Genomic DNA, 55,440 nt, shown 5'->3' on the forward strand with positions numbered 1-55,440 from the left:
TGCAGGTGAGTAAATTTTAGACACTCCTCACAATCTTTAATCTCAGCCCGCAATGGGCTGAGATATCGCGTTTATCAGTGTGCTTTTCAATTTGAGAAGATAAAAATAAGACGCGAACCTTCAGCTCCACTTAACGGTGTAATTCACCTGCGGCTTCAGGTTGGTATAGAATTTCTAATACTTTAACCTTAGTTTCAAGGCCATTAGGCAGCTTCCAACTGATTTCGTCATCAATTGCTAAACCCAGTAGCGCAGCACCCATTGGTGCCATGACTGAAAGTTCAGTGGTGCTATCTTTTAATGAAGCGGGATACACTAAAGTACGTGTACGTTCTTCATTGTTTTTTAAGTCCATAAAGCGGACTTTGCTGTTCATTGTGACAATGTTAGCAGGGATATCAGCTGGTGTAACAATGTCAGCACGATCTAATTCTTCATTCAAGGCTTCAGCAATAGGGCTATCTGCAAAGGCCGGTTGCTCTAGCAATGAATCTAAACGTTCAGCATCAAGTTCGTTGATGATAATTGTTGGCTTTGTCATACCACACTCCAATTTATTCCAATGCAAAACAACACCCCCACGGGTGAGGTGGGGGTGTTGTTAAACTCATATAAGAGATAATAGGCGGTTCTGTATAAAAAAGAAAGAGACAGTGATCACAGTCTCTTTCGGGTTATTTAGTTAAGAAATGCTAATCTATTGTTTTCTATTACGATTATTCTTCATCAAACCCTGATTCAAATAATGCGATAATAGCATCAATAGCTTCATTTTCATCACTACCTGTCACTTCTATATCAATTTGACTGCCTTGCTCTGAATCTAACATCAGCATAGCAATTACACTATCTGCTTGTGCTTCAACCCCTTCGTTGTTGCGTAAAATGACGGTTGATTGAAATGTTTTCACTAAATCAAACAATTTCATCGCCGGCCTTGCATGCATGCCGAGTCGATTTTTAATCGCAACTTGTCGATATTGGGTCATTTGCGTTTTTCTAGTGTTCTGTGTCGTGATTGTACGTTTTTCCCTCTAGAGCGGAAATAGTCGGCAAGTTGTTCTGCAACATAAACCGAACGGTGTTTACCCCCCGTACAACCAATTGCAACCGTCAAGTAGCTACGGTTATTGGTTTCTAACATCGGCAACCAGAGTTCAAGATAGCTTCTGGTTTGATAAATAAAATTATGAACTTCGGTGTGTCTATCTAAAAATGCCGCAACAGGGCGATCGAGGCCTGTCATCGGGCGCAGCTTAGGGTCCCAATGTGGGTTTGGTAAGAAACGCACATCAAAAACATAATCTGCATCAATAGGAATACCGTGCTTAAAGCCAAAGGATTCAAAGACCATTGTCAGTTCACGTTCACGTTTACCTAATAAACGAGTCCGCAGCATTTCTGCAAGCTCATGGACTGACATCTCAGAGGTGTCAATGATGAGATCAGCACGTGATCGCAATGGCTCAAGCAGATCACTTTCGGTATCAATTGCCATTTCTAATGAAAGGTTTTTGGTCGAAAGTGGGTGCAAGCGTCGTGTATCACTATAACGACGAATTAAAGTATTTCTATCTGCGTCTAAAAATAAGAGTTGTGGAGAATATTCAGCGGGTAAACTTTCCAGCGCTTTTTCGAAGATCTCCGGCGACTCTGGCATATTTCGGACATCAATACTGACTGCGGCAGCAGAAGCATCACGTTCAGCCAGTGTTTTTGCGAGCTCAGGTAAAAGATCAACAGGCAAGTTATCAACACAATAAAATCCCATGTCTTCAAGCGCACGCAAAGCGACTGACTTACCTGAACCAGAGCGTCCGCTGACTATCATCAGCACCATGAGGTAGCTCCCCTATAATTTCCCAGTGATGAATATCATTCCACTGTATGCTATTCGCGTCCCAACAAACCCGTAGGGGTTATTCTGTGATAATCTGATAAAGCTCTTCATCACTTTGTGCGGAGCGTAGTCGGCGACATAAGTTTTTGTCTGCCAACTGTTTTGCAATCAAAGACAGTGTGTGTAAATGTTCCTTGCACTGTGTTGCAGGAACGAGTAATGCGAACAACAAATCGACAGGTTGATTATCAATAGCGTCGAAGGCAATAGGTTCGCTTAGGTGAAGAAACACACCAACTACTTTTTCTGTTTCATCACTTTCAATACGTCCATGAGGGATAGCTAAACCACCCCCAATCCCTGTTGTACCGACTTTTTCACGCGTCAGTAAGGCTTCAAATATCAGTGTTTCGGGTAAATTAAGTGCTTTTGCTGCATTTTCACTGATAATTTCTAACGCGCGCTTTTTACTCGTGCAATGTACATCATTATGTGTACATGCCAGAGAAAGTACGTCGCTAATATTCATCTTTGTATCGTTGTTCATTGTCTTATTCACTTAGACCAGCAAACCAGATGCCACAAAGTGACATCTGGTTTTTTGTTACTGATATTGATTAGGCGTTGGCTTGAACCGAGTCATAAACAACGCAGTAACTTCGCCGATTGTATCCCCATTTCGCAATGGGAAATGAATTAATGTTGTCTCAGTTTATCTTTGTGTTTGGTTAATTGACGAGCCAGTTTATCCATTAATCCATCAATTGCTGCGTACATATCTTCTGCTTCAGCAGAGGCATGTAATTCACCGCCATTAACTTGAATGGTCGCTTCAGCGATTTTATTCACTTTCTCGACTTTCAGGATAACCTGAACGTTATTAATTTTGTCAAAGAACTGAGGTAATTTCGCGCTTTTTGCTTTGACGGTATCACGCAGAGCATCAGTTAATTCAATGTTATGACCAGTGATTTGAAGTTCCATAGTGTCTTCCTTCTCAATTATGCTCAAACCAACTCTTTGCGTTGATTTGAAGGCGGGATGGATAATGACTCTCTATATTTCGCAACAGTGCGTCGAGCAACTTGTATACCAAGTTCTGCGAGCATATCAGCCAGTTTACTATCACTAAGTGGTTTCGCTGGATTTTCTGCTGCGATTAGTTTCTTCACTAAAGCCCTGATTGCTGTTGAAGAGGCTTCGCCTCCGCTATCAGTATTCACATGGCTAGAGAAAAAATACTTCAATTCGAAAATTCCTCTTGGGCAATGCAAAAATTTTTGCGTTGTCACTCGAGAAATGGTGGATTCGTGCATTTCAACCTGTTCAGCGATATCCGCTAACACGAGGGGTTTCATATGCTCTTCACCCAATTCGAAAAATGCCTGCTGTGTGTCAACAATGCAATGAGCGACTTTTAATAATGTCTCATTACGGCTTTCTAAACTTTTTATCAGCCATTTGGCTTCTTGTAAATTGTCACGAATAAATTTTCCATCGCTCTCATTTTGAGTTGACTGACCCAATGCAGCATAGGTTTCATTTATACGTAGGCGAGGAATGCTATCTGTATTTAACTCAACTTGCCAGCGTTCACCTGATTTTTTTACCAGTATATCTGGGATAACATACTCTGACTCACCTGTATCAATACTTAATCCAGGTTTAGGATCAAGTGATTGAATTATCTCAATAACCGATTTTAATGTCTCTTCACGTAACTTCGTTTGACGCATCAATTGGCGAAAGTCGCGATTACCCAATAATTCTAAATGTTGGCTAATGACCAACTGTGTTTCTTTAAGATAAGGGGTATCTGTTGAAAAAGCAGAAAGCTGGATCAAAAGACACTCCTTTAAATCACGCGCAGCAACTCCAATAGGATCAAAGCGTTGAATACGTTTTAACACGGCTTCAACTTCATCAAGCTCTATCTCATCATCGCCCATTCCAAGCAGGATGTCATCTGTTGTAACAGTTAAATATCCTGTTTCATCAACTGCATCGATAATACTTATGGCAATGGCTCTGTCTGTTTCTGTAAACGGAGTGAGATCAGCCTGCCATGTCAGATAATCTTGTAATGAAGCTGTTGTTTCACCTTGATACAGTGGGAGTTCATCATCCATATAGTCATTACTGGTACCAGAAGGTGTGCCCGCGGTGTAAATTTCTTCCCATTGAGTGTCTAATGGGAGATCGTCAGGCATCTCTTTTTGTTCTAAAGCATCCAGTGTGTCGAACTCTTCAACTTCGTTTTCAGTTGTTGTTTCTGTTGTAGAGTCAGATTGATTTTCTGTATGAGAGGCGTCATCTGAAACGGGATCTTGTTGATCGTCGTCTTGTTCGAGAAGAGGGTTGGATTCAAGCGCTTGCTGAATTTCTTGTTGTAATTCAAGCGTCGAAAGTTGCAACAAACGAATAGCCTGTTGTAGCTGTGGCGTCATTGCCAATTGCTGACTGAGACGAAGTTGCAGACTTTGTTTCATAATAATGCGATGAGTCCTTGGCTGTTGTCATCCATGACAGAGTAAAAGTGAATCTAAGATTACAGGCGGAAGCCTTCACCTAAGTAAACACGTTTAACTTGCTCATTTTCAAGAATTTCTTCTGGCGAACCATGAGCGATAAGGTGACCTTGGCTGACAATATAGGCTCGTTCACACACATCTAATGTTTCACGAACATTATGGTCAGTAATCAGTACACCTAATCCGTAATCACGTAGATGCTGGATAATTTTTTTAATATCCAATACTGAAATTGGATCAACACCAGCAAAAGGTTCATCTAATAAAATGAATTTAGGGTTTGCAGCTAACGCACGTGCAATTTCAACTCGACGGCGTTCTCCCCCTGATAATGATTGCCCTAAGCTGTTACGCAAATGGCTCACATTGAACTCTTCTAATAGCTCTTCTGCACGATCTTTTCGCTGCTCTGGTGTTAAATCATGGCGAATTTCTAAAATTCCCATAATGTTGTCATAAACGCTTAGCCGTCTAAAAATAGAGGCTTCTTGAGGTAGATAGCCTATTCCTTTACGCGCACGTTCATGTAACGGTAACAGAGTGATGTCTTCATCATCAATAGTAATACTACCTGCATCACGAGCGACAATGCCGACAACCATATAGAATGTTGTTGTTTTACCGGCACCATTAGGGCCAAGTAAGCCTACAATTTCACCTGAATTAACATTCAGGCTAACATCACCGACAACGGTGCGCCCTTTGTATGCTTTTGCTAAATTTTCAGCTTTTAACAGCGCCATAAAGTGTTACTTACCTTTGTTGTTAGCACCAGTACCTTTCTCTTGCAACTGGGAAGGCAGTAAAACAGTGGTAACTTGTTTACCTTTACCGCTAAATGCTTCCATTTGCTGAGTTGGGACGAGATAAGTGATCTTATCACCAGTGATATTACTGTCTAATTGTTCAAGATAGGCTTTACCCGTTAAGGTCATTAATTCTTTATCCATTTCATAGGTCATCTTGTCGCCACGACCTTTGATAGGTTTGCCATCATCTTGTAACTGATAAAAAGTTACGGGATTACCAAATGCTTCAATGACGATTTTTTTAGAGTCACCACCAGGGCGTGTAACAACGACTTTATCAGCACGAATATCGATAGAGCCTTGTTTAATCACAACATTTTGTGTAAATGTCGTGACATTTTTCTCTAGATCAAGCGACTGTTTTTCTGAATTGACAACGATAGGTTGTTGCGTGTCATCTTTAAGCGCCATCGCAGGTACACTTATTGCTAATAATGTACCGATAATCAGTGTATTACGGATTTTTTGATTCATTAGGGATCTCATAATAGGTGTTTACCTTTTCAATCAGCTCTGCGTGTTTCTCGCGCAGATTGCCTCGCATTTTTAAGCCGACTGATTTCAGTCCGACGCCGATAATAGTCACTTCATCATCAGAGGAAACATCCTGTGTATCCAAATTCGCGATAGCGTTATCAGTGCTTATTCTCTGTAATTGAGAATCATCATTTAAGCTATCAATCTGAACATCGCCATAAAGATAGAGCATTTTACTGTTGGTTAGCTTGGCTTTATTGGCGCGCACGGTCCATGTTGCATCCCCTGCCGGCGAATAAGTGGTTAAGACAGGGTTAGTAAACCATGTAAACTTTTGCTGAGCATAGTTTTTGACATCATCAGCAACGAGTTTATATCCAAGTATACCTGTTGGCTCATAAACAAAAGATATCGATGATTTAGATTGATAAGTTGGTTGACCATCATCAACAACTTCACCATCACCGAATTCAGTGTTGTTAGTATAGTTCCAGCCAATTAGCCCAAGGGCGATAATTGCAAGAATTAAGGTAAACCAGGATTTTAATTTATTCATTCTGTGTCGTTATACGTTAAATCGAAAGACCTTTAGCTTCTTCAAGCCGACCTTGAGCTAAAAGGATTAAATCACATAATTCTCGTACTGCACCACGCCCACCCATAATGCGAGTAACGTAGTCCGCCCGAGGTGTGAGTAATGGATGTGCATCGGCAACTGCGACGGAGAGTCCGACTTTTTCCATTACAGGTAAATCTATCAGGTCGTCACCAATATAGGCGGTTTGTTCATGTTTAAGGTTTAGTGTATCTAACAGTTGTTGATACGCCAAAAGCTTATTATGCTGACCTTGGTAAAGATATGTAATGCCAAGCGTTTTAGCACGATCTTCTAACAGCTTAGATTGACGACCTGTAATGATAGCAACCTCAATGCCTGATGTAAGCAAACAACGAATGCCATACCCATCACGGACATTAAAAGCTTTTAGTTCTTCGCCATTATTGCCCATGTAAATGAGTCCGTCCGACATAACACCATCAACGTCACAAATCAGCAATTGGATTTTTTCTGCTTTTTTGATGACTTGCTCGCTTACTGCACCATAACAAGTTTCTATCATTGTATTCATTTTTATCCTTCGAACGTTATGACTAGCTTATACAACACCGGCTTGTAATAGATCATGCATATGTAAAACACCTAATAGGATATCACTATCTTGTTCTGTTACTAACAACGAGGTGATATGTTTTGCTTGCATTAAATTTAGTGCTTCAACGGCTAAACAATCAGGGCGAATACGAATACCTCCTCTTGTCATCACATCAGAGATTTTGGCATTGTTAAGATCAATTCCTAAATCAAATATGCGACGTAAGTCACCGTCAGTAAAAATACCGTTAATCAACATACTATCATCGCAGATTACCGTCATACCTAATTTTTTACGGGTAATCTCAACAAGTGCTTCGCGTAACGTTGCGTCTTTAGTAACACGAGGGATATCAGCGTCTTTATTCATTAAGTCACTCACATGAAGGAGTAATTTACGACCTAATGCACCACCAGGATGAGAAAGGGCAAAATCTTCAGCAGTAAAGCCTCGAGCACGTAAAAGTGCGATGGCCAGTGCATCGCCCATCACTAATGTTGCTGTTGTACTTGTTGTGGGAGCAAGTCCTAAAGGGCAGGCTTCTTTAGGAACTTTGATACAAAGATGAATATCAGACGCTTTCCCCATTGTACTTTGAGGAGTGCGTGTCATACAAATCAGTGTTATCTGTTTGCGTTTCAGAACCGGAATGAGGGCGAGGATCTCACTGGCTTCACCCGAGTTTGAAATCGCTAGAACAATATCTTTTTCTGTGACCATGCCTAAATCGCCATGACTTGCTTCACCGGGATGAACAAAAAAAGAAGGTGTTCCTGTACTGGCAAATGTTGCAGCAATTTTATGCCCAATATGGCCAGATTTACCCATACCCATCACAATCACTCGACCCTGGCAGTGAAAAATCTTTTCACAGGCAAGCGTAAAATCATCGTTGATATATTGTTCTAGTTCAGCTAACCCATCACGTTCAATATGAAGGACTTTTTTGCCCGCTTGCTGAAAATCAAACTCGGTCATTTTTTTGTACCATTTATTTTAGGTTAAGAGAGAATGTGCAACGCACAACACCGTAATATAAACAATAAAGCAAACTAATAAGAATATCCCTTTTCCTCGATTAAGGCGCCGTTTCCGCCCTAAGGAAAAGATAGAGAACAATAAACTAGCCACACCAAGTACAGCAAAACTAAAATAAAATGTATTGATATTAAATGTACTTGGTGAAAGTAATGCTGGCATTCCTAACACAAATGTCAGGTTAAAAATATTAGCACCTATAATATTTCCTAAAGCTAATTCATTTTCACGTCTTAGCGCTGCAACAATGGTTGTCGCTAATTCAGGTAAGCTTGTTCCAATAGATAGCAAGGTTAAGCCAACAAAAAGGCCACTAAGATGATACTGTTGCATTAGAATAAAGACATTATCTAATATCATTTGAGTCGCAACTGGAATAATCAGTAAGGCAATAACGACCCAAAAAAGAGCAACTGAATTACGAGGATTTGTCTGTAATTCAAAACGGGTTAAGGTTTCTAAAGGTAATACATGGCGCTCTTGTGTAAGTGTTTTATGCATCGTTTTTATCATGAGAAAGATAGATGCAAAACCAATAAAAAAGAGCAAAGTACCTTCTCTCAGCCCTAGGTTTCCACTAGATAAAATAATACCCACAAGCATGATGACGATAATCATCAATGGAAGCTCTTTTTTCAGTACCGCAGATTGTATGTTCATGGGGTAGATCATCGCCCCAATGCCCGCAATAAGAAGAAGATTGGTAAGTGTAGAACCAATAGCAGTACCAATAGCAATGTCAGGTAAATTATGAACCGAGGCATCGGTAGAAACAAAAAGTTCAGGTAATGATGTGCCAGTGCCTACAATTAAAATACCGATAACGGCGGGGGGAATTTTTAACGATTGCGCAAAAACGCTCGCACCATAGACTAATCGGTCTGATGCATAAACAAGTAGCATCAATCCAAAAATTAAAAGAGACAAAGTAATCAACATGCCATCAGTTTTCCGACAATGAGCAAGTAAAGAAAGAAAAAACCAATAAGACAGGGCTGATAAAAAAACATATTGTCAAAAGGTTTTGCTAATTCACCATATTTTGACTAGCCAAGCACGAAAAGTAAAATTAACCGTGCAATAAATTGCTAAATAGTGGTGATTTCTTTGTAACATAACGAATGACCTGCCAAAATAGCGTAAAAATTTGTTTATGCAGACAGGCTTGAGGATGTTTTATTCATGAACGCACAATCTGACAATCTAATTGAAGTGCGCAATATGAACTTCACTCGTGGTAGTAGGAAGATCTTTTCTGAGATTAACCTTGTTGTACCTAGAGGAAAAGTGACTGCAATTATGGGCCCTTCTGGGATTGGTAAAACAACTTTATTACGCCTTATGGGAGGACAAATTCTTCCTGATAGCGGCGAAATTTGGTTTGATGGCGATAATATTCCGGCGCTATCACGTTCTGCGTTGTATCACGCAAGAAAGAAAATGAGTATGCTTTTTCAGTCTGGTGCCCTTTTTACCGACATGAATGTATTTGAAAATGTAGCCTTTCCACTAAGAGAGCATACAAATTTACCTGAAGCGCTTATACGTACAACGGTGATGATGAAGCTTGAAGCTGTGGGTTTACGTGGTGCTGCAAGTTTAATGCCTTCTGAGTTATCAGGTGGTATGGCTCGAAGAGCCGCATTAGCCAGAGCCATTGCGCTTGATCCCGAATTAATTATGTTTGATGAACCTTTTGTTGGGCAAGATCCTATCACTATGGGCGTACTTGTTAAGCTGATTGATGAGTTAAATCATGCACTCGGAGTGACGTGTGTTGTGGTTTCTCATGATGTGCCTGAAGTGTTGAGCATTGCCGATTACGCTTATATTGTTGCGGAGCAAAAAGTTATTGCTCAAGGTAGTGCAAAAGAATTACAGGACAACCCAGATAGGCAAGTCAGACAGTTTTTAGATGGAATTGCTGATGGCCCGGTACCTTTCCGTTTTCCTGCGGGAGATTATCAGGACGACCTATTAGGACGAGGAAATTAGTACGTGGTAAATTTATTAGCTCGTATTGGCGCTAGAGCGTTAGCGATTTTTGCAACATTCGGTAGAGCTGGCATTATGCTCTTTCGTGCATTAGTCGGTAAACCAGAATTCCGTAAACAGTGGCCTCTTTTAATGAAGCAGCTGTATAACGTTGGCGTTCAATCTTTATTAATCATCATGGTGTCTGGTCTATTTATTGGCATGGTGCTGGGATTACAAGGTTATCTTGTACTGACAACATTTAGTGCTGAAGCCAGTCTTGGCATGATGGTGGCTCTCTCTTTGTTACGAGAATTGGGCCCTGTGGTAACCGCATTATTATTTGCAGGCCGAGCAGGTTCTGCATTAACAGCGGAAATTGGTTTAATGAAAGCCACAGAACAAATTTCCAGTTTAGAAATGATGGCAGTCGATCCTTTACGGCGAGTCGTTGCACCCCGCTTTTGGGCCGGTTTAATTAGCATGCCATTGCTTTCACTTATTTTTGTTGCCATCGGTATTTGGGGTGGTGCCATTGTTGGTGTGGATTGGAAAGGGATCGATGAAGGCTTTTTCTGGGCATCTATGCAAGGTGCCGTTGAATGGCGATTAGATTTAGTGAATTGCTTTATTAAGAGTGTCGTTTTTGCCATTACCGTCACTTGGATAGCGCTCTTTAACGGGTATGACGCAATCCCAACATCAGAAGGGATTAGCAGAGCAACAACACGTACTGTTGTTCATTCATCGTTAGCCGTATTGTGTTTAGATTTTGTGCTAACAGCACTGATGTTTGGGAACTAAGTCATGCAAAGTAAAAAAATTGAAGTTTGGGTTGGTCTATTTGTTTTGATTGCGCTAGCCGCTGTGATTTTCTTATGCCTAAAAGTGGCTGATATTAAAGAAATGGGTAATCAACCAACTTATCGCGTTTATGCCAGCTTCGGTAATATTGGTGGGTTAAAAGAACGTTCCCCAGTTAAGATTGGTGGTGTGGTGATTGGTCGTGTTTCTTCTATCACTTTAAAAGAAGAAGATGAAGGGAACTATCGTCCTGAAGTCGCGCTCGATATTCTGAGTATTTATGACCACATTCCAGAAAGTAGCTCACTGTCTATTCGTACATCTGGCTTATTAGGTGAGCAGTTCCTTGCATTGAATTTAGGTTTTTATGATGAAGCATTAGATTCTACTCTACTTAAAGACGGAGGACGGATCACTAATACTAATTCAGCAATGGTACTAGAGGATCTCATCGGTCAGTTCCTTTATAAAACAGGAGATGGTGATGGTTCAGCAAAATCTGAATCTGAATCAACTGAAGAACATCCAGCATTACCTTAATCATTAATTCTTATAGGATGTATTTATACATTTAATTAAGTAAAGCATCCTATTATTAAAACTTTTTTAGGAGAGCGAAAGTATGTTTAAACGCTTATTGATGGTCGCACTGTTAGTCATTACACCTTTTGCGATGGCTGTAGATAAAACCAATCCATACACACTGATGGAAGATGCCGCACAAAAGACGTTTACTAAATTAAAAAATGAACAGCCTGAAATTCGTAAAAATCCTGAAGTTTTGCGCCAAATTGTTCAACAAGAATTATTGCCATATGTACAAATTAAATATGCAGGTGCATTAGTATTGGGGCCTCATTATCGTACTGCAACACCAGCTCAACGCGATGCATATTTTACTGCATTTGAAGCGTACCTTGCTCAAGTATATGGTCAAGCATTAGCGATGTATGAAGGACAAGAATATCGTATTGAGCCAGCAAAACCGTTCGCAGATAAAACAAACCTCACTATTCGCGTTACCATTATTGATAAAAATGGTCGCCCACCTGTTCGCCTTGATTTCCAATGGCGTAAAAACAGCAAAACAGGCGAATGGCAAGCTTATGACATGATTGCGGAAGGTGTCAGCATGATCACCACAAAACAGAATGAGTGGTCAGATATTTTAAATTCTAAAGGTGTTGATGGTTTAACAAAACAGTTAGAAATTAGTGCAAAAACACCAATCACACTGGATGAGAAAAAATAACATGTCATCCTCGTTAAATTGGGAAAAAAAGGACGATACCCTCTTTTTTCAAGGAACGTTAGATCGCGAAACGTTATTACCTGCTTGGCAGCAACGTAAAGCATTATTAACCGATATCAATATTATTGATATTTCAGCATTGAGTCATATCGATTCAACAGGATTGGCGCTTTTTGTTCACCTAAAAGCAGAGATGGAAGCACAACATCGCCAATTTATTATTCAAGGCGTAAGTGAGCGTTTTCAGACTCTTATTACTCTCTATGATCTTGATGAAATTATGAATATTGCCTAATACAGGTTTTAACTAAAAGCAATTAAAACGCCCCCTTCGTGATACTTTTATCATTAAGGGGGTTTTTGATGGTTTAAGAGTAGGGCGGATTCCATTAGGATAGACGACTGATTATTATTTTAACGTTGAGATTGAGCAATTATGGATACAAATGAAATCAAACAAGTATTAATGGACAGCCTGTCTTTAGATGAAGTCATCGTTAACGGTGACGGCAGTCATTTTCAAGTTGTCGTTGTTGGCGCTATGTTTGAGGGAATGAGCAGAGTAAAACAACAACAAACCATTTATGCCCCTTTGATGGAATATATCGCAGATAACCGTATTCACGCTTTGTCTATTAAAGCCTACACACCTGAAGAGTGGAAGAGGGATCGTAAACTTAACGGGCTTTGATTCAGTAGGTATACAGCGTACAGCAAAATAAAAAAGAGAGTTCTACAGATGGATAAATTTAGAGTACAAGGACCAACCTGTTTATCAGGTGAGGTCACTATTTCAGGCGCAAAAAACGCTGCATTACCAATCCTGTTCGCTGCGATCCTTGCCGAAGAGCCAGTAGAATTAACCAATGTTCCTAAGTTAAAAGATATTGATACAACGATTAAATTACTTAATCGCTTAGGAACTAATGTTGAACGTAACGGCTCTGTTTTTGTTGATGCTCGTAATATCAATGAATTCTGTGCACCTTACGAGTTAGTTAAAACCATGCGTGCTTCTATTTGGGCATTAGGGCCGTTAGTTGCTCGCTTTGGTCAAGGTCAGGTTTCTTTACCTGGTGGTTGTGCCATTGGCGCTCGTCCTGTTGATCTTCATATTACAGGTTTAGAGCAATTAGGCGCTGAAATCACGCTTGATGAAGGTTATGTAAAAGCTCGTGTTGATGGGCGATTAAAAGGCGCACATATTGTCATGGATAAAGTGAGCGTGGGTGCCACTATCACTATTATGACTGCAGCAGTGTTAGCCGAAGGTAAAACTATCATTGAGAATGCGGCAAGAGAGCCTGAAATTGAAGATACTGCTAATTTTCTTAATACATTAGGTGCCAAAATCAGCGGTGCAGGTACAGATAGTATTACTATTGAAGGTGTAGAACGCCTTGGTGGTGGTACTTATCAAATTCTCCCTGATCGTATTGAAACTGGTACTTTCTTAGTTGCTGCTGCTGTTTCTCGTGGCCGCGTTGTTTGTCGTAATGCAAAGCCTGATACGTTAGATGCAGTGTTGGCGAAATTACGTGAAGCGGGTGCAGATATAGAAGTTGGTGAAGATTGGATCAGCCTTGATATGCATGGTAAACGTCCTAAAGCGGTAACCTTGCGTACAGCACCGCATCCTGGGTTCCCGACTGATATGCAAGCACAGTTTAGCCTTTTAAACTTAGTTGCTGAAGGCGCAGGAATGATCACAGAAACTATTTTTGAAAATCGTTTTATGCATATTCCTGAGTTAATCCGCATGGGCGCTCATGCTGAAATCGAAAGTAATACGGTGTTATGTCATGGTGTTGAAAAACTTTCAGGCGCACAAGTGATGGCGACAGATTTACGTGCTTCTGCAAGTTTAGTCCTTGCGGGGTGTATCGCTGAAGGTACAACTATTGTGGATCGTATTTATCATATCGATCGTGGGTATGAAAATATTGAAGCTAAATTACAAGGATTAGGGGCGAAAATAGAACGTTTACGCGCTAATGACTAATTTATTTTAGCTAGCCTTTTTTAGCCATTTAAAACCATAGTACATTGTTGTGCTATGGTTTTTTATTGAGTTCAAATTAATTATAAGTTTTTAACTAAATTAACAGCATCGTTATTACTAATATTCTCACGAACATAATTTTTTATCATAACTCTATTTGATACAATAAGAGACGGCCATTTATTTTCCCATGCACGATAAGCATGCCAAGAATATCCTATGGAATAATCTTTAGTCATGTGATCCATTGAATGAGATACCGCTTTAAGATATATATCTTCTAATGGGGTGCTTTTTATTTCAATGATAGTTGCAAGATAGATTAGCCAATTTGCCAAATGAACATATTGTTCCCAAGCACTATTTTCACTCGTTAGTTTTATTTTTTCCTGTATTATTTTCTCTATCATGTTCATGGTTTTTTTATCTGTCACTTTAGCACCAAAGGCAGCTAATGATATTATTATTTCATAAAAACTATTTTCTACTCTTAAGAATTTTTCAGAAAAGCTATGATTTCCATGTAATACTTTTTTTATATTTTTTATTGAGCTTTCAACGGTTTTCTCTACTTCTATTATTTTTGAATTTAGATTTTTAAAAAAATCATGAATATTTAAATCATCAATAACTCTAATACCATAGCAATGAAAATAGTATTCTTTTAAGTAGGATTCTATTTTCTTTCTAGATACTAAAAACATAGAAGAACCAATAACGTTTTCTCGTGAGAAATTTTTGTACTCATTAATAATTGCTTTTAGGTTAGTATCTCCAAGAGAATAGCCTAATATAACAATTGTATTTTCATAAATCATAGAGCTTATTTTTTTAGAGAAATAAGAGTTGTAGTTTATAAATTTAAAATAATCATCAGAAGTAACAACCATATTACTCGGTGAATCAATAGAACCATGTACGTGATAAATTTTTATTTTTGAAGAAGATTTGGGAATTGGTAATCCAGGAGCAAGAGATTGGCAATGATCAATTGAAAGCATATGTTCAATCAATTTATCATAGTTTGTTGTTATTATTCTCAGAGAATTATTTTCCAAGAATTCTTCTATAGGTTCGTTATTTTTAGATAATTTGATATCTTTTATAATTTCTGCAATTTTCTCATGTAAATTTTTATCTCTTTTTTGGTATTCAATATAAATAACTTGAGCCGCCTCCTCTAAACTTAATGGATTTTTACCATTATTAGGGAATAAAGATTGTTTTATCTTTTCTAAACCACTCAATTCATCACAGACTTTCTCAAGTAATTCTTGCCAACTAGGTACTTTATTTTTTGTTAATGCCTTTGAAAATCCAGTACCTGTAAACAAACATAGTCGATTAGTCACTGTTGAATAGGCTATTTCATATATTTCATTCATTTTTCTTGCCCCATTTTTTGTAATATAGGTAAGTTAAATCATCTAACTTGAAATTAATAAAATCACTACTATTCATTTTTACCGGTGGTAATTCACTGAATATAAATAAGTAGAGGGGTTGTACTGGTTTAGAAAAAGCGATCTTATCTAATTCTTGACGAGATGTTCTCTTATATTCTGAACTATCGACAAGTCGCTCAGTAATAAAAAATGTTGGCTTACATTTTAAATTACCTGCTCGCATTTCATTATTAAAACGAACAAGGTAATAATTATCTATCCGTTTAATCCATGCCTTACCAAAGTACACTCGTGGCTCATCGATATACTCACTGAGATCTTTTTTATCATTAACATGAATGAAGAAGTCTCTTAAATGAATTCTTCCTTCAGCAGTATTTAGAAAGAAATTTTCTTTATTAATAAAAGCATTAACTAGCCCAGATAAACGCTTTCTTGCATGGCGTGTTTTATTTATATTTTCTTCATCAACATCCTTTCTTTTTAAGCGTCTTTTTATACTATTATCTTCTTCTAAGACAGGTACATCATGAATTTTATTTTTATAAGGAGATGAGAGATCAAGTTCAATAGTATCATCTAAAATAAAAGGGAGTGCTTCAGGATCTTCATGTGCTTTCTTTATTTTACGAAATTCACTTTCTTCACTAATTCCTATTTTGCAGGCATCACTGTGTTCAGAAACAAATTTAAAATAGGGGACCCTTTTACGTAATCGACTAGGTTTATCAAGATTGGCGCATGTTACTTGGGCGTGACAATCAGGTTCAGTACATTCAAAAAGATGTTTTGATGTTATTCTGTTTTCTGAGAATAATTTATCGGCATCTTCTGCTGTGATATCTCTATTTAACTCAAGACTTTTAGCTAATTCTATTTTCATTGAATGCCTCTTTATACTTTATTAAATAATACATATCACAGGATTTCTAAATTTTCTTCTGGTGAGTTTAGATTTGTGCTCTATACGATAATAAATAACTATTTAGGACTATTAACCTATAAGGTAGATAAGAGAAATATAATAATCATGTATTATTTCTTTCATTATAATGTGACATGTTTATTATTTTTTAATGATAATAATCAGATAATTCATAAGGCATTTCTTTCGTGGCAAGATACAGTAAGAAAAATAAACCTATTTTAGAAAAAACGCGATGAGCTGAAAGAAAGGAACAAATATGCAGGTAACAAGGAAACAAGAACGCCTTATTCGCCAAGCACTTGATAAATGGCAGCAATCTGGTGATATTTCAGAACAAGAACATCAGCAATTAGGAAGTACGTTGCAATGCATCCCCTTTGATTGGAAACGGTTGAGTCGTTACGCGTTTTGGATAGCGATTGCGTGCTTGATTATTGCTGTTGGCAGTATCTTTAGTGATAGTGCATTAGTTTATTATCTAATTGAAATTTTTAGTGTTTCTGAAATTATGCGTGTGATATCTCCGGCACTTATTGCCTGCATACTTTATTTTTGGGGATTTAAACGTCAGCGAAAAGAAACACAATGGCATTACAGTACTGAATTTATTCTGTTTTTAGGTGTGATGTTTACCGCTATTTTTCTTTGGCAACTGGGAGAATTGCTGGATACGGGAAGTGGTCATATTGCCCCTCTCTTTTTAATTGGTTGTGTGATTTATGGTGTGATTGGTTTTATCAGTCGTTCCTCGTTGGTGTGGTTATTTTTCTTACTGATGTTAGGGAATTGGTTTGGCGCTGAAACGGGTTATATGTCAGGTTGGGGCGCTTATTGGTTAGGGATGAACTATCCTATTCGTTTCGTTCTCTTTGGTGCAGTATTATTAGCGGGCTGTTATTTCTTACAAAATGTGTTGGCACACCGTCGTTTATTTACCATGACAAAAATAATGGGACTTACTTATCTCTTTATTGCGTTATGGATAATGTCTATTTTTGGTAATTATGATCCTGATACTTGGTATCGTACTTCAAGTGTGAATTTGTTACCTTGGGCACTGTTATTTGGTGTTGTTTCCGTTATTTGTATCTATATCAGTCTTAAAACCGATGATGGCATGTTAAGAGGCTTTGGCCTGACATTCTTAGGTATTAATCTTTACACTCGTTTTTTTGAATATTTCTGGGATAGTTTACACAGTGCGATTTTCTTCTTTATTTTAGCGATTTCATTGATTTTAATTGGACGGAAAGCTGAAAAAATTTGGCATGCTGTTGAACATAATTCACTCGCGAGTAAACCGAATAAAAATGAATAAAATTTCGCTTTATTCGTTGTTGTAATAGGAGATTACTTTGATAGAGAAACGCAGTTGTCACCTTCCACTCGAAGTGAGTTGTGTTGCTTGTCATTATCTTGTCTTTAAAGACAAAGATGAGGCCTTTTTTGAGATCTGTCCGGTTTGTGGCTGGCAAAATGATGGTACTAAAGAAGGCGAATATAGCGGTTGTAATCACAGCACGTTAGAGGATTATCGTAATACAGAAAGTTTTCAAGAAAGTTGCTTACAAAGTGCGACATTTTATATGAAATCTCCCTATTAGCGGGTTATAGGGAGATTATGTGTGAGTTAAGATTCTGGTTGGTATTCCGAAATAGTCACATCAACATTTAACTCATTACCCTCACGTAATAACGTAACGGGCAATACTGTGCCGGGGCGAGTCTCTGCAATATAGTCCATCATTTCCATGGCAGAAGTTGCAGGCGCATGGTTGATGCTAAGAATGATATCACCTGTTTTTATGCCAGCTTTATCTGCTGGACTGTTTGGTGAGATCCGGAAAATACGTAGCCCTTGGATTTGCTTAATATCAGTATTTGAAGAGCGAATTCTTGGTAATTCTTTAGCTGTGATACCAATAAAACCTCGAATAACACGACCATCACGAATAAGTTTATTCATGATTTTTACAGCCAATTCGGTTGGAATAGCAAAGCCTAAGCCTTCAGCACTTGGGCGATACCCATTGTAGGTTCCTGAGTCAAACGTCATGGTATTAATACCCACAAGTTCGCCCTCTGTATTAATAAGTGCTCCACCTGAGTTGCCTTCATTAATTGAGGCATCTGTTTGTAGAAAATTTTGGTAACGTGTTGGACTTAATCCCACTCGGCCTGTTGCACTAATTATCCCTTGAGTAATGGTTTGCCCAATATTAAATGGGTTACCAATAGCAAGAACAACATCCCCTACATGTGAGATCCGTTTGCTATTAATGGGGATCGTCGGAAGTTTCTCTGCATCGATTTTTAAAACGGCTAAATCAGTTAAAGGATCGGAACCAACAAGTAAGCCTTCATAAAGATCACCATTTTGTAATGCAACAATAATCTGATCAGCATTATTAATAACATGTTGATTTGTTAGAATATAACCTCGTCCATCCATAATAACGCCCGCACCTAAAGAGGTCAGTTCGCGACCTTCTTGAGAAAAGCTTCCCATGGTACTGCTATAAACATTGACGACTGCCGGGGCCGCACGACGTACCGCTGTATTGTAGCTAAACGGCGCATTGAGAAAATCACCATTAATAAGGTGTTCAATAAAAATAGGACGAATCGAAGGGACTGCAATCAAAAGAATTGCTGCTGTTAAAAGGCCAATCAGTGTCGATCGCAGTAACTTAGTTAACATAAAAATCCTGTATTTATGTCTGACCGTGAGATTATTTGCGTAGAAGTGATGAGAATAGCATAGTTTAACTTATGAAAGCATCGCTCAGTGCATAATATCCTATTTTAAGCTAATGACTCTTATCAAAAATTAACATAAAAAAAAAGCCCTATAATCAATATTACAGGGCTAAGGAAATCAATAAATTAGATAGGTGAAAGCTTACTTCTTAGCGCGGTGTATTACGTAACAGCAGGTAAATTTCATCATTACCACGCTGTATGTTTAATGCAATAACCGGGGGTTTAGCATCAATGGCTTTACGTAAATCGCCTAATGATGCTATTGGCGTATTATTGATACCAATAATCAGGTCGCCTTTCTGTAAACCAGATGCAGCCGCCGCTGAACCTTTCTCTACAGAATCCACAGCAACAGCTTTGACTTGTTTGTTTAAGTAGTTACTTAATGTGGCGCCTTGTAGTGCAGGAGAGAAATTATCTGCGCGTGTTGCATCAGCTGATTGTTTCTCTAATGTCACTTTGACATCCATTGGTTTACCTTGGCGGATTAAGCCAATCAGAATTTCTTTACCTGGAGGTGTTGTTCCAACCTTAGCTCGTAACTCTGCAAAGCTATTGATACGTTTTCCATCAACAGAAATTAAAACGTCACCCGGTTTAATACCTGCTTTTGCTGCGGATGAATCAGGTAAAACTTCGCTGACAAAAGCACCACGTTGTGCATCAATATTAAAGGATTTAGCCAGATCAGAATTCATTTCTGTGCCACGAATACCTAAGATGCCACGTTTAACTTCGCCATGAGAGATCAGTTGTTGGCTAAGATCTCGTGCCATATTACTTGGGATTGCAAAGCCGATACCGATATTGCCGCCTCCCGGTGCTAAAATAGCGGTGTTAATTCCGATTAACTCACCATTTAAGTTAACTAATGCACCACCAGAGTTACCACGGTTGATAGAGGCATCTGTTTGAATAAAGTTCTCTAAACCCTCAAGGTTTAAGCCACTACGGCCTAACGCGGAAATAATACCGGATGTTGCTGTTTGACCTAAACCAAATGGATTACCGACAGCAACAGCAAAGTCACCGACGCGCAGTTGGTCTGAGTCCGCCATTTTTATTGCTGTTAAATTTGTTGGTTTTTCAATTTGCAGTAAGGCGATATCTGTTTGTGGATCGCTACCAATTAATTTGGCGCTAAATTCACGACCATCATTAATTTGTAGTTGAATTTTATCTGCACCATCAACAACGTGGTTATTGGTTAATACATAGCCTTTTTGTGCATCAATAATGACGCCTGAACCTAAGCCTTCAAAAGGGCGAATACTTTGTTGTTGTGATGGAAAGTTAGGACCAAAGAAAAATTTAAACTCTTCAGGCACTTGTTGGCTTTGTACTCGTGTTCCTGAAACATGCACACTGACAACGGCTGGTAGCACTTTTTCTAACATAGGTGCAAGGCTTGGGAGTTGTTCTCCCGACGGCATAACTGCAGGTAATGCAGCCATACTGGTTGCTGGGATAGTTGAGAGTGAAAGTCCGACACTCATTGCTAATGCACTAAGTAATAATTTTCTTTTTTTAGTCAACATGAATTAGAGTCTCTTGATACAGTTATCAAAATAAAATTTATTGCTCAAAATGAGCACGATGTCATTAAGACCTGTACTAACAAAGGAAAGTTCATTAAGACATGATGCACTTTGCTTTCTTTTACACGGATTTACAAGACAAAAGCTATCTTTAAAACCATAGCAAATAATTGCCATTTTATGGTATTTAATAGAAAGAAAAACGCCACAATAAATGTGGCGTTTTAGTATTAATTGTCTTTTTTCTCTGTAGGTCTGAACAATCCAGATGCCCCTTCGGAATAATCGCGAGGTGGCATTTTTATTGGGGATTGATCATTTGCTGCTTCAGATTCACTTAATCGGTAATTAAATGGATTATCTTGAGCTGGCATATCTGGCATGAGCTCATTAGAGCTTTTTGCCATATGTTGGTAAAGCTGACGGTAATCTCTCGCCATGTTGTCTAATAGTTCAGCACTTCTAGCAAAGTGGCTGACAAGCTCATTGCGATAAGTATCCAGTTCTTCTTTTTTTGTATCTAACTCTGCTTTTATAGCATCTTGTTGGCGAAGGGTGCTGTTACCGTAACGCATTGCGAGTGCGCCGATAATAAGACCTACAACTAATCCAATCAGTGCATAAACCCAAACCATGGCAACTCCTTTTCATCTAATAGTGAGGACGATGGATTCTTATAACATCATAACCGCTAAAAGGCATGGGTGGAATAATATCCTTAAGCTTAATATGAAATTCCTGTGTTACGTTGATGTTAAAACAATTCTTAATGCTTATAATAGAGACATTCGACAGACACAACCTAGTATGTCAGAAAATTAAGGATAAGAGGGCATTCATGACTGTTAGTACGCCGTTATCACTTTATGAAGCCGCATTGATGCAAGGTGATTATCAACCTGACGATGTTCAGCGAAAAACTGTTCTCCATCTTCAACAGATATACCATGCATTATTAAAAGAGACTCCACCAGAAAAAAATTCGTTAACACAACGATTATTCGGGCGAATTCGCACAAAAAAACAGCTTGTTGCACCAGAACGTGGTTTATATATGTGGGGCGGAGTGGGACGAGGTAAAACATGGCTTATGGATATGTTTTATCAAAGTTTACCAACAGAGCGAAAGTTGCGACTCCACTTTCATCGTTTTATGTTACGTGTTCAAGAAGAGCTAAAAAGCTTACAAGGACAAGAAGATCCACTAGAAATTATTGCTGATGGCTTTAAAGCACAAACAGATGTACTTTGCTTTGATGAGTTTTTTGTTTCTGATATTACGGATGCCATGATTTTAGGCACGTTATTAGAAGCGTTATTTACCAGAGGGATCACTCTAGTCGCAACATCGAATATTCCTCCTGACGAGCTTTATCGCAACGGATTACAGCGTTCCCGTTTTTTACCTGCAATAGAACAAATCAAACATCATTGCGACATTTTAAATGTTGATGCAGGTATTGATTATCGTTTAAGAACGTTAACACAAGCACATCTTTTCTTATCTCCATTAAGTGATAAAAACCGCCAAGAAATGGAGAGGATTTTCTCTCACTTAGTCACCAGTGAACCACAAACCGATGTGACTTTAACCATTAATCATCGGCCGATGAAAGTCAGAAAAGTCGCTAATGGTGTACTGGCAGTTAATTTTGCAACCTTATGTGTGGAAGCGCGTAGCCAGCTTGATTACATCGAGCTTTCTAAGCATTATCATACAGTTCTATTACATGAAATGACGCAAATGAACGCGTTAAATGAAGATGTTGCTCGTCGGTTTTTAGCATTAGTTGATGAATTTTATGAACGTAGAGTGAAACTGATTATTAATGCCGATGTTGAAATGAATGCGATTTACCAAGGTGATTTTTTACAGTTTGAATATCAGCGTTGCCTTTCTCGTTTGCAAGAGATGCAAAGTGAAGAATATTTGGTGCAACCTCATCTTGCTTAATGTTTAATTCTTGAAGAAAGTCATCTTTCATTATGGTAGGATGGTGCAGGTTAAGTTGCTTGATGTTTTTTTATATGAAAATAGAAAGCATTAGGCAGCTTACAAACGCTCTGGAAAGGAACAATTCTTCTCTTCAGGTAGCAAGAATTTATCAGTCAAATCAGAAAAAAGTGCTAAATTCGATTTTTTCACTGAAATATTGAAAAAGAATTCAATTGTTTTTCAATTATGACTCGATTTTTTTTTCTGACTTCTCTATAATCTTGCGACCCCACGTTGCAGCAAGTTTTTTATTTCCCAAAAAACTCGCATTTTAGAGTCAGCAGTGCTACTCGAAGGGGTAGGTTTGCTGGACACAAGAGTCGTGTGAACCTCAATAGTATTTGAACCGAGCGTTCACCAACGTGTAACTAAACATTGGGTAATTTTCAATAATGAAAACTTTTACAGCTAAACCAGAAACCGTAAAACGCGACTGGTATGTTGTTGATGCAGACGGCAAAACTTTAGGCCGTTTAGCAACTGAAATTGCTAGCCGTTTACGCGGTAAGCACAAAGCGGAATATACTCCGCACGTTGATACTGGTGACTACATCATCGTTTTAAACGCTGAGAAAGTAGCCGTAACTGGTCACAAACGTACTGACAAAGTTTACTACCGTCATACGGGTCACGTAGGTGGTATCAAACAAGCGACTTTCGAAGAGATGATCGCCCGTAGTCCTGAGCGTGTAATCGAAATCGCGGTAAAAGGCATGCTGCCAAAAGGGCCACTGGGTCGTGCGATGTATCGTAAACTGAAAGTTTACGCAGGATCTGAGCACAACCACGCGGCACAACAACCGCAAGTTCTGGACATTTAATCGGGATAATAGGCAATGGCTGATAATCAATACTACGGCACAGGTCGCCGCAAAAGTTCTTCCGCACGTGTCTTCATTAAGCCAGGTAGCGGTAATATCGTAATCAACAAACGTAGCCTAGAAGTTTACTTCGGCCGCGAAACAGCACGTATGGTTGTTCGTCAACCGCTGGAATTAGTTGATATGCTGGGTAAATTAGATTTATACATCACTGTTAAAGGTGGTGGTATCTCTGGTCAAGCTGGCGCGATCCGTCACGGTATCACTCGTGCACTGATGGAATATGATGAGACTCTACGTTCTGATCTGCGTAAAGCTGGTTTCGTTACCCGTGATGCGCGTTCTGTTGAACGTAAGAAAGTGGGTCTGCGTAAAGCACGTCGTCGTCCACAGTTCTCTAAACGTTAATTTGTTATCTTTTAGATATCAATTTGATGTTGAAAACCCGTCTTCACAGGCGGGTTTTTTATTTTTGATTAATTTGTGTTTATTGATAATAAAAACATAATGTTGCTAATGTATTAAGACGATAGTCACGAAAACAGGTGTTATGTAAGATAACCAAACAATTAAAAAAACTCATTTTTTGGATGTTTAATCTAAATAATTTTATTTTTTAATATTATAATCTTACTTTTAAGGTAATGCGGCATATTATATTGAATTATTTGCATGAGCCCCCCTAAGTAACATGAATTCTGATAGAATAACGGACTTCGGTGTCTTTCTTTCTCTAATTTCACAATGTTGCCGATGGTGTATCAACAATAGTGTCTGTTATTCATTTTAAAGCAATACCAAAATTATTATCACAATAATGATTGTTGAATGATTATTTTGGTATTACTTGATAATGATATGTGCCGCAAAGACAGGTGAGTTTTTAACCCTGTAGAATAAGATTATCCCGCGATAACACTTTTTATACAGGTAGTTACCCAATGTAGTTAATAACTTAGAGACTTATTTAAGTTAACTGCGTTTGTGTGCTTGTCTTTTAGGAATGGGGAAATGGAAAAGGTATTGTGCCAATTCATTTCTTTAATTGATTAACTTGGAGGTTTTCATGGCTGTCGCTGCCAACAAACGTTCGGTAATGACTTTGTTTTCCGGTCCGACTGATATTTTCAGCCATCAGGTCAGAATTGTCCTAGCGGAGAAAGGTGTCAGTGTTGAAATTGAACAGGTTGAAGCTGGTAATCTTCCACAGGATCTTATCGATCTGAACCCTTACCAAAGTGTGCCGACTTTGGTCGATCGTGAGCTGACTCTGTATGATTCACGTATCATCATGGAATACCTTGATGAGCGCTTCCCTCATCCTCCTTTAATGCCAGTTTATCCAGTTGCTCGTGGTAGCAGCCGTTTAATGATGCATCGCATCGAGCATGATTGGTATTCTCTAATGAACACCATTGAGAAAGGAACAGAACAACAAGCCAATGCAGCTCGCAAACAGTTAGCTGAAGAGCTACTGGCTGTATCGCCTGTGTTTAAAGAATATCCTTACTTTATGAGTGAAGAATTCAGCTTGGTAGATTGCTATTTAGCTCCGCTTCTATGGCGTTTACCAGTATTAGGCGTGGATTTAAGTGGTGCTGGTGCTAAAGATGTACAAATTTATATGCAACGTGTTTTTGAGCGTGATTCTTTCCTCGCCTCATTAACCGAAGCAGAGCGTGAGATGCGCTTACCTTCAAGAGGGTAATAAAGTATGGAGATTATGGATATGTCTCCGCGTCGTCCGCATTTATTACGTGCGCATTATGACTGGATCATTGAAAACGAATTAACACCACATTTAGTTGTTGATGTGAATATTGATGGTGTTCAAGTTCCAATGGAATATGCGCATGACGGTCAAATTGTACTAAATATTTCATCTCGTGCTGTAGATAGCTTAGAGTTAACACCGTATCAGGTTTTATTTAGTGCAAGTTTTGGTGGCATACCTCGTAAAGTGCGAGTGCCTATGGCTGCTGTTATGGCTATTTATGCGAGAGAAAACGGTGCGGGAATGATGTTTGAGCCAGAGCCAGCTTATGAATCTGGTGCATCATTACAGTTTGCTGAAGATGAAAGTGAAGAGAATACTTTAACGCCTGTTAATGAAGGCTTATCGCTTGTCACTGATGGTACGGTAGAAACCGATACATCTTCACCAGATGATGATCCTGAGCCACCTCGTCCAACAGGCCGTCCGTCATTACGTGTTGTGAAATAAGAGAGTATCTTATTTGTATTAATGAAAAGCCCAGTTTACTTGAACTGGGCTTTTTTATGTACAAAAAAAGCACTCTATATTGCTATAGAGCGCTTTATTGAATTGTATTACTGAAAAACTATTTCAGTAGCTCTTCTAAACAGCCAGTGTAAAGATTAACAGCGGTCATTAATTGTTTTTCATCGAAATCAAAGCCTGCTTGGTGGTGACCTGCAGTTCTATCGGCACCAACAACGAAATACAGTGATTTACCACCACAGCGTTGTACACGTTTTGCTAATACAGTCGCATCTTCACTTCCCCCAAATGGGCGAGTAGCAACGGCGGTTAACTCTGCATGTTTACCAACGACTTTGGTCATGACATCAATGAGTTCTTGGTCGTTTGTGAGGTCAACGGCTTCACCCATAATTTCGCTTTCCATTTCTAACTGGAAGCTATGCGCTGCACCTTCAGCCATACGTACTGCATTGGCAGCCATAAAACTGTTGATCTCTTCATTTTCACCGCGAACTTCAATTTGCATTTCAGCATTAGCTGGAGTGACATTACGGCCTTCACCGGCTTTTAATACACCGATGTTGATACGTGACATCCCTTTACCATGGCGAGAAATACCCAGCATTTGTGTTGCTGCGTGGCAAGCGCCAGCTAATGCATTACGACCTAATTCTGGCTCTGCACCTGCGTGAGATGGCGCACCTTTAAAACGGAAGTCATATTTAGTAGTACATAAGAAATGTGTTGGGTTAATAACAATTTCACCACTGTTTGCGATAAAGCCTAAGTGCGCTCCTAAGAAGTAATCGGCATCATCTGCGATACCACTCTCAGCCATTGCACGAGCACCACGAACACCTTCTTCAGCTGGTTGGAATAAGATTTTAACTTTACCAACAACTTTATCTTTATTTTCAACTAACCAGTGAGCAACACCTAAACCGATAGAAATGTGTCCATCGTGACCACAGGCGTGCATTTCGCCAGCGTGGCAAGATGCAAAATTCTCGGCATGAGGACGATGTTTAGCTTCTGTTGCTTCGTTAACACCCACACAGTCGATATCAAAACGCAGAGCTACAGTTGGGCCTGCTTTTCCGCTATCAAAGATAGCCACACAACCTGTTAGTTCTTTCATTTCATCAAGTAGAGCTTCATCAACTTTATGCTCTCTTGCAACAGCTAGGCCTTTTTCAACAACTTGACGACGGCGGCCAAAAGCAAACTCTTGATTGATAACGTCTGGGCCAACTTTAACTTCTAAACCTAAGCTACGTAATTCTTTGACAATTTTCGCTGTGGTTAAAAATTCTGACCAACCAATTTCTGGGTATTGGTGAAACTCACGACGCCATTTTATTAATTTTTCTAGTGTAATTGCTGACATATTCATTTCTCCACTTATAACATGAATAACGCAACAGCGATGACGCCGATAATCATACCTGGTGCAGTACGTTTTGCGATTTCCATAGGGTTAACATTTGCAAGGCCAGCACAAACAATCGCTGCACCTGCCAGTGGTGACATTGTACGGCCTAATGCGCCAGATAAAGCCGCTGCCATACCCATGTCTGGGATTTCATAACCAAATTGTGCAGCATGAGGTGTCACTGTTTCGTTGAATGCGAATGCTGCTGCGTCACCAGAACCTGTGATAATACCCATTAAGAATGGCCCTAAAGTACCACCCCAACGAGCAAATTCAGGAGAGTGAGTTAAGAAGTTGATGAACGCGTCGATTAAACCAGATGCTTTCAGACCTGCTGCGAATACGGCCGCTGCAATGATGATACCTAATACATCACCATAAGCATTACCCATACCTTTAAAGAACTCTTTGGTAATTTGAGCAGGGTTAGTTAATGTGATGAACAGAGCATAGATAGAACCAATTAACATTGCTGCTGGTACTGACAGTTTAAATGTACTGAAAGTCTCAAAGAATGGCAGGATCAACAGGATTAATGGAATGAAAGGTGCCGTTGCGTATAAATAGTTCGGGCGAATAGCTTCTGGCGTTGCCTGTGCTGATGAAGAAGATGCATCACCAGTAACAGAAGCCATTTTGAACTCTTTTTTCACTAAAGCGACAACAGCAAGTGAAACTGCAGCAATACCACCAGCCATTAAGCTGTATGGGCTATGGCGAGCAATTAAGTCAACCACTTCCATATTAGCCATGTTAGCAACGAAGGCATTATGCGACATACCTGGGCTTAACATTGAACCGATAGTACCACATAACACGGCACCACCAGCGATAGCTGGGTGAATACGGGCTGCGATTAATAATGGGATTAATGTCGCCCCTACCGCAGCAGCACAACCTGCAGCTGATGGGATCGCGATATTAATGAAATAAGTGACAATAACTGTTGCTGGGATAAGGAAGAAGCCAAGACGAGTCATTACTTTTGATAATACATGCACCAGATGCATATCACATTTGGTGTATTTCATAACATAAGCAAAACCCATACTCGCACAGATTGCTTGAATTAATGATGAAGACACCATGCGCTCACTAAATGCGGTAAACGCATCTAATGGGGTTAGGCTTAAAATACAGAGTAATAAGCCCGCACCAATTAGCACCATTCGGGTTTCATATTTTTTTATTAGCAAATAGACAGTTACAATAATAACGGCTACTGCTATCAGTTGCATCACCATAGTGATCCCCTAGTTAATTATGACAATACTATTAATTGTGAAAACGAACCTAACATCAATAAATTATATTTTTCTGTAAAGTTATTAGGTGACTCCATTATGAAGTTGGTAGGTTGACAATATTTGATTGTTATCAAATTTAATAGCCGAAATAAAATCTATTTTTTTAGACTGTGATGTTATTAACAAATGCTGTAAAACAATTATCATTAAAAGATGACGGAAAAGTTAAATAAAAAGAGATAAAGTAAAAAATACGAAAACAAATTATATTTACTATAGGTTAAGAGTGTTATTTTGATACAAAAAAGAATATCTATTTTTATCAAAATATTATTCAATAATTTATATTAAATGGTAATGAGAATGATTATTTATGGGATACTTTTATGATCCTTAAATATTATTTATTTATAGTAATAAAACATTAATAAAATTATCCCACTTAAATTAAATGGGATAATTAGCAAGAGAAATTGTTATTTTAAATATCAAAAATAAATGATATTTAACAGGATAAATACTGCAAAATGCCTTCTGCTGCCTCTCTTCCTTCGGCTATTGCTGTTACTACAAGATCAGATCCTCGGACAATATCTCCCCCAGCAAATACTTTAGGATTTGTTGTTTGATTAGGTATTTCTTGGTTGTTTGAAATAATAATTCGTCCTGAAGATGTATATTCAATATTATTTTCATCTAACCATGGATAATGTGCAGGTTTAAAGCCAAATGCGAGAATAACAGCATCGGCAGGTAATTCATGTTCACTGCCTTCAATAGGAATTAATGTTCTATCATTTTTAGTTTTTATAACACGGATACCAACCACTTTATTTTGATTATCGACTTCAATATCCATAGGTTGGAGGTTAAATAAAAATTCACCGCCTTCTTCTTTGGCATTTTTCACTTCGCGTTTAGAACCCGGCATATTGCTTTCATCACGGCGATAGACACAGGTAACTTTATTTGCTCCTTGTCGAATGGCTGTGCGAACACAATCCATTGCCGTATCACCTCCACCTAATACCACAACATTTTTATCTTTAAGGTCAATATAAGGTGTTTGAGGATCTTCGTTATATCCCATTAAATAACGAGTATTACCAATTAAATAAGGCAGTGCGCTATAAACACCCTCTGCCTTTTCATTGGAAAAATGACCACTTAGACTGTGATAAGTACCTAATCCAAGAAAAACAGCGTCATATTGTGTAATAAGGGTATCTAGAGTGATATCTTTACCAACTTCAGTATTAAGACAAAATTCAATCCCCATTTCACTAAATAGCTCACGACGTCGGATCATCAGCGATTTTTCGAGCTTAAACGAAGGGATACCAAATGTAAGTAAGCCACCAATTTCAGGGTGCTTATCATAAACAACAGGTTTCACACCTTGTCGAATAAGGACATCTGCACAGGCAAGACCCGCAGGGCCTGCACCGATAATTGCAACTTTCTTATCTGTCATTGTGATGTGAGAAAGGTCGGGGCGCCATCCTTGTGCTAAAGCGGTGTCATTGATGTAACGTTCAATATTACCAATCGTCACGGCACCAAAATCATCATTGAGTGTACAGGCTCCTTCACAAAGCCTATCTTGGGGGCAAACACGACCACAAATTTCAGGCAAACTGTTTGTTTGATGGGAAAGCTCAGCAGCTTCAATAATGCGCCCTTCATTTGCAAGCTTTAACCAGTTGGGGATGTAATTATGAACAGGGCATTTCCATTCACAATATGGATTACCACAGCCTAAACAGCGATCAGCTTGCGCAGAAGCTTGTTGCGGTGAAAAAGCCTCATATATTTCAATAAACTCAATTTTGCGAATAGCTAATGGTTTTTTGGTCGGCTCAATACGATTTAAGTCGATAAACTGATACACATTCTGACTCATAATATTCTCCTATTGTGCCTGAACGCGTAATTCAGCGGATGAACGACGAGGATGACCGAGTAACGCATTGACATCACTGGATTTGGGTTTAACTAATTTAAAGTGTTGTGACCAATATTCCCACTGTGAAAGTAACATTTCACCTTGCTGTGAACTTGTTAATCTTACATGCTCTGCAATCATGCCTCGTAAATGTTCAGCGAGAATGGCAAAGGATGCTACAGGAAGCAACTCAATAGATGAGGCATTGATCCGTTGTGATAATGTTGAATCTTCATCTAACAGATAGGCAAATCCACCCGTCATTCCTGCACCAAAGTTAATACCAGTTTTGCCCAGAATGCAGACAATGCCACCTGTCATATATTCACAACCGTTATCACCGACACCTTCAACCACGGCAATTGCCCCAGAGTTTCTTACAGCAAAACGCTCACCAGCTAAACCGGATGCATAAAGCTTTCCACCTGTGGCACCATAAAGACAGGTATTACCCATAATCGTGGCGTGGTGATTTTTAAAGGCAGAGCCAACAGGGGGGGAAATAACAATACGTCCCCCCGCCATGCCTTTTCCTACATAATCATTGGCATCGCCCACTAAGGTTAATTCAATACCTTGAGCATTCCAGACACCAAAACTTTGGCCAGCTGTTCCTGTAAAATGAAGCTTAATCGGGGTTGTAGATAAGCCACTTTCGCCATATTTCTTAGCAATAATGCCAGATAATGTTGCACCAACAGAACGATCAGTATTACGAATATTAAAATAATAGGTTTGGCTTTTTTGTTGCTCAACGGCTTGAAGGGTTTGAGTAACAATGCGCTGGTTTAATTCGCCCTTATCATAAGTATTATTGTTTTCCTGACAATAAAGCGCATAACCTGATGGTGGCGTTACGGTTTCTAACAATCCACTTAAAGAAAGCTTTTGCTGTTTACTGCTAACGCCTTCTAGGCATGAAAGCAGATCAGTTCGACCAATTAAATCCGTGATTTTTCTCACACCAAGTAATGCCATTAACTCACGAGTTTCTTGCGCAATAAAACGAAAGTAGTTAATAACGCGTTCAGGCAATCCGTGATAATGGTTACGACGGAGTGTTTCATCTTGGGTTGCAACACCCATTGCGCAATTATTTAAATGACAAATGCGCAAGTATTTGCAGCCTAGTGCCACCATGGGGCCTGTACCAAACCCAAAACTCTCTGCGCCTAAGATCGCCGCTTTAATGATATCTAAACCTGTTTTTAATCCACCATCGACTTGTAAACGAATTTTATGACGTAGATTATTTGCCACTAGCGCTTGTTGTGTTTCAACCAAACCTAATTCCCACGGGCTTCCAGCATATTTGACAGAGGTTAATGGGCTTGCTCCTGTACCACCGTCATAACCTGCAATAGTGATCAAATCGGCATAAGCTTTGGCAACACCAGTAGCAATGGTGCCAACACCTGGCTCTGAAACCAATTTTACAGAAATCAGCGCTGTTGGATTTATCTGTTTTAAATCAAAAATAAGCTGGGCTAAATCTTCAATTGAGTAGATGTCGTGATGGGGTGGTGGTGATATTAGGGTCACACCAGGTACGGCATAACGCAGTTGCGCAATATAAGGTGTCACTTTATCACCAGGAAGTTGTCCGCCTTCACCTGGTTTTGCTCCTTGTGCCACTTTGATTTGTAAAACATCAGCACTCATTAAATAAGAGGGAGTCACACCAAAGCGGCCAGAAGCAATTTGTTTGATCCGTGATACTTTATTGGTGCCATAACGTATTGGATCTTCACCACCTTCTCCAGAATTCGAAAAACCACCTAAGGTATTCATTGCTTGCGCAAGGGCTTCATGCGCTTCTCGGCTTAATGCGCCAATTGACATCGCTGCAGTATCAAAACGTTTAAATAATTCGGTTTCAGGCTCGACTTCTTCAATTGAGATGGCTGTTGCCTTGTTATTAAGCACTAACATATCGCGCAATGTTGTTATTGGGCGTTGTTGCACAAGGTTTGCATAGTGTTGATAGTCGGTATATTCCCCACTATTTACAGCTTTCTGTAATGCTTGAACGACATCAGGGTTATAAGCGTGGTATTCCCCTTTATGGGCGTATTTTAATAAACCTCCGGCTTCTAAAGGATAACGAGTTAACCAAGCCCGTTTAGACAGATTAAATAAATCCTGTTCAAAATCACTAAAGTCAGCGCCATTAATCCGATTATCAACACCCGCAAAACAGAAATTAACAACGTTATCGTTTAATCCGACCGCCTCAAAAAGCTGAGAGCAACGGTAAGAGGCAACGGTTGAAATGCCCATTTTAGACATGATTTTATACAGGCCTTTATTTATACCATTACGGTAATTCAGCATCATTTGAGCATAAGAGCCTTGCAGGATTTTTTTATCAACACGTTGAGCTAAAGATTCGTAAGCAAGGTAAGGGTAGATCGCGGTAGCACCAAATCCGAGTAATACAGCGAAATGGTGTGGATCACGGGCACTGGCCGTTTCGACAATAATATTAGCATCACAGCGTAAGTTATTATCTACTAATGCTTTTTGTACTGCACCAACCGCCATAGGCGCAGGAATAGGTAGTCGCTCTTTTGCGATATTCCTATCTGATAAAATCAGTAAAACAGCACCGTTGCGAACTTCTTGTTGTGCTTTTACACATAATTGGTGTAAGGCTGTTTCTAGGTTAGATCCTATTGGTTGATACGTGGTATCAAGATGAATTGCGCGGTAATAAGGACTTTCTTGATTAATAAGTTGTTGAAAATCGCTATAGAGTAAAATAGGGGATTTAAAACTGAGTCGATGAGCTTGGCCTTCAGCTTCACAAAACACATTCATTTCACGTCCAATACATGTTGCCAAAGACATGACATGGGCTTCTCTTAATGAGTCTATTGGTGGATTAGTAACTTGCGCAAATTTCTGTCTAAAGTAGTCATAAATCAGGCGTGGACGTTGAGAAAGTACAGCAAATGGCGTGTCATCACCCATTGAACCTGTGGCTTCTTGTCCGTTTTCTGCAAGTACATGCAAAATGTTTTCTAACTCTTCTTGGCTATATGCAAATTGTTTTTGATATGTTGCTAATAATGTGTCATCAAAGGCGCGTTGGCCAGTTGCTTGTTGTTCTGGTAGTGCTTCAAATGGCGTTAAACGTTTAACGTTACGTTCAAGCCACAATTTATAAGGATGACGCCTTTTTAAATCTTCATCGGTTTCAGCTGAGTGTAAAATACGGCCATGATGAGTATCGACTACCATTAGTTCACCGGGGCCAACACGTCCTTTTTCTCGCACTTCATCAGGTTGATAATCCCAAATACCAATTTCAGAAGCACAAGTAATGATGTTATCCGTGGTGATCACATAGCGGGCTGGGCGTAAACCGTTTCTATCAAGAGTGCAAGCGGCATAACGACCGTCTGATAACACAATACCGGCAGGACCATCCCAAGGCTCCATGTGCATTGAGTTAAAATCAAAAAATGCTCGTAAATCATCATCCATTTGAGGATTGTTTTGCCACGCAGGAGGAACGAGTAACCGCATAGCACGAACAATATCCATACCTCCATTGAGAAAAAGCTCTAGCATATTGTCGAGTGAACTTGAATCTGAGCCACTTTCATTCACAAAAGGAGCTGCACTTTGTAGATCAGGGATCAGCGGGGTATGAAATTTATAGGCGCGGGCTCTGGCCCATTGGCGATTACCTGTGATGGTATTAATTTCACCATTATGTGCTAAATAACGAAAGGGTTGGGCGAGTGGCCATCTTGGTGTGGTATTAGTGGAAAAACGCTGGTGGAATAAACAAATTGAAGATTCCATGCGTAGATCAGCCAGATCAGTAAAAAAACGCGGTAAATCGATGGCCATACAAAGGCCTTTATAAACCGTCACCAAATTGGAGAGGCTACAAATATAAAAATCACTGTCAGTGATACGCTTTTCAATTCGTCTACGGGCAACAAAGAGTCGTCTTTCAATATCACTTATCCGCCAGCCTGCTGGAGCATTAACAAAGACTTGTTCGATTAAAGGAAGTGAAGAAAGAGCAATGCTGCCTAGAATATCTGTGTTGATAGGAACTTTACGCCAGCCAACAATTGAAAGTGTTTCACGTTGTAGTTCTTCTTCGACGATAAGACGGCATTGTGTGGCAATATTGGGATCTTGGCTTAAAAATAGCATTCCTACGGCGTAATTTTTTGCTAAATGCCAGCCCTTTTCTTGTGCAACTAATTGGAAAAAACGCTCTGGTTTTTGTAAGAGTAATCCGCAACCATCGCCGGTTTTACCATCAGAAAGAATAGCGCCACGATGTTGCATTCTGGCGAGACCATGTATGGCATTTCTGACAATCTTATGGCTGGCTTGCCCTTCAATATGCGCGATCAATCCAAACCCACAATTGTCTTTTTCCTGTGTCTTTTGATAGAGCATTTTTTGCTTCCTACTTAGTTTGCTGGGCACCTCAAAAAAGAGCGCAAAAGGAACGTTTTGGCTCAAAGTATGTAGGTAAATTTATGGGTACTCAGTCGGGTGATGTTGTGTTTGCCTAGCTTGGTGTGTTTTTTATATTGCTATGCAATGCCTTTTCAACTTATCGATAAATAAAAATCAGGTCAATGTGTAGGGATATTTGACTGAGATAAAATAGATAAGGAAATTTTTATTTTAAAATATTGATTAATAAATAAATTATTCTATTTTAAAATAGTAAGGGAGTGATTTTTTAATGTGAGCTATATCACTTTATTTGAGCGATTTAGCTTTATCTCATCCTTTAATGATAAAAACGGGTAGTGAGTTATTCTAATGAATATATTGATTTTGGAATTTTATTGTTTTTATACATTTTGTATAAAAAAAGACAAATTGAATTTTTTCTAATAAGGTCTATTTATCGTTGCTATCTCTGTCGTTTATGTTACTTGGTTTTGTATTATTTTTATGAATGCATATATCTTGGATAGGCACGTTGAGAGAAAATAAACAGTTAAATCAAATAAAATAATGAAAAATAGCCTCTCTTAATTAGATTTCTGAATGTTCGCCACTGCGCCAATTCATTTTTGGGTTATCATTCCATAGATTCAATATATTGGAGTTTTCAATGAAATTGCTCAAAGGGCTTGCCCAATACTACGTTGACTTAATGATGAGGCTAGGGCTTATCCGCTTCTCATTGTTGTTAGCTTCCGCATTAGTTGTTTTAGCGATGGTTGTTCAAATGGCGGTAACATTCTTGCTTGCAGGTGATGTTACCAGTATTGACCTTGTTCGCTCTATTTTCTTTGGGTTGATTATTACGCCTTGGGCTGTCTATTTTCTTTCAGTTGTCGTTGAACAACTAGAAGAATCACGACGTCGTTTATCTCGTATGGTAGATAAACTTGGTGTAATGCGACAGCGTGATTTAGAGCTTAATTCTCAATTAAAAGAGAATATTGAGCAATTAAACTTGGAAATTCAAGAGCGTGAAAAAGTTGAAAAAGCGCACCTTGAACTTTTGGAAAAACTCAAAAGTGAAATGAAGCGTCGTGAGTTGACACAAATAGAACTGGAACAACAATCTTCACTGCTACGTTCATTCCTTGATGCCTCTCCTGACTTAGTTTATTACCGAAATGAAGATAATGAATTTTCAGGATGTAACCGCGCAACAGAATTACTGACAGGTAAAAGTGAGAAGCAACTTATCGGTTTAACACCTCTTGATGTGTATGACGAAGATATTGCGATAAAAGTGATGGAAACCGATGAGAAAGTTTTCCGTCACAATGTCTCACTTACCTATGAGCAGTGGCTAGTTTACCCTGATGGGCGAAAAGCCTGTTTTGAATTACGTAAAGTGCCGTTTTATGACCGTATTGGCAAGCGTCATGGTTTAATGGGTTTTGGACGTGACATTACAGAGCGTAAGCGCTATCAAGACGCGTTAGAGAACGCTAGCCGTGATAAAACCACCTTTATCTCAACAATCAGCCATGAATTGCGTACACCGCTTAATGGCATTGTTGGGTTAAGCCGTATTTTATTGGATACCGAACTTTCACCAGAGCAACTCAATTACTTAAAAACGATCCATGTGAGTGCGATTACGTTGGGTAATATTTTCAATGACGTGATTGAAATGGATAAGATTGAACGTAGAAAAATTCAACTAGATAACCAACCAATCGATTTTACTGAATTTATTTCTGATTTAGAAAACCTTTCAGGATTGTTAGTACAGCCCAAAGGATTGAAATTTACACTCGAAGCAGAAGAAACCTTACCGCATAAGATAACTTCTGACGGAACTCGATTACGTCAGATCTTGTGGAATCTCATTGGTAATGCTGTGAAATTTACGCAAGAAGGTGAAATCAAAGTTCGTATTTGGCAAGAAGCCCCTGATAAGTTGTTCTTTGAAGTCAAAGACAGTGGCATCGGTATCCCTAAAAGTGAGCTTGAGAAGATTTTTGCCATGTACTATCAAGTCAATGATAGCCAAGGCGGACGCTCTGCAACGGGAACGGGGATTGGACTTGCTGTTTCAAAACGCCTAGCACAGCATATGGGCGGTGATATTCATGTAGAGAGTGAGTTAGGTAAGGGATCTGTCTTCACGCTCTCTATCGTTGCTCCTGCGATTGAAGAGCATCTTGATATTGAGAATGATGATGAGTTCTTATTGCCAGCGTTAAATATTCTACTTGTTGAAGATATTGAGCTTAACGTTATTGTTGCCTGTTCAGTTTTAGAGAAATTAGGTAATACCGTTGATGTGGCAATGACTGGGCAAGAAGCTTTATCGATGTTTAAGCCTGATGAATATGACTTAGTGCTATTAGACATTCAATTACCTGATATGACAGGCTTTGATATTTCAAGAAAATTACGTCAAGAATTCGACAGTAATGAACTTCCGCCATTGATTGCGTTAACTGCAAATGTTTTGAAAGATAAAAAAGAGTATTTAGATGCGGGAATGAACGACGTATTGAGTAAACCACTTTCTGTAGATGCTCTTACTGCAATTATCAACAAATTCTGGGGAGATGGTGCGGTTTCTGTGCCATGTAATGAGCCATCGGAATTGTTGAATAAAAATGAAGAGTTATTAGATATAGACATGCTGAATCAATACATCGAACTTGTCGGACCTCAATTAATCACAGATGGTTTAGATGTTTTTGAAAAGATGATGCCAAGTTATATGTCAGTCCTCGAATCTAATCTGACAGCGCGCGATCAGAAGGGCATCACTGAGGAAGGACATAAAATCAAAGGTGCAGCAGGCTCTATTGGTTTAAAACATTTACAGCAACTCGCTAAACAGATCCAATCACCGGAATTACCTGCTTGGTGGGACAATGTGCAAGAGTGGGTAGATGAATTAGGTAAGGATTGGAGAAAGGATGTAGAAAGTTTAAGAAACTGGTTGTCAGGGGCTAGAAAAAAATAACCCCAACCGAAGGTTGGGGTGCGCGAATACTGCGCCAACACCAGGGAAACTTTTCTATCCGCTTTTTTTGATTCTCATTACATAGGCGAATAGGATGAAACTATTCCATACATCATACAAGCAACAAAATAGCAAAGATAAGTTTTTTTGTTACAAGAAACATTTAAATATGTGATGGCGATTGGTGTTTACACCTATAAATGGGTAACTAGTAATCTACTACAAATGGAGAAAGATATGAAATCAATTGCGGTAATTTTAAGTGGCTGTGGTGTGTTTGATGGAAGCGAAATCCATGAATCAGTGCTAACAATGCTTGCTTTAAGCCAAAATAATGCTGAGGTTCATTATTTTTCACCTAATGATTTACAACCAACTGTAATTAATCATATTACAGGTGAAGAAAAATCAGAAAAAAGAAATATGATGGAAGAGTCTTCACGTATTTCTCGTGGGAAAATATCCCCTTTATCAGATGCAAAGGCTGAAAACTTTGATGCAGTCATTATTCCTGGTGGTTTTGGTGCTGCGAAGAATTTATGCAACTTTGCCACTAAAGGGAGTGAGTGTGAAATTAACAAAGATCTCTTAAGATTTGTCCAAGCTATGCATCAACAGAAAAAACCATTAGGGTTAATCTGTATTGCTCCCGTTATGTTACCGAAAATGTTAAATGCTCCAGTTAAATTAACAATCGGAAATGATGTTGCAACGGCCAGTGCTATTGAAAAAATGGGAGGAGTCCATATAGATTGTCCTGTTGATGACATTGTTGTTGATGAAGAATATCGAGTAGTAACCACTCCTGCATATATGCTTGCACAGTCTATTGCTCAAGCACAGATAGGTATTGAGAAATTGGTTAAGAAAGTCCTTGAAATGGCTTAATGTATAGGTGAAAACAGCAGATGACACTGGTGAGAAAGTTAAAGAAACTATTAATTATTCTAATTGCTTTATGGCTGTTAATAGTTGTGCTGTTTTCTTTTTTACCAGTGCCTTTTTCTGCTGTTATGATCCAAAGACAAATTTCTGCTTGGAGTGAGTTTGATTTCTCTTATGTGTCTCATTCCACTTGGGTTGGTGAAAAAGAGATAGCACCAGCGATGTATTTAGCGGTTATTGCTTCTGAAGATCAAAATTTCCCCAAACATTGGGGCTTTGATTTTGATGCTATTGAGAAAGTTTTCAAAAAAAATCATAACGGCGGGAAAACATTGCGGGGTGCATCGACAATTTCTCAACAAACGGTCAAAAACCTTTTTTTATGGGATGGCCGTAGTTGGATAAGAAAAGGGCTTGAAGCAGGCATGACGCCCGTTGTTGAACTCATCTGGTCAAAAAAACGTATTTTAACGGTATATCTAAATATTGTTGAGTTTGGTGATGGGATCTTTGGTGTAGAACAGGCCTCCCAACATTATTTTAGAAAGCCTGCTAAACAACTAACTCAACAAGAAGCGGCGCTATTAGCTGCAGTTTTACCTAATCCCCACATCTATCACGTCAATAAACCTTCAGCTTATGTCTTAAAACGGCAACAGTGGATCTTAAATCAAATGCGATTATTAGGTGGAATCACTTTTTTAAAGAAAAATGATTTGTCATAACATTATAACGTTTGAAATATTTTTCTATCTGGCTCTGCAATTTTTTCTGACAATTTCGTTATCGCAGAAGGATCATTAGCCTCTCGAGACTGAATTCGAAATTGTGATGGTGTGATACCGTATTTACGTTTAAAAGCATCGCAAAAATAGGCATTACTACCAAAGCCACAACGATGGCTGATTTGAAAGACAGAATAATTAGAGAATGTTAGATAATTTAAGGCAATCCCCATTCGAACATCTAATAATAATTGGCAAAATGAAACCCCTTCTTTATTTAAATGACGACGCAGTGTTGATGGGGTGGTAAATAGCGTTTTTGCCACATCTTCTAAATGCCATTTTCGTTGTGGATCTTGTGTGATTAAATGCGTAATTGCCTGATTTTTGGGTTCATCATAATTAAATCGGAAGATATTTAATATATCGATGCCTTCTTGATATACCGCCATCAAAATAAAAAACAGACACTGTTGCATAAACATGGTTTCTTGAGAGGGAGAACCATGAGGTAGCGGTAAGCACTGTTTGAGTATGCCAAAGTTGCTTTTTACCACTTCTGGTGTGGATAAATGATAAGCCGGAAGGTGGCTTGTTAGTGGAGAGCTTGATTTAATTAGAGGCTTTAATAAAGAAAAGACAGATTGAAGCTCTGTTTCGCATAAAACGAGAGTATGTAGCTCAATCGATTTATGGGTGAATTGATTAACAATATCACAGGAAACTTGGCTATATTTGGGAATAATAAGAGTTAAATGGGTTGATACATCAATAGTTTGTCCATTGATGCAAATTGTACCTTTTGCGCCACTAACCATCGCTATCATCGGGTTTTCGATGTAAAACGTTTTTAAAGACATTTGGTTAGAGGACAGAATGTGTTTGTATTCCATAATCTCCAATATACCGCAGGCAAGCTAAGCATCAATGTTGCTTAAATGTTTAATGTGAACTCATTTATTGTATAAACGAATAAGTTACATCTAGAATAAATAGAGAGATTATTCTAGTTAAGAATGAGTGCCATCATGCGAAACTGCATGACAGTCGCACAGAATATAATCCCGTTGATGAAAGATGACAATATAGATATACGCTCATTTTCTACATTTATTTTAATCAGTGTTATTTTTTCTAAATAAATTGCTATTTATTTAAAACGCATTTTTCGAAATAAGGTGTAGAATCGCGCGTCACAGACGAAAGGGATTATCCTGTTCTTAGGGTATCACAGTTTGTCTTTTTACCCACACCCTATCCAACATTCATTAGCTTATTTTCTATTTGATTTTGAATGACACAATCTTATGGATAGCGCTGTATGTATTCACGTATTTTCCTGATTTATTGATAATTTTGCCGAGTTGGCAGGAGTGAGTATGTCTGACTTTTCAGGGAAGGGTTGGCTTGCTGAAATCGTTTTACGTTATGAAGTAAAACGCGGAATGACGCGTCTTACAGAAAAACGCCATGTCGGTCCACTAATGGTTCAGCGTCCTTTTTATCCTGAGCAAGGTATTGCACACACTTATTTACTCCATCCTCCAGGTGGGGTAGTTGGTGGTGATAAGTTATTGATCAATATTGATGTTCAATCTGAAGCTCATGCATTGCTTACCACGCCTGGTGCAACCAAGTTTTATCGTAGTGCGGGGGGCGTGGCTCATCAAATTCAAACATTAAAGGTCGCCCCGAATGGATTTTTAGAGTGGCTTCCTCAGGAGAATATCTTTTTTCCTGAGGCGCGAGCACATCTAGAAACGCATATTCATGTTGCATCGACTGCCAAATTTATAGGTTGGGAAATTCAATGTTTTGGCCGCCCAGTTTTAAATGAATGGTTCGAAAATGGCAGTGTTAAAGGACGTTTTAATTTTTATATTGATGAAAAGCTGACATTAACAGAATCGCTTTTTGTTAATGGTTTACAAAATAAAGCGGCCGCAATGCGTGAATTTCCCATGTTGGGTTCGCTTTATATTTATCCTACATCTGATGAATTAAAAAATCTTATTCAACAATGTGTTGAGGCTTTTTCAGCCTCTTACAACCCTGTTATCGAATATGGTTTAACCGATGTAGACGGTATTTTAGTTTTACGGTTATTAGGTTCACAAACAGAGCCGATGATGGCGTGTTTTGCTCAAGTTTGGCAAACCGTCAGACAACACTGGTTAGGGTATTGTCCTGAGCCGCCTCGTATATGGGCGACATAATCGTTAATTTTAGGAGCAGAAATGGAATTAACACCAAGAGAAAAAGATAAATTACTGCTTTTTACAGCGGGCCTTGTTGCTGAAAGACGTTTAGCAAGAGGGCTGAAGCTTAATTATCCTGAAGCGGTTGCATTGATTAGTTGTGCCATTATGGAAGGTGCTCGTGATGGCAAAACCGTTGCCCAGTTAATGAGTGAAGGACGCACTGTTTTAACGGCAGAGCAGGTGATGGAAGGGGTACCAGAAATGATAAAAGACATTCAAGTAGAGTGTACATTCCCTGATGGTACAAAACTTGTTTCTATTCATGATCCTATTGTGTAGGTAACAACATGATACCCGGTGAAATTAGAGTTAACCAAACGTTAGGCGATATTGAGCTTAATGCTGGCCGAGAGACAAAAACAATACAAGTTGCTAATCATGGTGATAGACCTGTACAGGTGGGTTCTCATTATCATTTCTATGAAGTAAATGATGCGTTGAAATTTGAGCGAGAAGGCACATTGGGTTTTCGTTTAAATATTCCAGCAGGTATGGCGGTTCGTTTTGAACCTGGTCAAAGCCGTACAGTTGAATTAGTGGCTTTTGCAGGAAAACGTGAAATTTATGGTTTTCATGGCAAAGTGATGGGTAAATTGGAGAGTGAGAAAAAATGAAAACTATCTCACGTCAAGCTTATGCAGATATGTTTGGCCCAACAACAGGCGATCGTCTGCGATTAGCCGATACAGAGCTTTTTCTTGAAATTGAAAAAGATTTCACCACTTATGGTGAAGAGGTTAAATTTGGTGGTGGTAAAGTTATTCGTGATGGCATGGGGCAAAGCCAAGTTGTCAACGCCGAGTGTGTTGATGTGCTTATCACTAACGCCATAATTTTAGATCATTGGGGTATCGTAAAAGCGGATATCGGTATTAAAGATGGCCGTATTGTAGGTATCGGTAAAGCGGGTAATCCGGATGTACAACCTAATGTGGATATTGTTGTAGGGCCAGCCACAGAAGTGGTTGCGGGTGAAGGTAAAATTGTTACCGCTGGTGGTGTTGATACCCATATTCACTTTATCTGTCCTCAACAAGCACAAGAAGGTTTAGTTTCTGGTGTGACTACTTTTATTGGTGGTGGTACAGGGCCAGTTGCTGGAACGAATGCAACTACAGTAACGCCAGGTATTTGGAACATGCACCGCATGCTAGAAGCCGTTGATGAATTGCCTATTAATGTGGGGTTATTTGGTAAAGGCTGTGTGAGTAAACCGCAAGCAGTTCGTGAGCAGATTGAAGCGGGTGCTATTGGTCTAAAAATTCATGAAGACTGGGGTGCAACGCCAATGGCAATTCACAATTGCCTTAATGTTGCCGATGAAATGGATGTGCAAGTTGCTATTCACTCTGACACCTTAAATGAAGGTGGTTTTTATGAAGAAACTGTAAAAGCGATAGCAGGTCGTGTGATCCATGTTTTCCACACAGAAGGTGCAGGGGGGGGACACGCACCAGATGTGATTAAATCAGTGGGTGAGCCGAATATTTTACCTGCTTCAACAAATCCAACAATGCCTTATACCATTAATACGGTAGATGAACATCTCGACATGTTGATGGTTTGCCATCACCTTGATCCTTCTATTCCTGAAGATGTGGCCTTTGCTGAATCTCGTATTCGTCGTGAAACTATTGCTGCGGAAGATATTTTACATGATATGGGTGCTATTTCTGTTATGTCGTCAGACTCACAGGCAATGGGGCGTGTAGGTGAAGTTATTCTTCGTACTTGGCAATGTGCGCACAAAATGAAATTACAACGTGGCACATTAGAAGGCGATACCGCTGAAAGTGATAACCATCGCATTAAGCGTTATGTGGCGAAATACACTATCAATCCTGCTTTAGCACATGGTATTGCACACGAAGTCGGCTCTATTGAGAAAGGTAAATTAGCAGATCTGGTTTTATGGGAGCCTGCTTTCTTTGGTGTGAAGCCCGCATTGATCATGAAAGGGGGCATGGTGGCTTATGCACCAATGGGGGATATTAATGCGGCTATTCCAACGCCTCAGCCTGTGCATTATCGCCCAATGTATGCTTGTTTAGGTAAAGCGAAATATCAGACGTCGATGATCTTTATGTCGAAAGCGGGGATCGACGCAGGTGTACCTGAAAAATTAGGCTTAAAGAGCTTAATTGGTCGTGTCCAAGGTTGTCGTAGCGTGACAAAAGCATCGATGATCCACAATAGCTATGTGCCACATATTGAGCTAGATCCACAAACCTATATTGTGAAAGCCGATGGTGTGCCATTAGTGTGTGAACCTGCGACACAATTACCGATGGCACAACGCTATTTCCTCTTTTGATTAGTGTTTTACCGAGAATGTAGAGAATGAAAAGATTTACTCAACTTATTGATAAACAAAAAGCACTTGAAATAGCAACACCAGAACAACCGGCTCTTACTCTGTGCTTAACGATGGATGAAAGAACCAAAAGCCGTTTAAAAGTTACATTAAGTGATGGACAAGAAGCTGGGCTATTTTTACCCCGTGGTACGGTGTTAAAAGAGGGCGATATTTTACTGGCAGAAGATAATACGCTAGTCACAATTGAAGCCGCAAAAGAGCAAGTTTCTACGGTGTATAGCGAAGATCCACTGTTATTAGCTCGGGTTTGTTATCACTTAGGTAATCGTCATGTTCCATTACAAATTGAAGCTGGCTGGTGTCGCTATTTTCACGATCATGTTTTAGATGATATGGCTAAAGGCCTAGGGGCAAATGTCGTTGTTGGTTTGGAAAAATATCAACCTGAGCCGGGTGCTTATGGTGGATCGTCTGGTGGGCATCATCATCACTCTCATGACGATCACCATCATCATCACTAATTATTTGAATAAGGGAGCCTATTGATGCTTGCAGATCTACGCTTATATCAATTAGTCAGTCCTTCTTTACCTGTGGGATCGTTTACTTATTCTCAAGGGTTAGAGTGGGCAATTGAAAAGGGGTGGGTTTGTTGTCCTCAAACGTTAACGGCTTGGCTAAGTACCCAAATGACAGGCACTTTAGCAACGTTAGAACTCCCTATTTTACGGCGATTACAAGAAAATTTGGCACAAGCCAAAATGAGTGAAGTGAAGCATTGGTGTGATTTTATTGTCGCAAGTCGTGAAACTAAAGAGTTGCGACAAGAAGAGCGCCAACGAGGTATTGCTTTCGCTCGTTTACTTCCTCAATTAGATATTGAGTTAGATGAAACCTTACAAGCCTGTGTAAAACAGACACAACTGATGGCATTTGCGTTAGCTGCTGTGAAATGGAATATTTCCTCTGAAAAATTATGTTGTGCTTACGCTTGGGGTTGGCTTGAAAATACGGTGATGTCAGGAGTAAAACTGATCCCTCTAGGGCAAAGTGCGGGACAGAAAATATTGTTTACATTAGCAGAACAGATCCCTGTGATTGTTGAGCAATCCGCACATTGGCCCACTGAAGATATTGGGAGTTTTACACCTGCACAAATTATTGCCAGTAGTCGTCATGAAACACAATACACTCGACTTTTTCGTTCATGAGAAACCTATATGCAAGAATATAATCAACCACTGCGTATCGGTGTTGGCGGTCCTGTTGGATCAGGCAAGACAGCACTGTTAGAAGTTCTTTGTAAAGCAATGCGTGACACCTATGAAATTGCGGTTGTTACTAACGATATTTATACCCAAGAAGATGCTAAGATCTTAACGCGTGCTGAAGCATTAGATGCCGATCGTATTATTGGTGTGGAAACAGGGGGATGTCCTCATACTGCTATCCGTGAAGACGCTTCGATGAATCTTGCCGCTGTTGAAGAATTGGCAATACGTCACAAAAATCTTGATATCGTTTTTGTGGAGAGTGGTGGCGATAACTTGAGTGCTACCTTTAGCCCAGAGCTTGCAGATTTAACCATTTATGTGATTGATGTGGCGGAAGGGGAAAAAATTCCACGTAAAGGTGGCCCAGGTATTACTCATTCTGATCTGCTGGTGATCAATAAGATCGATCTGGCACCTTATGTTGGCGCCTCATTAGAAGTGATGGAAGCTGATACTGCTAGAATGCGTCCTGTAAAGCCCTATGTTTTCACCAACTTAAAAGAAAAAGTAGGCTTAGAAACTATTATTGATTTTATCATCGATAAAGGGATGTTAAGACGCTAACAGCCTATTTTAATGTAATTTGCTTTTAGTTAAATAAGACACTGCCAATATCGGTTATTATTCACCAAGACCGATACTGGCAGGATAAGACAAAACGATATCAAAACGCGGGATTAATTAAGGTAAGTAAATGCGGTGGTTACTTTAACGACCCCTTTGGTTTCACTGGCTATTTTCGCAACCGCAGCCCCTTCTTGGCGAGTTAAAATACCAAATAAGAACACTTCACCATTTTCAGTGATCACTTTTACTGACGATGATTTGACTGAATCACTGCCTAAAATTTGAGAGCGAACTTTGGTTGTTAACCATGTATCTGATGACGCAGTGCCTAATGTCACTGGTTCGCCTTGGCGGACTTCGTTATAGACGTTATTCACGCCTTCAACTTTACTTGCGACTTGTTTTGCCGTATCAGCAACGGACATATCAGGGCTTTGACCTGTTAATAAGATATTACCTTGATAAGCAGTCGCCACAATACGTGAATTGCTTTTCTTGATCTGTTCATTTTTATTTAGAGCACCAGAAACACGCGCTTCCAATGTACCATCATCAACTTGTTGCCCTAATGAGCGAGGATCGGTTGCGGTTTTACCTGCAACTGCAGCCGTACCGACAACAGCGGCACCGATGCAACCTTGCAGTAAAAGTGCAGAGCACAGCACTGCGGTGAGAGGAAGCAATTTCATAGTAACTCCTTAGTCATCCTGATGTGGGAATAATGTATTATCAATTAAATCACAGAGACAATTGACTGTTAGCATCTGAACTTCCTGTATTCTGACGGTACGTTGAGAAGGAATACGAATTTCAACGTCTTGAGGGCCTAATAACCCTGCAAGCTCTCCGCCATCATAGCCTGTTAATGCAACAATGGTCATATCTCGTGTTACAGCGGCTTCAACGGCTTTAATAATGCTTCGACTGTTACCGTGTGTCGAAATAGCAAGTAGTACATCTCCAGCTTGTCCTAATGCGCGCACTTGTTTAGCGTAGATCTCATCGTGTTGCTGATTCCCCATAATTGCAGTCATCACCACGCTATCTGTATTTAACGATAGTGCAGGCAAGCTTGGACGTTCTGTTTCAAAACGATGGATCATGCTTGCGGCAAATCGCTGTGCTGTTGCTGCTGAGCTACCGTTTCCACAGCTTAATATTTTATGGCCGTTTAATAACGATTGAACCATCATCATGGCGGCTCTGGAAATGGCATCAGGTAATGCTTCTGCTGCTGCAATTTGAGTTTGGATACTCTCTGTAAAGCAGACTTTGATTCTATCAAGCACGTTAAGACCTATATAATCTAATTTAACGAATAAATTCCGTATAATCGAGAATGTTTTTTAACCATATTAACTGGCGTTGATTAAATGCACAAACATCAAAGCGACAGTCTGATGTCTCGATACTTTCTTGGCGCTGTGCTAACCAACACTTTGCTGTACGCCATAAACGACGCCGTTTAGGGTAGGTAATGGAGCTTATCGCATCACCAAATAAGGTGTTATATCTAAAGCGAACCTCAACAAATACCCATGTCTTGTTTTCCTGCATAATAAGATCAATTTCTCCGCAGGGATATCGGACATTACGCGCAATAAATATTAATCCTTGTTTGCGTAAGTATTTTAACGCTTTTTGTTCATAGTACAGCCCTAAAAAATAAGGGCTTTTAGAAAAATCATCCATGATTTTCTTCCTTCATTACTCATAAAACAAACCGCCATAAAGGCGGCTTATTTTTATAATAACGGAGTGTATCTATTATTGTGTAACAGGTTCAATTTTACCTTGTTTAAATTGCATCCAAGGAAGTTGTCTATAAACAGTACAGTTGTCTTCAACACGTAATGAGCCTGAAATACCATTAAAACGTAATGTGCCTTTTGTCAGATCATTGTAATTGTTTGCTAATGACCATGCATCAATTCCCATGGCATAAAGACGCATTAATGAGTAATCGTTCGCAAATTTACTGGATGCTTTTTGCATTAACGGCAAATTAGCGCCAGTCATCAATGGAATATCACTAAATTGAATGCCATCCATTTCCATACGGAAATCAGGGCCTGTTCCACCTTGGTTGCTACGTGAACTAACATAAATTGGTGGGCGCTTTTGGGTACTGATCGCCATATCGATCATTGGTTTAATTAAAGTCAATTCATCACTGGTAGCAATGATGTAAACCGAATCAATCGCACCACCTACAGATGGAATAGATTGAGAGTCTAATGGCAGAGGTGCATTTTCTGTTGGTAAAACAGGTGTTCCTATCATACGAATACCGACACCGCGATTAATCGATGCTTTTAAGCTTTCAACAGAACTAAAGGTTTGTTGTAAAACTGTACCACCACCTGTACGTTGCCATTCATCAGCAAAAGTTTGTGCCATTCTTTGACCAAATTTATTATCTGGAACAATAATTAATGGGTTTGCTTTTTGTTGCTGACGTAAATGTTGTGCTGCATTACGAGTTTCATCTTCAGGTGAAAGAGAGAAGAAACAGACTGTCGTTGCAGAAGGGATCGCATCTAACTCATTTAATGCTAATACCGGTAAGCCACTTTGAAGTTCAATGGTTTTCATTACTTCTGGTTTTAGCAGTGGGCCGACAATTAAGTTAGCACCATCTTGTTGTACTTTTTTCAGTAAGACATCAATAGGTTGACTATTGGTATCATAAACAATCACTTGGCGTGTATTTTGCGCAACAGGATCTAAACGCAGTGTAGTGTTACCTGAAAATGCAGAACTCTCTTTTTCTTTATCTTGAGTTGTTTCGGTTTTTTCAGTGGTTTCTTGTGCGGTATCCGTTGTAGGTGTTTCAGTATTTTTGATACCTAATTCTTCTAAAATTGAAGCAAGGCTGTCATCATTTTTAGGCGGTTCTGGTTCAGGCATTGCTTGAGGTTGTGGTAAACCACTTTGCGCATCAAGGAAGCCTTGGCGAATGGCCTCTCCAAATACTTTAGCTTGCCCTGTTAAAGGTAACAATAATGCGATTTGGCTACTTGCACTAACAGAAGGCTGTGAAAGACGTAATAATGATACAGGGAGTGTTAATGCTGCTGGGTTACGAGGATAGCGAGTTTGCCATTCTCTCACGGCAGTTGATAACTTATCAGCATCATCTTTATTGTATTCATATGTGTTGAGTAAATCTAACCAACCTTGCAGGGTATTTTCATCTGCTTTGATAACCACACCACGGCGTTGTTCTGGTGTGAGTTTGGTCAGCATGAGCCATGTATCATCAATATTTTTCTGATGTAACTCAGGATCGGTAATTAATGTTTCTAACCCAATATAGGCTCTAATAACATCTAAAGATGCCAGCCCTTGAGCATCATCAATTACTTTTTGGAATTGTTTCATCTCCATTTCTGCTTTTGCAGCGGGAGTGAGTGGTTGTTCTTGTTGCCCCGTCAGGGTACAACCTGACATAATCAGCGCAGAGAGTATCGCAGTATAGGATAAACCTGTTTTAAAACGCACAAAAATTGAGGAAAGCATACTGTACCCAGTGATGTTTTATAATTATGCTCAATTTTAAATCGGTCATTCGGAATAAACAATGAATCAACCTAATCGAGCAGCGGTAACGACATCCACACTGTACATAGTACCCACACCTATTGGTAATCTGGGCGATATCACCCAGCGGGCACTTGATGTGCTGTCTCATGTCGATTTAATTGCTGCAGAAGATACCCGTCATACAGGGCTTCTATTACAGCACTTTGCCATTAACGCACGTTTGTATGCGTTACATGATCATAATGAACAGCAAAAAGCAGATCAATTAATTAGCAAATTACAACAGGGGCTAAGTATCGCATTAGTCTCTGATGCAGGTACACCATTAATTAACGATCCTGGCTATCATTTAGTCAATCAATGTCGTAAAAATGGCATAAATGTGGTGCCACTGCCTGGCGCTTGTGCTGCTATTACGGCACTTTCTGCCGCAGGGCTTCCTTCTGATCGTTTTTGTTATGAAGGTTTTTTACCAGCAAAAACAAAAAGTCGTCAAGATTGCCTACGTGAATTATCAGAAGAGCCTCGTACATTGATTTTTTATGAATCAACACATCGGCTGTTAGATAGTTTAGCTGATATGGTGACAGTTTGGGGTGAAGATCGCTACGTAGTATTAGCGAGAGAGCTCACAAAAACGTGGGAAACTATTCAAGGTATGCCTGTGGGTGAGTTACTCAAGTGGGTACTTGAAGATGAGAATCGCCGTAAAGGTGAGATGGTTCTCATTGTTGAGGGTTATGAAAAACCCGTTGATAATGATTTTTCCCCCGAAGTGTTACGAACACTTGCGATTTTACAAAAAGAATTACCTCTGAAAAAAGCAGCTGCTGTGACAGCTGAGATTTATGGCGTGAAGAAAAATGCACTTTATAAACACGTTATTGAGCAAAATGATGAAGCTCAAGATGAGTAAAGTGATTTTTTAGCTTCTTTTGCTATACATTTTCTATCAGAATCCCTATAATCCGCACCCTGAGTTGACTAGACAACCGCTGCTTTATCGTTGTCCCTTCGGGGGAGACGGATAGAGGGGAGGAAAGTCCGGGCTCCACAGGGCAGGGTGCCAGATAACGTCTGGGAGGCGCGAGCCTACGACAAGTGCAGCAGAGAGTAAACCGCCGATGGCCTGTTTACAGGATCAGGTAAGGGTGAAAGGGTGCGGTAAGAGCGCACCGCGCAACTGGTAACAGTTTGTGGCATGGTAAACTCCACCCGGAGCAAGACCAAATAGGGGTTCTTATGGTGCGGCCCGCATTGAACCCGGGTAGGTTGCTGGAGCCAGCGCGCAAGTTCTGGCCTAGATGAATGGTTGTCCACGACAGAACCCGGCTTAACGGTCAACTCACCTCATAAAAAACCCTCGATCCACATTGTGTTTCGAGGGTTTGCTGTTTTTAAGCCCATCTAAATTGATTATCACGAGATAATATCAATAAACAAGCCACGAAACTCAGCCGAACTTTTCAATGTAATACTATGGCTATCTTGAATAAAAGCCCCATCACCACACTGAATTTGCCCATTTTCTTGTGTTGATGTTTGCAAATAGGTGCCACCTTTTATGGATTGTAAAAACCCTTTTTGTCCTTTTATTGGCAGTGTAATTTCATCACCTGCTTGCAAATGAATATGATAAAGCCAAATAGTTTGCCTTAACATTAACGAGCCGTCATCACCCGTAGGTGAGGCTAATAATTGATATTTTAAATTTTCATCTAATACCAATTTTTGTGAGGCTACACTTTCTTGTTGTGGACAAGCATTTAGCCACAACTGGATACGGGTTAATGGCGTATCTGGACTGCTATTTTTCTCAATATAGGTTTCTGTATTATGAGGTGAAATAAGTAAGCACTCGTTTTCTTTTGCTGTGACTGTCCGTCCCATATTATCAAGGTATGTCGCTTCCCCTTGAAGAATAAGATTAACCACATCCACATGAGGATAGGTTTTTGCTTTAAATTCTGAATTTGGAGCAAGCACTTCTTGGTTAAGAACTCTTAGCGTGCCATAGTCTAAAAAATGAGGGTCAAAATAGTGGCCAAAGGAAAATGTGTAGCGAGCTTGTAGCCAACCATAATCCGCTTTACCACACTGTTGTGCTGTTCTGTATTTTATCATGGCGGTATTTTTCGAGTAGATTATCAATATATTTATCATAGAGGTATGGACTGTCTATTGTTAGCAAGTTAATCTGGTGCCTATAATCAAATTATTTGATAGAGATAAGTATAATGAGTAAAGACAAAGCAATTACGTTGGAATCTTTACGAGTCATGGATGCCATTGATCGTAGAGGGAGTTTTGCAGCTGCGGCTGATGAACTAAATCGAGTTCCATCGGCACTCAGTTATACCATGCAAAAATTAGAAGAAGATTTAGATGTTGTCCTTTTTGACCGTTCTGGTCATAGAACTAAATTTACCAATGTTGGCAGAATGCTACTTGATAGAGGGCGCATATTACTTGAGGCTGCTGATAAATTAACGTCAGATGCAGAAGCCTTAGCAAGAGGTTGGGAGCCACATATCACTATTGTTTGTGAAGCGCTTACTCCAGCATCTCGGCTTTTTCCTTTGGTCGATAAATTAGCTGAAAAATCCAATACCCAACTCTCTTTAGTAACCGAAGTCTTAGCGGGCGCTTGGGAAAGCTTAGAAAGCGGTAAATGTGATATTGTAATTTCACCGGATATGCATTTTCGTACCTCGTCTGAAATTAATTTTCGCCCTTTATACAATACCACCAGTGTTTACGTTGCCAGCCCAGATCACCCAATTCATAACGAACCAGAGCCATTAGCAGAAGAAACTCGCTTAAAATATCGGGGTATCGCGATTGCAGATACAGCAAGAGAGCGCCCTGTATTGACAGTATTGCTGTTAGATAAACAGCGCCGTTTGACGGTCAGTTCTATTGAAGATAAACGCCGAGCATTAATTGCAGGTTTAGGTGTGGCGACAATGCCGATTGATTTAATTGAAGATGATATTAAAGAAGGGCGTTTACGTGTTGTTGGCCCTGAATATCACCATGAAAATAATATTATTATGGCATGGCGCAGAGACAGCATGGGCGAAGCTAAATCGTGGTGTCTGCGTGAGATCCCAAAACTCTTTGCAAGCGATAAAAAATAGTTTTTGTACTTAATAATATTTCAGTTTTAGATATCGATAAAAATAGAGATGCGAATATTAGGCGGAAGCTTCCGCCTAATTAAAAATGGATCACTCCACTGCCACTAATACATAACCTTTTAAACAGTCGCATTGCACTTTATGCCCCTCTAACGCGACGGGAGTATTGTTTATTTTCATCATCGTATCGCCTTCAACAATTTTGCCTTTTTTCTGACAAGCGGGGCAATAGACTTCATCATCAAGGCAAGCTATTTCATAAAGTTGTTTCGCTAATAAAGAACCGCTTAATACGGTTCCTTTTGTATTGGTAGTGTCATTTTTTAAGATGATCTTTCGTCCTTGGATTGTGCTACGCATTTTTTACTTTCTCTTTATTATTAATTAATTCCCTGAGTTTATTCCAAACTGCCAAGGAATAAGTTCTGGAAAATCTAATTTTCCATACCACTTTGGCCGTAATATATCTTGAAAACAACCTAACTCATCAATATATTGAGCTACTATACATAGATAAGTAATAGCACTTTTATTTATAGATAAAGGTTGAATATTTTTAATAGCATTATTAATAAATAGTTTTTTTTCCTTTTGCAGTTCTTTAAATCGACAAAGAGGATCTTTAAAAATAAATTTATCAATCTCTTTCTCTAATGTTGATTGTCCGGTACTGATATAAAAGTAACTGTTTTTAACATCCTCAATAAAATAATCAGTATTTTCTTTTGCTATGAAATCTTTTTTAAGGTTTATTTTTTCTTGTAACCAAGATTGACTTTCTTTATTTCTATGAACAATAACGTTATTCATATTTATTTCTAATTCTTTATGAAAAAAAGTTTTTTTATAAAACTGACCAAAATAAATCATTAATATAGTTTGAAAAACGCATAAGTATTGGCTTGTACGATGTTGTTTATCAAAATAGTGATAATTTTTTTTCAAAATTTCTAATAGTGCTTTTTGTTTAATATTATAATAATCCAACACTAATTTATGCTCATCTTCAAGGAATTCTATTGCTTCCATATAGAATTCCTGAAGAATATTATCCTTAATTATCTGTTTGCTTTTTGCTGTCAGTATCATTTTATAACAAAAGCCTTAGTTTAATTTTAATCAAGACTAAAATAATGTATGAATGACTTTTAGCTCTGGGTTTATTTTAATTAAATCATCTGTAATTTGATGATAAATTTCAGGCATAGTCTCTAACCAACCCACCATATCAGGTCGATGATCAATAGCCATCGGTGTTTTTAATAATGGATGATCGATTATGGGGGTACTTAAGCCATGACGAGCACGAAAATTTTTCACGGCTTGATATTCAAAAGGCCAAGCAATGAGTATTTCCATATCAATTTCATAACCTGTTGTGCTTTTTTCATTAACATAATCACCAAATAATGCTGACCACTGAATATGCTTATCGCATAATTCCATTAACCACGGGATTAGAATTTCATCATTTTCACAATAGAGCGCTTCTTGGCAAAAGCGTTGATAAAAAGGATCAATCGGAATGCCCGCACTTTCCCAATCAATAGTTTCCTTTTTTTCACTGGCTAACATTTCAATCGCTAATACGCCTAATTTTTGAGGTCGCGTATACATAGGAAGTGAGTTTGCCATTTTACCTGACTGAATATTTTCTATTATTCTATCGTAACAAAGTTGGCTAGACTTAAAATAATTACAAGCAAAATTCATTAATAAGATTTCACCTTGTTCTGCAAGATTTAAAAAATTTCTTTTTCTATTAAAACAATTAAAATAATCAAAAATAAAACATATATTTTTATGATAAAAAAATCGCTCAAAAGAATATGGTACTTTATTTGTGTTTTTATATATTTGATATATATATAATAGAAATAGAACTGGATTCAATTTTTAAAATTGTCATATATCTTATATGTTTATCCTTGTGAGAACTATTATCATTTTGCAGTTTCAAAACATTCTCAATAATCTCTTCATTAATTAACTCTTCAATATCAGAGACATCTCTAATTGTTTTATTAACTACTTCTTTTTCAATGTATTTTAAAACTTTATTGAGTCTAGTCATTTTTAAGATTCTCTATTATATAAAATTGATTATATTTATTGTTATTAGAAACATTAAATTTATTATCTATACCTACTGTTAATTTAAATCCAACTAAATTTTTCTCTTCACAGGATTCAAGTATATTTAATAAAATTTCCCTTTCTTTTTTTCCTAAACTATATTCATTACCTCCTTTATAAAAAGATTGCTTAGCTAATACAGAATGTTTATTTATATTACCTATATAGTCTTCTTGGAAATCACTAGCTTTTCCTCCTGTGGGCGTTGAATTAGCACCAAATTTCTCTTTCATCACTGTTTTGATTTCAAAAGTCACCCAATCTGGCGGAGGTGGAGTCGGTTCTATTGACTAGTCCTGATATAGGTTGACAACTTTTCAGGCATAAAACGCTCGATGTACTTCATCGGGCGTTTTATAGTTTAACGATAAGTGTGGCCGTTTTTCATTATAGAGTTGAATTGATTCTTCTACTAATTTTCTTGCTTGTTCCAGATTACTCGGTTTTATCAGTAGATACTCCATTTTTAATATTCCATTAATTCGTTCTGCTAAGGCATTTTGATAACAATCATACCCATCAGTCATAGAGCATTGAATATAATTAAATTTGGATGCCGATAAAAACGATGATGGCTTAAGGTTGTTCGATGATAAGCCCGTTTATTAGGCACCAGTAACTGATGTTCCTTCAATAAAGAAAATAGCCGATCACGACCAATAACCATCTGTTTTTGCTTTAAAATAAAATGTAATTTACGCCCACCCAGTCGAGGTTGTAAGACTCGTTCAGATTTAACAACGTCAATAATGGCCGAATCGGCTTTCTTTCGTTCCTCAGTTCTATACAGTCTCTTTTAATAAGCCTGTCGGCTGATCTGCATAAAACGGCAAGCAATTGTTACGGTGAGTTTTTTAACCGTTTTTTCTTTAATAACTCGGCTTTGCGCTTTTTTGACAAACGAACTCCAAAGTCTCTATCCATGACTTTAACCACAGCTTCGAAAAAATCGGATTTAAGCCGAGCTTCT

At 38.9% G+C, this 55,440-nt stretch carries 59 protein-coding genes, 1 other RNA gene and 1 pseudogene (1 of these 61 running past the window's edge); 28 read left to right on the plus strand and 33 right to left on the minus strand.

All coding sequences use genetic code 11. From position 1 onward, the window contains the following. Nucleotides 1-13, plus strand: partial view of a metalloprotease PmbA gene (gene pmbA, locus DK866_RS13035; protein WP_109409256.1) — the end only. The gene continues 1,316 nt to the left of window position 1, outside the view; 13 of the gene's 1,329 nt are visible here — the last part of the coding sequence; its start codon lies off the left edge, out of view; its stop codon occupies nucleotides 11-13. Nucleotides 14-130: 117 nt separating this feature from the next. Here the strand turns inward: pmbA and rnk are convergent, their stop codons facing one another. From rnk to DK866_RS13095, 12 genes are all read right to left on the minus strand, one after another. Then, the gene (gene rnk / locus DK866_RS13040) at nucleotides 131-541 is read right to left on the minus strand and encodes a nucleoside diphosphate kinase regulator (RefSeq protein ID WP_075671465.1); all 411 of its coding nucleotides are present in this window, start codon (nucleotides 539-541) and stop codon (nucleotides 131-133) included. Nucleotides 542-716: 175 nt separating this feature from the next. Then, nucleotides 717-989, minus strand: coding sequence for a PTS phosphocarrier protein NPr (gene npr, locus DK866_RS13045; RefSeq protein WP_006535359.1), 273 nt, complete (start codon nucleotides 987-989; stop codon nucleotides 717-719). Next, nucleotides 986-1,840 carry an RNase adapter RapZ gene (gene rapZ, locus DK866_RS13050; RefSeq protein ID WP_023582880.1) on the minus strand — a complete coding sequence of 285 codons (855 nt, stop codon included), beginning with the start codon at nucleotides 1,838-1,840 and terminating at the stop codon, nucleotides 986-988. The genes npr and rapZ overlap by 4 nt, the downstream gene beginning before the upstream one ends. 79 nt (nucleotides 1,841-1,919) lie before the next feature. Next, nucleotides 1,920-2,387, minus strand: coding sequence for a PTS IIA-like nitrogen regulatory protein PtsN (gene ptsN, locus DK866_RS13055; protein WP_023582879.1), 468 nt, complete (start codon nucleotides 2,385-2,387; stop codon nucleotides 1,920-1,922). A gap of 149 nt (nucleotides 2,388-2,536) precedes the next feature. After that, complete coding sequence (gene hpf / locus DK866_RS13060) at nucleotides 2,537-2,824, minus strand: ribosome hibernation promoting factor (RefSeq protein ID WP_036913954.1); 288 nt, start codon at nucleotides 2,822-2,824, stop codon at nucleotides 2,537-2,539. A gap of 23 nt (nucleotides 2,825-2,847) precedes the next feature. Continuing rightward, entirely contained in the window at nucleotides 2,848-4,329 is a 1,482-nt protein-coding gene (gene rpoN, locus DK866_RS13065; protein WP_109409257.1) for an RNA polymerase factor sigma-54, read from the minus strand. 59 nt (nucleotides 4,330-4,388) lie between these two features. Further along, complete coding sequence (lptB, locus tag DK866_RS13070; protein WP_072069775.1) at nucleotides 4,389-5,114, minus strand: LPS export ABC transporter ATP-binding protein; 726 nt, start codon at nucleotides 5,112-5,114, stop codon at nucleotides 4,389-4,391. A gap of 6 nt (nucleotides 5,115-5,120) precedes the next feature. After that, on the minus strand, nucleotides 5,121-5,654 hold the full coding sequence (lptA, locus tag DK866_RS13075) for a lipopolysaccharide ABC transporter substrate-binding protein LptA (protein WP_109409258.1): 534 nt from the start codon (nucleotides 5,652-5,654) through the stop codon (nucleotides 5,121-5,123). Then, the gene (lptC, locus tag DK866_RS13080) at nucleotides 5,635-6,213 is read right to left on the minus strand and encodes an LPS export ABC transporter periplasmic protein LptC (RefSeq protein WP_072069773.1); all 579 of its coding nucleotides are present in this window, start codon (nucleotides 6,211-6,213) and stop codon (nucleotides 5,635-5,637) included. The genes lptA and lptC overlap by 20 nt, the downstream gene beginning before the upstream one ends. A 16-nt stretch (nucleotides 6,214-6,229) precedes the next feature. Continuing rightward, nucleotides 6,230-6,787, minus strand: a complete 558-nt coding sequence (gene kdsC, locus DK866_RS13085; RefSeq protein ID WP_109409259.1) for a 3-deoxy-manno-octulosonate-8-phosphatase KdsC — start codon at nucleotides 6,785-6,787, stop codon at nucleotides 6,230-6,232. Between the two features lie 27 nt (nucleotides 6,788-6,814). Then, nucleotides 6,815-7,789, minus strand: coding sequence for an arabinose-5-phosphate isomerase KdsD (gene kdsD, locus DK866_RS13090; protein ID WP_109409260.1), 975 nt, complete (start codon nucleotides 7,787-7,789; stop codon nucleotides 6,815-6,817). Between the two features lie 18 nt (nucleotides 7,790-7,807). Then, nucleotides 7,808-8,788 carry a calcium/sodium antiporter gene (locus DK866_RS13095; RefSeq protein WP_109409261.1) on the minus strand — a complete coding sequence of 327 codons (981 nt, stop codon included), beginning with the start codon at nucleotides 8,786-8,788 and terminating at the stop codon, nucleotides 7,808-7,810. A 243-nt stretch (nucleotides 8,789-9,031) separates the two neighbouring features. On the opposite strand from DK866_RS13095, the gene mlaF reads away from it, so the two are divergent. The 7 genes from mlaF (at nucleotide 9,032) to murA (ending at nucleotide 13,881) form a co-directional block, all read left to right on the plus strand. Then, nucleotides 9,032-9,844: a phospholipid ABC transporter ATP-binding protein MlaF gene (gene mlaF, locus DK866_RS13100; protein ID WP_072069769.1), complete on the plus strand. Its 813-nt coding sequence runs from the start codon at nucleotides 9,032-9,034 to the stop codon at nucleotides 9,842-9,844. 3 nt (nucleotides 9,845-9,847) lie between these two features. Next, on the plus strand, nucleotides 9,848-10,627 hold the full coding sequence (mlaE, locus tag DK866_RS13105; protein ID WP_109409262.1) for a lipid asymmetry maintenance ABC transporter permease subunit MlaE: 780 nt from the start codon (nucleotides 9,848-9,850) through the stop codon (nucleotides 10,625-10,627). Between the two features lie 3 nt (nucleotides 10,628-10,630). Beyond that, complete coding sequence (gene mlaD, locus DK866_RS13110; RefSeq protein ID WP_109409263.1) at nucleotides 10,631-11,167, plus strand: outer membrane lipid asymmetry maintenance protein MlaD; 537 nt, start codon at nucleotides 10,631-10,633, stop codon at nucleotides 11,165-11,167. A gap of 82 nt (nucleotides 11,168-11,249) precedes the next feature. Beyond that, nucleotides 11,250-11,879: a phospholipid-binding protein MlaC gene (mlaC, locus tag DK866_RS13115; protein ID WP_036933065.1), complete on the plus strand. Its 630-nt coding sequence runs from the start codon at nucleotides 11,250-11,252 to the stop codon at nucleotides 11,877-11,879. Nucleotide 11,880: 1 nt separating this feature from the next. Continuing rightward, nucleotides 11,881-12,174: a lipid asymmetry maintenance protein MlaB gene (gene mlaB / locus DK866_RS13120; protein WP_109409264.1), complete on the plus strand. Its 294-nt coding sequence runs from the start codon at nucleotides 11,881-11,883 to the stop codon at nucleotides 12,172-12,174. A gap of 141 nt (nucleotides 12,175-12,315) precedes the next feature. Continuing rightward, nucleotides 12,316-12,570, plus strand: a complete 255-nt coding sequence (gene ibaG, locus DK866_RS13125; protein ID WP_006535338.1) for a BolA family iron metabolism protein IbaG — start codon at nucleotides 12,316-12,318, stop codon at nucleotides 12,568-12,570. Nucleotides 12,571-12,618: 48 nt separating this feature from the next. Further along, nucleotides 12,619-13,881: a UDP-N-acetylglucosamine 1-carboxyvinyltransferase gene (gene murA / locus DK866_RS13130; RefSeq protein WP_109409265.1), complete on the plus strand. Its 1,263-nt coding sequence runs from the start codon at nucleotides 12,619-12,621 to the stop codon at nucleotides 13,879-13,881. Nucleotides 13,882-13,961: 80 nt separating this feature from the next. Here murA and DK866_RS13135 read toward each other — a convergent pair whose 3' ends face one another. Next, nucleotides 13,962-15,266, minus strand: coding sequence for an SIR2 family protein (locus tag DK866_RS13135; RefSeq protein ID WP_109409266.1), 1,305 nt, complete (start codon nucleotides 15,264-15,266; stop codon nucleotides 13,962-13,964). Continuing rightward, nucleotides 15,259-16,170 carry a hypothetical protein gene (locus DK866_RS13140; RefSeq protein WP_109409267.1) on the minus strand — a complete coding sequence of 304 codons (912 nt, stop codon included), beginning with the start codon at nucleotides 16,168-16,170 and terminating at the stop codon, nucleotides 15,259-15,261. Before DK866_RS13140 ends, DK866_RS13135 begins: the two co-directional genes overlap by 8 nt. A gap of 301 nt (nucleotides 16,171-16,471) precedes the next feature. On the opposite strand from DK866_RS13140, the gene DK866_RS13145 reads away from it, so the two are divergent. Together DK866_RS13145 and DK866_RS13150 are read left to right on the plus strand one after the other, a co-directional pair. Continuing rightward, nucleotides 16,472-17,533 (plus strand): DUF2157 domain-containing protein, encoded by a 1,062-nt coding sequence (locus DK866_RS13145; RefSeq protein WP_109409268.1) that lies wholly within the window; start codon nucleotides 16,472-16,474, stop codon nucleotides 17,531-17,533. Between the two features lie 37 nt (nucleotides 17,534-17,570). Then, the gene (locus DK866_RS13150) at nucleotides 17,571-17,819 is read left to right on the plus strand and encodes a CPCC family cysteine-rich protein (RefSeq protein WP_109409269.1); all 249 of its coding nucleotides are present in this window, start codon (nucleotides 17,571-17,573) and stop codon (nucleotides 17,817-17,819) included. 26 nt (nucleotides 17,820-17,845) lie between these two features. Here DK866_RS13150 and degS read toward each other — a convergent pair whose 3' ends face one another. From degS to zapG, 3 genes are all read right to left on the minus strand, one after another. Further along, nucleotides 17,846-18,916 (minus strand): outer membrane-stress sensor serine endopeptidase DegS, encoded by a 1,071-nt coding sequence (gene degS, locus DK866_RS13155; protein ID WP_109409270.1) that lies wholly within the window; start codon nucleotides 18,914-18,916, stop codon nucleotides 17,846-17,848. Between the two features lie 208 nt (nucleotides 18,917-19,124). Further along, nucleotides 19,125-20,516, minus strand: a complete 1,392-nt coding sequence (degQ, locus tag DK866_RS13160; protein ID WP_109409271.1) for a serine endoprotease DegQ — start codon at nucleotides 20,514-20,516, stop codon at nucleotides 19,125-19,127. Between the two features lie 230 nt (nucleotides 20,517-20,746). Then, on the minus strand, nucleotides 20,747-21,151 hold the full coding sequence (zapG, locus tag DK866_RS13165; protein ID WP_109409272.1) for a Z-ring associated protein ZapG: 405 nt from the start codon (nucleotides 21,149-21,151) through the stop codon (nucleotides 20,747-20,749). A 203-nt stretch (nucleotides 21,152-21,354) separates the two neighbouring features. Between zapG and zapE the strand changes: the two genes are divergently transcribed. The 5 genes from zapE (at nucleotide 21,355) to sspB (ending at nucleotide 25,557) form a co-directional block, all read left to right on the plus strand. Further along, nucleotides 21,355-22,470, plus strand: a complete 1,116-nt coding sequence (gene zapE, locus DK866_RS13170; protein WP_109409273.1) for a cell division protein ZapE — start codon at nucleotides 21,355-21,357, stop codon at nucleotides 22,468-22,470. A gap of 434 nt (nucleotides 22,471-22,904) precedes the next feature. Beyond that, on the plus strand, nucleotides 22,905-23,333 hold the full coding sequence (gene rplM, locus DK866_RS13175) for a 50S ribosomal protein L13 (RefSeq protein ID WP_006535327.1): 429 nt from the start codon (nucleotides 22,905-22,907) through the stop codon (nucleotides 23,331-23,333). Between the two features lie 15 nt (nucleotides 23,334-23,348). Beyond that, nucleotides 23,349-23,741, plus strand: coding sequence for a 30S ribosomal protein S9 (rpsI, locus tag DK866_RS13180; RefSeq protein ID WP_004245284.1), 393 nt, complete (start codon nucleotides 23,349-23,351; stop codon nucleotides 23,739-23,741). 658 nt (nucleotides 23,742-24,399) lie between these two features. Further along, nucleotides 24,400-25,041: a stringent starvation protein SspA gene (gene sspA / locus DK866_RS13185; protein ID WP_023582862.1), complete on the plus strand. Its 642-nt coding sequence runs from the start codon at nucleotides 24,400-24,402 to the stop codon at nucleotides 25,039-25,041. A gap of 6 nt (nucleotides 25,042-25,047) precedes the next feature. Further along, complete coding sequence (gene sspB, locus DK866_RS13190; RefSeq protein ID WP_109409274.1) at nucleotides 25,048-25,557, plus strand: ClpXP protease specificity-enhancing factor; 510 nt, start codon at nucleotides 25,048-25,050, stop codon at nucleotides 25,555-25,557. Nucleotides 25,558-25,675: 118 nt separating this feature from the next. Here the strand turns inward: sspB and DK866_RS13195 are convergent, their stop codons facing one another. The 4 genes from DK866_RS13195 to gltB all read right to left on the minus strand — a co-directional run bounded on the left by DK866_RS13195 (nucleotide 25,676) and on the right by gltB (nucleotide 34,609). Then, complete coding sequence (locus tag DK866_RS13195) at nucleotides 25,676-26,944, minus strand: amidohydrolase (protein ID WP_072069755.1); 1,269 nt, start codon at nucleotides 26,942-26,944, stop codon at nucleotides 25,676-25,678. 14 nt (nucleotides 26,945-26,958) lie between these two features. Continuing rightward, nucleotides 26,959-28,233, minus strand: a complete 1,275-nt coding sequence (gene dcuC, locus DK866_RS13200; RefSeq protein WP_109409275.1) for a C4-dicarboxylate transporter DcuC — start codon at nucleotides 28,231-28,233, stop codon at nucleotides 26,959-26,961. 508 nt (nucleotides 28,234-28,741) lie between these two features. Beyond that, a complete protein-coding gene (locus DK866_RS13205) occupies nucleotides 28,742-30,139 on the minus strand; it encodes an FAD-dependent oxidoreductase (protein ID WP_109409276.1) in 1,398 nt (465 codons plus the stop codon). Nucleotides 30,140-30,148: 9 nt separating this feature from the next. After that, entirely contained in the window at nucleotides 30,149-34,609 is a 4,461-nt protein-coding gene (gene gltB / locus DK866_RS13210) for a glutamate synthase large subunit (RefSeq protein WP_109409277.1), read from the minus strand. 673 nt (nucleotides 34,610-35,282) lie between these two features. Here gltB and arcB point away from each other — a divergent pair. The 3 genes from arcB (at nucleotide 35,283) to mtgA (ending at nucleotide 39,229) form a co-directional block, all read left to right on the plus strand. Continuing rightward, nucleotides 35,283-37,619, plus strand: a complete 2,337-nt coding sequence (gene arcB, locus DK866_RS13215; protein ID WP_109409278.1) for an aerobic respiration two-component sensor histidine kinase ArcB — start codon at nucleotides 35,283-35,285, stop codon at nucleotides 37,617-37,619. 237 nt (nucleotides 37,620-37,856) lie between these two features. Continuing rightward, nucleotides 37,857-38,507 carry an isoprenoid biosynthesis glyoxalase ElbB gene (gene elbB, locus DK866_RS13220; RefSeq protein ID WP_109409297.1) on the plus strand — a complete coding sequence of 217 codons (651 nt, stop codon included), beginning with the start codon at nucleotides 37,857-37,859 and terminating at the stop codon, nucleotides 38,505-38,507. A gap of 20 nt (nucleotides 38,508-38,527) precedes the next feature. Then, the gene (mtgA, locus tag DK866_RS13225) at nucleotides 38,528-39,229 is read left to right on the plus strand and encodes a monofunctional biosynthetic peptidoglycan transglycosylase (RefSeq protein WP_109409279.1); all 702 of its coding nucleotides are present in this window, start codon (nucleotides 38,528-38,530) and stop codon (nucleotides 39,227-39,229) included. Nucleotides 39,230-39,231: 2 nt separating this feature from the next. Here mtgA and DK866_RS13230 read toward each other — a convergent pair whose 3' ends face one another. Continuing rightward, a complete protein-coding gene (locus tag DK866_RS13230) occupies nucleotides 39,232-40,122 on the minus strand; it encodes an AraC family transcriptional regulator (RefSeq protein ID WP_109409280.1) in 891 nt (296 codons plus the stop codon). A 486-nt stretch (nucleotides 40,123-40,608) separates the two neighbouring features. On the opposite strand from DK866_RS13230, the gene DK866_RS13235 reads away from it, so the two are divergent. The 7 genes from DK866_RS13235 to ureG are packed head-to-tail and all read left to right on the plus strand — an operon-like array spanning nucleotide 40,609 to nucleotide 45,645. Continuing rightward, nucleotides 40,609-41,445 (plus strand): urease accessory protein UreD, encoded by an 837-nt coding sequence (locus DK866_RS13235; protein WP_109409281.1) that lies wholly within the window; start codon nucleotides 40,609-40,611, stop codon nucleotides 41,443-41,445. Nucleotides 41,446-41,466: 21 nt separating this feature from the next. Further along, nucleotides 41,467-41,769 (plus strand): urease subunit gamma, encoded by a 303-nt coding sequence (locus DK866_RS13240; protein WP_004908484.1) that lies wholly within the window; start codon nucleotides 41,467-41,469, stop codon nucleotides 41,767-41,769. A gap of 8 nt (nucleotides 41,770-41,777) precedes the next feature. Next, the gene (locus DK866_RS13245) at nucleotides 41,778-42,104 is read left to right on the plus strand and encodes an urease subunit beta (RefSeq protein ID WP_072069747.1); all 327 of its coding nucleotides are present in this window, start codon (nucleotides 41,778-41,780) and stop codon (nucleotides 42,102-42,104) included. Next, nucleotides 42,101-43,804: an urease subunit alpha gene (ureC, locus tag DK866_RS13250; RefSeq protein WP_109409282.1), complete on the plus strand. Its 1,704-nt coding sequence runs from the start codon at nucleotides 42,101-42,103 to the stop codon at nucleotides 43,802-43,804. The genes DK866_RS13245 and ureC overlap by 4 nt, the downstream gene beginning before the upstream one ends. Before the next feature lie 26 nt (nucleotides 43,805-43,830). After that, nucleotides 43,831-44,328 (plus strand): urease accessory protein UreE, encoded by a 498-nt coding sequence (ureE, locus tag DK866_RS13255; RefSeq protein ID WP_109409283.1) that lies wholly within the window; start codon nucleotides 43,831-43,833, stop codon nucleotides 44,326-44,328. A 24-nt stretch (nucleotides 44,329-44,352) separates the two neighbouring features. Continuing rightward, nucleotides 44,353-45,018: an urease accessory protein UreF gene (locus tag DK866_RS13260; protein WP_162557008.1), complete on the plus strand. Its 666-nt coding sequence runs from the start codon at nucleotides 44,353-44,355 to the stop codon at nucleotides 45,016-45,018. A 9-nt stretch (nucleotides 45,019-45,027) separates the two neighbouring features. Continuing rightward, nucleotides 45,028-45,645 carry an urease accessory protein UreG gene (ureG, locus tag DK866_RS13265; protein WP_109409285.1) on the plus strand — a complete coding sequence of 206 codons (618 nt, stop codon included), beginning with the start codon at nucleotides 45,028-45,030 and terminating at the stop codon, nucleotides 45,643-45,645. 113 nt (nucleotides 45,646-45,758) lie between these two features. On the opposite strand, the gene dolP is transcribed toward ureG, so the two are convergent. From dolP to DK866_RS13285, 4 genes are all read right to left on the minus strand, one after another. Further along, nucleotides 45,759-46,337, minus strand: a complete 579-nt coding sequence (dolP, locus tag DK866_RS13270) for a division/outer membrane stress-associated lipid-binding lipoprotein (RefSeq protein ID WP_109409286.1) — start codon at nucleotides 46,335-46,337, stop codon at nucleotides 45,759-45,761. Between the two features lie 9 nt (nucleotides 46,338-46,346). Continuing rightward, on the minus strand, nucleotides 46,347-46,937 hold the full coding sequence (diaA, locus tag DK866_RS13275; protein ID WP_004245257.1) for a DnaA initiator-associating protein DiaA: 591 nt from the start codon (nucleotides 46,935-46,937) through the stop codon (nucleotides 46,347-46,349). 22 nt (nucleotides 46,938-46,959) lie between these two features. Continuing rightward, the gene (locus DK866_RS13280; RefSeq protein WP_109409287.1) at nucleotides 46,960-47,340 is read right to left on the minus strand and encodes a YraN family protein; all 381 of its coding nucleotides are present in this window, start codon (nucleotides 47,338-47,340) and stop codon (nucleotides 46,960-46,962) included. Nucleotides 47,341-47,415: 75 nt separating this feature from the next. Further along, entirely contained in the window at nucleotides 47,416-49,170 is a 1,755-nt protein-coding gene (locus DK866_RS13285) for a penicillin-binding protein activator (RefSeq protein ID WP_109409288.1), read from the minus strand. 61 nt (nucleotides 49,171-49,231) lie between these two features. Between DK866_RS13285 and rsmI the strand changes: the two genes are divergently transcribed. Then, entirely contained in the window at nucleotides 49,232-50,110 is an 879-nt protein-coding gene (rsmI, locus tag DK866_RS13290; protein ID WP_109409289.1) for a 16S rRNA (cytidine(1402)-2'-O)-methyltransferase, read from the plus strand. 60 nt (nucleotides 50,111-50,170) lie between these two features. Then, nucleotides 50,171-50,546, plus strand: an RNA gene (gene rnpB / locus DK866_RS13295) — RNase P RNA component class A. Nucleotides 50,547-50,613: 67 nt separating this feature from the next. On the opposite strand, the gene DK866_RS13300 is transcribed toward rnpB, so the two are convergent. Beyond that, on the minus strand, nucleotides 50,614-51,318 hold the full coding sequence (locus DK866_RS13300) for a pirin family protein (protein ID WP_109409290.1): 705 nt from the start codon (nucleotides 51,316-51,318) through the stop codon (nucleotides 50,614-50,616). A gap of 113 nt (nucleotides 51,319-51,431) precedes the next feature. On the opposite strand from DK866_RS13300, the gene DK866_RS13305 reads away from it, so the two are divergent. Continuing rightward, the gene (locus DK866_RS13305; RefSeq protein ID WP_036933024.1) at nucleotides 51,432-52,334 is read left to right on the plus strand and encodes a LysR family transcriptional regulator; all 903 of its coding nucleotides are present in this window, start codon (nucleotides 51,432-51,434) and stop codon (nucleotides 52,332-52,334) included. A 90-nt stretch (nucleotides 52,335-52,424) separates the two neighbouring features. Here DK866_RS13305 and DK866_RS13310 read toward each other — a convergent pair whose 3' ends face one another. From DK866_RS13310 to DK866_RS20340, 6 genes and pseudogenes are all read right to left on the minus strand, one after another. Next, a complete protein-coding gene (locus DK866_RS13310) occupies nucleotides 52,425-52,694 on the minus strand; it encodes a PAAR domain-containing protein (RefSeq protein ID WP_109409291.1) in 270 nt (89 codons plus the stop codon). A gap of 24 nt (nucleotides 52,695-52,718) precedes the next feature. Then, entirely contained in the window at nucleotides 52,719-53,363 is a 645-nt protein-coding gene (locus DK866_RS13315) for a hypothetical protein (protein ID WP_162557007.1), read from the minus strand. A 96-nt stretch (nucleotides 53,364-53,459) separates the two neighbouring features. After that, the gene (locus tag DK866_RS20175) at nucleotides 53,460-54,047 is read right to left on the minus strand and encodes a hypothetical protein (RefSeq protein ID WP_244179701.1); all 588 of its coding nucleotides are present in this window, start codon (nucleotides 54,045-54,047) and stop codon (nucleotides 53,460-53,462) included. Between the two features lie 136 nt (nucleotides 54,048-54,183). Further along, nucleotides 54,184-54,408 carry a hypothetical protein gene (locus tag DK866_RS20180; RefSeq protein ID WP_244179702.1) on the minus strand — a complete coding sequence of 75 codons (225 nt, stop codon included), beginning with the start codon at nucleotides 54,406-54,408 and terminating at the stop codon, nucleotides 54,184-54,186. Then, nucleotides 54,401-54,727: a hypothetical protein gene (locus DK866_RS13325; protein WP_244179703.1), complete on the minus strand. Its 327-nt coding sequence runs from the start codon at nucleotides 54,725-54,727 to the stop codon at nucleotides 54,401-54,403. The genes DK866_RS20180 and DK866_RS13325 overlap by 8 nt, the downstream gene beginning before the upstream one ends. Nucleotides 54,728-54,787: 60 nt before the next feature. Beyond that, a pseudogene (locus tag DK866_RS20340) lies at nucleotides 54,788-55,009 on the minus strand (integrase core domain-containing protein); the annotation flags it as partial. Between the last annotated feature and the right edge of the window lie 431 nt (nucleotides 55,010-55,440).

Source organism: Proteus genomosp. 4 str. ATCC 51469 (assembly GCF_003144375.1).
GTDB lineage: Bacteria > Pseudomonadota > Gammaproteobacteria > Enterobacterales > Enterobacteriaceae > Proteus.

What these genes read in the sequence shown, in the direction of transcription:
- mtgA (WP_109409279.1), top strand. Translation starts at nt 38,528, where the DNA reads ATGACACTGGTGAGAAAGTTAAAGAAACTATTAATTATTCTAATTGCT.
- murA (WP_109409265.1), top strand. Translation starts at nt 12,619, where the DNA reads ATGGATAAATTTAGAGTACAAGGACCAACCTGTTTATCAGGTGAGGTC.
- hpf (WP_036913954.1), bottom strand. Translation starts at nt 2,824, where the DNA reads ATGGAACTTCAAATCACTGGTCATAACATTGAATTAACTGATGCTCTG.
- DK866_RS13235 (WP_109409281.1), top strand. Translation starts at nt 40,609, where the DNA reads ATGTCTGACTTTTCAGGGAAGGGTTGGCTTGCTGAAATCGTTTTACGT.
- kdsD (WP_109409260.1), bottom strand. Translation starts at nt 7,789, where the DNA reads ATGACCGAGTTTGATTTTCAGCAAGCGGGCAAAAAAGTCCTTCATATT.
- mlaD (WP_109409263.1), top strand. Translation starts at nt 10,631, where the DNA reads ATGCAAAGTAAAAAAATTGAAGTTTGGGTTGGTCTATTTGTTTTGATT.
- mlaC (WP_036933065.1), top strand. Translation starts at nt 11,250, where the DNA reads ATGTTTAAACGCTTATTGATGGTCGCACTGTTAGTCATTACACCTTTT.
- degS (WP_109409270.1), bottom strand. Translation starts at nt 18,916, where the DNA reads ATGTTAACTAAGTTACTGCGATCGACACTGATTGGCCTTTTAACAGCA.
- DK866_RS13140 (WP_109409267.1), bottom strand. Translation starts at nt 16,170, where the DNA reads ATGAAAATAGAATTAGCTAAAAGTCTTGAGTTAAATAGAGATATCACA.
- rplM (WP_006535327.1), top strand. Translation starts at nt 22,905, where the DNA reads ATGAAAACTTTTACAGCTAAACCAGAAACCGTAAAACGCGACTGGTAT.
- dcuC (WP_109409275.1), bottom strand. Translation starts at nt 28,233, where the DNA reads ATGGTGATGCAACTGATAGCAGTAGCCGTTATTATTGTAACTGTCTAT.
- lptC (WP_072069773.1), bottom strand. Translation starts at nt 6,213, where the DNA reads ATGAATAAATTAAAATCCTGGTTTACCTTAATTCTTGCAATTATCGCC.
- DK866_RS13135 (WP_109409266.1), bottom strand. Translation starts at nt 15,266, where the DNA reads ATGAATGAAATATATGAAATAGCCTATTCAACAGTGACTAATCGACTA.
- elbB (WP_109409297.1), top strand. Translation starts at nt 37,857, where the DNA reads ATGAAATCAATTGCGGTAATTTTAAGTGGCTGTGGTGTGTTTGATGGA.
- DK866_RS13300 (WP_109409290.1), bottom strand. Translation starts at nt 51,318, where the DNA reads ATGATAAAATACAGAACAGCACAACAGTGTGGTAAAGCGGATTATGGT.
- mlaF (WP_072069769.1), top strand. Translation starts at nt 9,032, where the DNA reads ATGAACGCACAATCTGACAATCTAATTGAAGTGCGCAATATGAACTTC.
- DK866_RS13240 (WP_004908484.1), top strand. Translation starts at nt 41,467, where the DNA reads ATGGAATTAACACCAAGAGAAAAAGATAAATTACTGCTTTTTACAGCG.
- zapG (WP_109409272.1), bottom strand. Translation starts at nt 21,151, where the DNA reads ATGGTTTGGGTTTATGCACTGATTGGATTAGTTGTAGGTCTTATTATC.
- sspB (WP_109409274.1), top strand. Translation starts at nt 25,048, where the DNA reads ATGGAGATTATGGATATGTCTCCGCGTCGTCCGCATTTATTACGTGCG.
- DK866_RS20175 (WP_244179701.1), bottom strand. Translation starts at nt 54,047, where the DNA reads ATGAATTTTGCTTGTAATTATTTTAAGTCTAGCCAACTTTGTTACGAT.
- gltB (WP_109409277.1), bottom strand. Translation starts at nt 34,609, where the DNA reads ATGCTCTATCAAAAGACACAGGAAAAAGACAATTGTGGGTTTGGATTG.
- ibaG (WP_006535338.1), top strand. Translation starts at nt 12,316, where the DNA reads ATGGATACAAATGAAATCAAACAAGTATTAATGGACAGCCTGTCTTTA.
- rpoN (WP_109409257.1), bottom strand. Translation starts at nt 4,329, where the DNA reads ATGAAACAAAGTCTGCAACTTCGTCTCAGTCAGCAATTGGCAATGACG.
- sspA (WP_023582862.1), top strand. Translation starts at nt 24,400, where the DNA reads ATGGCTGTCGCTGCCAACAAACGTTCGGTAATGACTTTGTTTTCCGGT.
- DK866_RS13095 (WP_109409261.1), bottom strand. Translation starts at nt 8,788, where the DNA reads ATGTTGATTACTTTGTCTCTTTTAATTTTTGGATTGATGCTACTTGTT.
- rpsI (WP_004245284.1), top strand. Translation starts at nt 23,349, where the DNA reads ATGGCTGATAATCAATACTACGGCACAGGTCGCCGCAAAAGTTCTTCC.
- DK866_RS13280 (WP_109409287.1), bottom strand. Translation starts at nt 47,340, where the DNA reads ATGGATGATTTTTCTAAAAGCCCTTATTTTTTAGGGCTGTACTATGAA.
- DK866_RS13315 (WP_162557007.1), bottom strand. Translation starts at nt 53,363, where the DNA reads ATGGAAGCAATAGAATTCCTTGAAGATGAGCATAAATTAGTGTTGGAT.
- DK866_RS13285 (WP_109409288.1), bottom strand. Translation starts at nt 49,170, where the DNA reads ATGCTTTCCTCAATTTTTGTGCGTTTTAAAACAGGTTTATCCTATACT.
- DK866_RS13195 (WP_072069755.1), bottom strand. Translation starts at nt 26,944, where the DNA reads ATGTCAGCAATTACACTAGAAAAATTAATAAAATGGCGTCGTGAGTTT.
- rnk (WP_075671465.1), bottom strand. Translation starts at nt 541, where the DNA reads ATGACAAAGCCAACAATTATCATCAACGAACTTGATGCTGAACGTTTA.
- DK866_RS13305 (WP_036933024.1), top strand. Translation starts at nt 51,432, where the DNA reads ATGAGTAAAGACAAAGCAATTACGTTGGAATCTTTACGAGTCATGGAT.
- dolP (WP_109409286.1), bottom strand. Translation starts at nt 46,337, where the DNA reads ATGAAATTGCTTCCTCTCACCGCAGTGCTGTGCTCTGCACTTTTACTG.
- ptsN (WP_023582879.1), bottom strand. Translation starts at nt 2,387, where the DNA reads ATGAACAACGATACAAAGATGAATATTAGCGACGTACTTTCTCTGGCA.
- npr (WP_006535359.1), bottom strand. Translation starts at nt 989, where the DNA reads ATGACCCAATATCGACAAGTTGCGATTAAAAATCGACTCGGCATGCAT.
- rapZ (WP_023582880.1), bottom strand. Translation starts at nt 1,840, where the DNA reads ATGGTGCTGATGATAGTCAGCGGACGCTCTGGTTCAGGTAAGTCAGTC.
- DK866_RS13260 (WP_162557008.1), top strand. Translation starts at nt 44,353, where the DNA reads ATGCTTGCAGATCTACGCTTATATCAATTAGTCAGTCCTTCTTTACCT.
- ureE (WP_109409283.1), top strand. Translation starts at nt 43,831, where the DNA reads ATGAAAAGATTTACTCAACTTATTGATAAACAAAAAGCACTTGAAATA.
- DK866_RS13310 (WP_109409291.1), bottom strand. Translation starts at nt 52,694, where the DNA reads ATGCGTAGCACAATCCAAGGACGAAAGATCATCTTAAAAAATGACACT.
- DK866_RS13230 (WP_109409280.1), bottom strand. Translation starts at nt 40,122, where the DNA reads ATGGAATACAAACACATTCTGTCCTCTAACCAAATGTCTTTAAAAACG.
- DK866_RS13145 (WP_109409268.1), top strand. Translation starts at nt 16,472, where the DNA reads ATGCAGGTAACAAGGAAACAAGAACGCCTTATTCGCCAAGCACTTGAT.
- rsmI (WP_109409289.1), top strand. Translation starts at nt 49,232, where the DNA reads ATGAATCAACCTAATCGAGCAGCGGTAACGACATCCACACTGTACATA.
- DK866_RS13245 (WP_072069747.1), top strand. Translation starts at nt 41,778, where the DNA reads ATGATACCCGGTGAAATTAGAGTTAACCAAACGTTAGGCGATATTGAG.
- DK866_RS20180 (WP_244179702.1), bottom strand. Translation starts at nt 54,408, where the DNA reads ATGACTAGACTCAATAAAGTTTTAAAATACATTGAAAAAGAAGTAGTT.
- ureG (WP_109409285.1), top strand. Translation starts at nt 45,028, where the DNA reads ATGCAAGAATATAATCAACCACTGCGTATCGGTGTTGGCGGTCCTGTT.
- lptA (WP_109409258.1), bottom strand. Translation starts at nt 5,654, where the DNA reads ATGAATCAAAAAATCCGTAATACACTGATTATCGGTACATTATTAGCA.
- DK866_RS13205 (WP_109409276.1), bottom strand. Translation starts at nt 30,139, where the DNA reads ATGAGTCAGAATGTGTATCAGTTTATCGACTTAAATCGTATTGAGCCG.
- zapE (WP_109409273.1), top strand. Translation starts at nt 21,355, where the DNA reads ATGACTGTTAGTACGCCGTTATCACTTTATGAAGCCGCATTGATGCAA.
- degQ (WP_109409271.1), bottom strand. Translation starts at nt 20,516, where the DNA reads ATGTTGACTAAAAAAAGAAAATTATTACTTAGTGCATTAGCAATGAGT.
- lptB (WP_072069775.1), bottom strand. Translation starts at nt 5,114, where the DNA reads ATGGCGCTGTTAAAAGCTGAAAATTTAGCAAAAGCATACAAAGGGCGC.
- arcB (WP_109409278.1), top strand. Translation starts at nt 35,283, where the DNA reads ATGAAATTGCTCAAAGGGCTTGCCCAATACTACGTTGACTTAATGATG.
- kdsC (WP_109409259.1), bottom strand. Translation starts at nt 6,787, where the DNA reads ATGAATACAATGATAGAAACTTGTTATGGTGCAGTAAGCGAGCAAGTC.
- mlaB (WP_109409264.1), top strand. Translation starts at nt 11,881, where the DNA reads ATGTCATCCTCGTTAAATTGGGAAAAAAAGGACGATACCCTCTTTTTT.
- ureC (WP_109409282.1), top strand. Translation starts at nt 42,101, where the DNA reads ATGAAAACTATCTCACGTCAAGCTTATGCAGATATGTTTGGCCCAACA.